The sequence below is a fragment of the Flavobacterium silvaticum genome, from assembly GCF_012911565.1.
Lineage (GTDB): Bacteria > Bacteroidota > Bacteroidia > Flavobacteriales > Flavobacteriaceae > Flavobacterium > Flavobacterium silvaticum.
On record NZ_JAAMPU010000107.1, the window covers coordinates 1 to 57,671 of the forward strand.

The 57,671-nt window shown below is 44.5% G+C and carries 50 protein-coding genes (1 of these 50 running past the window's edge); 17 read left to right on the plus strand and 33 right to left on the minus strand.

Annotation, left to right across the window (positions count from 1 at the left end; all coding sequences use genetic code 11):
* Positions 1-11: 11 nt before the first annotated feature.
* Positions 12-251, plus strand: a complete 240-nt coding sequence (locus G6047_RS11785) for a T9SS type A sorting domain-containing protein (RefSeq protein WP_169527827.1) — start codon at positions 12-14, stop codon at positions 249-251.
* 312 nt (positions 252-563) lie between these two features.
* Here G6047_RS11785 and G6047_RS11790 read toward each other — a convergent pair whose 3' ends face one another.
* The 8 genes from G6047_RS11790 to G6047_RS11825 all read right to left on the minus strand — a co-directional run bounded on the left by G6047_RS11790 (position 564) and on the right by G6047_RS11825 (position 7,248).
* Complete coding sequence (locus tag G6047_RS11790; RefSeq protein ID WP_169527828.1) at positions 564-809, minus strand: hypothetical protein; 246 nt, start codon at positions 807-809, stop codon at positions 564-566.
* 6 nt (positions 810-815) lie between these two features.
* Positions 816-1,217 (minus strand): hypothetical protein, encoded by a 402-nt coding sequence (locus G6047_RS11795; RefSeq protein WP_169527829.1) that lies wholly within the window; start codon positions 1,215-1,217, stop codon positions 816-818.
* Positions 1,218-1,382: 165 nt separating this feature from the next.
* Positions 1,383-1,799, minus strand: coding sequence for a hypothetical protein (locus G6047_RS11800; RefSeq protein ID WP_169527830.1), 417 nt, complete (start codon positions 1,797-1,799; stop codon positions 1,383-1,385).
* Between the two features lie 200 nt (positions 1,800-1,999).
* A complete protein-coding gene (locus tag G6047_RS11805) occupies positions 2,000-2,542 on the minus strand; it encodes a hypothetical protein (protein WP_169527831.1) in 543 nt (180 codons plus the stop codon).
* Positions 2,543-2,588: 46 nt separating this feature from the next.
* Entirely contained in the window at positions 2,589-3,119 is a 531-nt protein-coding gene (locus tag G6047_RS11810; protein WP_169527832.1) for a helix-turn-helix domain-containing protein, read from the minus strand.
* Between the two features lie 515 nt (positions 3,120-3,634).
* Positions 3,635-4,111, minus strand: a complete 477-nt coding sequence (locus tag G6047_RS11815) for a hypothetical protein (protein ID WP_169527833.1) — start codon at positions 4,109-4,111, stop codon at positions 3,635-3,637.
* The gene (locus tag G6047_RS11820; protein WP_169527834.1) at positions 4,108-5,955 is read right to left on the minus strand and encodes a Z1 domain-containing protein; all 1,848 of its coding nucleotides are present in this window, start codon (positions 5,953-5,955) and stop codon (positions 4,108-4,110) included. The genes G6047_RS11815 and G6047_RS11820 overlap by 4 nt, the downstream gene beginning before the upstream one ends.
* Before the next feature lie 12 nt (positions 5,956-5,967).
* Positions 5,968-7,248 carry a DNA methyltransferase gene (locus G6047_RS11825; RefSeq protein WP_169527835.1) on the minus strand — a complete coding sequence of 427 codons (1,281 nt, stop codon included), beginning with the start codon at positions 7,246-7,248 and terminating at the stop codon, positions 5,968-5,970.
* Between the two features lie 156 nt (positions 7,249-7,404).
* On the opposite strand from G6047_RS11825, the gene G6047_RS11830 reads away from it, so the two are divergent.
* The 7 genes from G6047_RS11830 (at position 7,405) to G6047_RS11860 (ending at position 18,742) form a co-directional block, all read left to right on the plus strand.
* A complete protein-coding gene (locus tag G6047_RS11830; protein ID WP_169527836.1) occupies positions 7,405-7,743 on the plus strand; it encodes a nucleotide pyrophosphohydrolase in 339 nt (112 codons plus the stop codon).
* The gene (locus G6047_RS11835) at positions 7,740-9,446 is read left to right on the plus strand and encodes a DUF2075 domain-containing protein (RefSeq protein WP_169527837.1); all 1,707 of its coding nucleotides are present in this window, start codon (positions 7,740-7,742) and stop codon (positions 9,444-9,446) included. Before G6047_RS11830 ends, G6047_RS11835 begins: the two co-directional genes overlap by 4 nt.
* A gap of 496 nt (positions 9,447-9,942) precedes the next feature.
* The gene (locus tag G6047_RS11840; RefSeq protein ID WP_169527838.1) at positions 9,943-12,267 is read left to right on the plus strand and encodes a DUF7619 domain-containing protein; all 2,325 of its coding nucleotides are present in this window, start codon (positions 9,943-9,945) and stop codon (positions 12,265-12,267) included.
* Between the two features lie 143 nt (positions 12,268-12,410).
* Complete coding sequence (locus G6047_RS11845; RefSeq protein ID WP_169527839.1) at positions 12,411-14,663, plus strand: DUF7619 domain-containing protein; 2,253 nt, start codon at positions 12,411-12,413, stop codon at positions 14,661-14,663.
* A 466-nt stretch (positions 14,664-15,129) separates the two neighbouring features.
* The gene (locus G6047_RS11850) at positions 15,130-16,110 is read left to right on the plus strand and encodes a C40 family peptidase (protein ID WP_169527840.1); all 981 of its coding nucleotides are present in this window, start codon (positions 15,130-15,132) and stop codon (positions 16,108-16,110) included.
* Positions 16,111-16,265: 155 nt separating this feature from the next.
* Positions 16,266-17,546: a T9SS type A sorting domain-containing protein gene (locus G6047_RS11855; RefSeq protein ID WP_169527841.1), complete on the plus strand. Its 1,281-nt coding sequence runs from the start codon at positions 16,266-16,268 to the stop codon at positions 17,544-17,546.
* 173 nt (positions 17,547-17,719) lie between these two features.
* Positions 17,720-18,742: an LLM class flavin-dependent oxidoreductase gene (locus G6047_RS11860; protein WP_169527842.1), complete on the plus strand. Its 1,023-nt coding sequence runs from the start codon at positions 17,720-17,722 to the stop codon at positions 18,740-18,742.
* A gap of 109 nt (positions 18,743-18,851) precedes the next feature.
* Here G6047_RS11860 and G6047_RS11865 read toward each other — a convergent pair whose 3' ends face one another.
* Together G6047_RS11865 and G6047_RS11870 are read right to left on the minus strand one after the other, a co-directional pair.
* The gene (locus G6047_RS11865; protein ID WP_169527843.1) at positions 18,852-19,403 is read right to left on the minus strand and encodes a hypothetical protein; all 552 of its coding nucleotides are present in this window, start codon (positions 19,401-19,403) and stop codon (positions 18,852-18,854) included.
* 40 nt (positions 19,404-19,443) lie between these two features.
* Positions 19,444-20,016 (minus strand): dihydrofolate reductase family protein, encoded by a 573-nt coding sequence (locus G6047_RS11870; RefSeq protein ID WP_169527844.1) that lies wholly within the window; start codon positions 20,014-20,016, stop codon positions 19,444-19,446.
* A 236-nt stretch (positions 20,017-20,252) separates the two neighbouring features.
* On the opposite strand from G6047_RS11870, the gene G6047_RS11875 reads away from it, so the two are divergent.
* The 3 genes from G6047_RS11875 to G6047_RS11885 all read left to right on the plus strand — a co-directional run bounded on the left by G6047_RS11875 (position 20,253) and on the right by G6047_RS11885 (position 23,383).
* A complete protein-coding gene (locus G6047_RS11875) occupies positions 20,253-20,465 on the plus strand; it encodes a hypothetical protein (protein ID WP_169527845.1) in 213 nt (70 codons plus the stop codon).
* Between the two features lie 110 nt (positions 20,466-20,575).
* Positions 20,576-23,080, plus strand: a complete 2,505-nt coding sequence (locus G6047_RS11880) for a T9SS type A sorting domain-containing protein (RefSeq protein ID WP_169527846.1) — start codon at positions 20,576-20,578, stop codon at positions 23,078-23,080.
* Positions 23,081-23,086: 6 nt separating this feature from the next.
* A complete protein-coding gene (locus G6047_RS11885; RefSeq protein WP_169527847.1) occupies positions 23,087-23,383 on the plus strand; it encodes a hypothetical protein in 297 nt (98 codons plus the stop codon).
* Positions 23,384-23,402: 19 nt separating this feature from the next.
* On the opposite strand, the gene G6047_RS11890 is transcribed toward G6047_RS11885, so the two are convergent.
* The 16 genes from G6047_RS11890 to G6047_RS11965 all read right to left on the minus strand — a co-directional run bounded on the left by G6047_RS11890 (position 23,403) and on the right by G6047_RS11965 (position 41,706).
* Positions 23,403-23,906: a peptide-methionine (S)-S-oxide reductase gene (locus G6047_RS11890; RefSeq protein WP_169527848.1), complete on the minus strand. Its 504-nt coding sequence runs from the start codon at positions 23,904-23,906 to the stop codon at positions 23,403-23,405.
* 62 nt (positions 23,907-23,968) lie between these two features.
* Positions 23,969-24,862, minus strand: a complete 894-nt coding sequence (locus G6047_RS11895) for a lysophospholipid acyltransferase family protein (RefSeq protein ID WP_169527849.1) — start codon at positions 24,860-24,862, stop codon at positions 23,969-23,971.
* A gap of 229 nt (positions 24,863-25,091) precedes the next feature.
* Positions 25,092-26,495: an efflux transporter outer membrane subunit gene (locus tag G6047_RS11900; RefSeq protein WP_169527850.1), complete on the minus strand. Its 1,404-nt coding sequence runs from the start codon at positions 26,493-26,495 to the stop codon at positions 25,092-25,094.
* Positions 26,496-26,497: 2 nt separating this feature from the next.
* Positions 26,498-29,698 carry an efflux RND transporter permease subunit gene (locus tag G6047_RS11905; RefSeq protein ID WP_169527851.1) on the minus strand — a complete coding sequence of 1,067 codons (3,201 nt, stop codon included), beginning with the start codon at positions 29,696-29,698 and terminating at the stop codon, positions 26,498-26,500.
* 21 nt (positions 29,699-29,719) lie between these two features.
* Positions 29,720-30,871: an efflux RND transporter periplasmic adaptor subunit gene (locus G6047_RS11910; protein ID WP_169527852.1), complete on the minus strand. Its 1,152-nt coding sequence runs from the start codon at positions 30,869-30,871 to the stop codon at positions 29,720-29,722.
* A gap of 234 nt (positions 30,872-31,105) precedes the next feature.
* Positions 31,106-31,687, minus strand: coding sequence for a TetR/AcrR family transcriptional regulator (locus G6047_RS11915; protein WP_169527853.1), 582 nt, complete (start codon positions 31,685-31,687; stop codon positions 31,106-31,108).
* Positions 31,688-31,844: 157 nt separating this feature from the next.
* Positions 31,845-32,963, minus strand: a complete 1,119-nt coding sequence (ribB, locus tag G6047_RS11920; protein WP_169527854.1) for a 3,4-dihydroxy-2-butanone-4-phosphate synthase — start codon at positions 32,961-32,963, stop codon at positions 31,845-31,847.
* Complete coding sequence (locus tag G6047_RS11925; protein WP_169527855.1) at positions 32,960-34,492, minus strand: LptF/LptG family permease; 1,533 nt, start codon at positions 34,490-34,492, stop codon at positions 32,960-32,962. The genes ribB and G6047_RS11925 overlap by 4 nt, the downstream gene beginning before the upstream one ends.
* Positions 34,493-34,503: 11 nt before the next feature.
* A complete protein-coding gene (locus G6047_RS11930; RefSeq protein ID WP_169527856.1) occupies positions 34,504-35,145 on the minus strand; it encodes a LolA family protein in 642 nt (213 codons plus the stop codon).
* Position 35,146: 1 nt separating this feature from the next.
* A complete protein-coding gene (locus tag G6047_RS11935; RefSeq protein WP_169527857.1) occupies positions 35,147-37,633 on the minus strand; it encodes a DNA translocase FtsK in 2,487 nt (828 codons plus the stop codon).
* Between the two features lie 26 nt (positions 37,634-37,659).
* Complete coding sequence (locus tag G6047_RS11940) at positions 37,660-38,034, minus strand: diacylglycerol kinase family protein (RefSeq protein ID WP_169527858.1); 375 nt, start codon at positions 38,032-38,034, stop codon at positions 37,660-37,662.
* Between the two features lie 2 nt (positions 38,035-38,036).
* Positions 38,037-38,534: a thiol peroxidase gene (gene tpx, locus G6047_RS11945; RefSeq protein ID WP_169527859.1), complete on the minus strand. Its 498-nt coding sequence runs from the start codon at positions 38,532-38,534 to the stop codon at positions 38,037-38,039.
* A 164-nt stretch (positions 38,535-38,698) separates the two neighbouring features.
* Positions 38,699-40,306: a glycosyltransferase family protein gene (locus G6047_RS11950; protein WP_169527860.1), complete on the minus strand. Its 1,608-nt coding sequence runs from the start codon at positions 40,304-40,306 to the stop codon at positions 38,699-38,701.
* Positions 40,307-40,408: 102 nt separating this feature from the next.
* Entirely contained in the window at positions 40,409-40,666 is a 258-nt protein-coding gene (locus tag G6047_RS11955) for a DUF6952 family protein (protein ID WP_169527861.1), read from the minus strand.
* The gene (locus G6047_RS11960) at positions 40,666-40,980 is read right to left on the minus strand and encodes a thioredoxin family protein (protein WP_169527862.1); all 315 of its coding nucleotides are present in this window, start codon (positions 40,978-40,980) and stop codon (positions 40,666-40,668) included. Before G6047_RS11960 ends, G6047_RS11955 begins: the two co-directional genes overlap by 1 nt.
* Before the next feature lie 90 nt (positions 40,981-41,070).
* Positions 41,071-41,706 (minus strand): peroxiredoxin, encoded by a 636-nt coding sequence (locus G6047_RS11965; RefSeq protein WP_169527863.1) that lies wholly within the window; start codon positions 41,704-41,706, stop codon positions 41,071-41,073.
* Between the two features lie 244 nt (positions 41,707-41,950).
* Between G6047_RS11965 and G6047_RS11970 the strand changes: the two genes are divergently transcribed.
* Positions 41,951-43,621, plus strand: coding sequence for an amino acid permease (locus tag G6047_RS11970; protein WP_169527864.1), 1,671 nt, complete (start codon positions 41,951-41,953; stop codon positions 43,619-43,621).
* Between the two features lie 33 nt (positions 43,622-43,654).
* Here the strand turns inward: G6047_RS11970 and G6047_RS11975 are convergent, their stop codons facing one another.
* Together G6047_RS11975 and G6047_RS11980 are read right to left on the minus strand one after the other, a co-directional pair.
* The gene (locus tag G6047_RS11975) at positions 43,655-46,021 is read right to left on the minus strand and encodes a DUF7619 domain-containing protein (protein ID WP_169527865.1); all 2,367 of its coding nucleotides are present in this window, start codon (positions 46,019-46,021) and stop codon (positions 43,655-43,657) included.
* 124 nt (positions 46,022-46,145) lie between these two features.
* On the minus strand, positions 46,146-47,354 hold the full coding sequence (locus tag G6047_RS11980; protein WP_169527866.1) for an aminotransferase class I/II-fold pyridoxal phosphate-dependent enzyme: 1,209 nt from the start codon (positions 47,352-47,354) through the stop codon (positions 46,146-46,148).
* Between the two features lie 159 nt (positions 47,355-47,513).
* On the opposite strand from G6047_RS11980, the gene G6047_RS11985 reads away from it, so the two are divergent.
* Positions 47,514-47,972 (plus strand): Lrp/AsnC family transcriptional regulator, encoded by a 459-nt coding sequence (locus tag G6047_RS11985; protein WP_169527867.1) that lies wholly within the window; start codon positions 47,514-47,516, stop codon positions 47,970-47,972.
* A 1-nt stretch (position 47,973) separates the two neighbouring features.
* Here G6047_RS11985 and G6047_RS11990 read toward each other — a convergent pair whose 3' ends face one another.
* Positions 47,974-48,354, minus strand: a complete 381-nt coding sequence (locus tag G6047_RS11990) for a hypothetical protein (RefSeq protein WP_169527868.1) — start codon at positions 48,352-48,354, stop codon at positions 47,974-47,976.
* A gap of 257 nt (positions 48,355-48,611) precedes the next feature.
* On the opposite strand from G6047_RS11990, the gene lpdA reads away from it, so the two are divergent.
* A complete protein-coding gene (gene lpdA, locus G6047_RS11995) occupies positions 48,612-50,018 on the plus strand; it encodes a dihydrolipoyl dehydrogenase (protein WP_169527869.1) in 1,407 nt (468 codons plus the stop codon).
* Positions 50,019-50,071: 53 nt separating this feature from the next.
* On the opposite strand, the gene G6047_RS12000 is transcribed toward lpdA, so the two are convergent.
* A complete protein-coding gene (locus tag G6047_RS12000) occupies positions 50,072-51,598 on the minus strand; it encodes a YifB family Mg chelatase-like AAA ATPase (protein WP_169527870.1) in 1,527 nt (508 codons plus the stop codon).
* A 102-nt stretch (positions 51,599-51,700) separates the two neighbouring features.
* Here G6047_RS12000 and G6047_RS12005 point away from each other — a divergent pair, with 102 nt between their 5' ends.
* The 3 genes from G6047_RS12005 (at position 51,701) to G6047_RS12015 (ending at position 54,129) form a co-directional block, all read left to right on the plus strand.
* The gene (locus tag G6047_RS12005; protein WP_169527871.1) at positions 51,701-52,900 is read left to right on the plus strand and encodes a GAF domain-containing sensor histidine kinase; all 1,200 of its coding nucleotides are present in this window, start codon (positions 51,701-51,703) and stop codon (positions 52,898-52,900) included.
* A 559-nt stretch (positions 52,901-53,459) separates the two neighbouring features.
* A complete protein-coding gene (locus tag G6047_RS12010; RefSeq protein ID WP_169527872.1) occupies positions 53,460-53,939 on the plus strand; it encodes a hypothetical protein in 480 nt (159 codons plus the stop codon).
* On the plus strand, positions 53,929-54,129 hold the full coding sequence (locus G6047_RS12015) for a helix-turn-helix transcriptional regulator (protein WP_169527873.1): 201 nt from the start codon (positions 53,929-53,931) through the stop codon (positions 54,127-54,129). The genes G6047_RS12010 and G6047_RS12015 overlap by 11 nt, the downstream gene beginning before the upstream one ends.
* Here G6047_RS12015 and G6047_RS12020 read toward each other — a convergent pair.
* The 3 genes in view from G6047_RS12020 to tilS are tightly spaced (at most 2 nt apart) and all read right to left on the minus strand, a layout consistent with a single transcriptional unit that may run on beyond the window.
* A complete protein-coding gene (locus G6047_RS12020; RefSeq protein ID WP_169527874.1) occupies positions 54,126-55,421 on the minus strand; it encodes a DUF2268 domain-containing putative Zn-dependent protease in 1,296 nt (431 codons plus the stop codon). The genes G6047_RS12015 and G6047_RS12020 overlap by 4 nt on opposite strands.
* 2 nt (positions 55,422-55,423) lie before the next feature.
* The gene (locus tag G6047_RS12025; RefSeq protein WP_169527875.1) at positions 55,424-57,472 is read right to left on the minus strand and encodes a protein-disulfide reductase DsbD family protein; all 2,049 of its coding nucleotides are present in this window, start codon (positions 57,470-57,472) and stop codon (positions 55,424-55,426) included.
* Positions 57,469-57,671, minus strand: partial view of a tRNA lysidine(34) synthetase TilS gene (gene tilS / locus G6047_RS12030; RefSeq protein ID WP_169527876.1) — the 3' end only. The gene runs 1,108 nt beyond the window's last position; 203 of the gene's 1,311 nt are visible here — the last part of the coding sequence; its start codon lies beyond the right edge, outside the window; it ends in the stop codon at positions 57,469-57,471. The genes G6047_RS12025 and tilS overlap by 4 nt, the downstream gene beginning before the upstream one ends.

The following is a 57,671-nucleotide window of genomic DNA, read 5'->3' on the forward strand; positions in this document are numbered from 1 at the left end:
AGTATTTCGTGGTGGCGCCCAATCCCTGCCAGACGGGCACGAGCGTCAACCTTATAGATCCGAACGTGACGCCGCCTCCCGGTTCGGGGACTGTGGAACTGTACACGATCTACGGCACACTTCTGTATTCCACGAGCATGAGTTCCTATAGTGTCGGGCTGTATATGGGCAACTATCCGGGCAACACGACGTACGTCGTCAAGATCACCGTAGGAAGCCATGTCGAGACCCATACCCTGATAAAGTCATAATATGAAGGGCCTTTTAAAAGGCCCTTTTTTTTGCCAGCCAAAGATCAGGTAAAGCCAGGGCAAATCCTTAGCCGCCGGAGTTTACGCACCCAGGGATCGCGGCCTTTGGATATTCAACAAATGTTTCTGCATGTAGCCAAACCAAACTCCATGGCTCATTAAAAATCGCGGCCCCGGATAGTGCGGACTTGCAGTCCGTGCCATGTGTACCTGTTTCGCAATATCACGGTAACAAAATTTTGTAAATGGCACATTATGAGCTGTAAACGCTCATAAAAAAAGCGGGTATCACCCGCTTTACATTCAACAGTATTAACTTACAATCCCAAAAGTTATTTTTCTTCGGGTGAGTACGGCAATAAGCAGATTCGTTTCCGCAATGACCGAACGGAGCCGTGATTGGTCCATTTCATTTTCGATTTCGGCCATTACGCCATCAATTTCGTCTAAGGTTTCCATACGGCTTGCGGTAATCAGGTTCCTCGAAAGGGTTTCCAGATGGAGGTTTGATTTCTCGCGCGCGGTGTAGGTCAACAGGGAATCGTATATCGTAATCATATCCGGTTACTTTTTTTGTTTCCGTGGCCCGGCTTCCGGTTTTTTTTCGTGCTCTTTTACATAGGATAATCCCTTGAAATAAAAATGCATCTTCCACATATCTATCTCATTGCGTCTTTCGATTTCCTGACGCGACAGGATCGTGTCGTTGACGGCAAAAAATTCCGACTTGTCCAAAGGGCTGATGATAATGAGCTGTAATTTTTCGTTCCGGCATCCGTCTATGTCCGTTTTGATGATACGCGCCCTGGGTATCGTGTCGAGTTTGAGGCTTTTGGAGAAATCGCCAGGCAGTGTAGTCGTTGGGATTTTCGGAAGCTCGAATTTGAATTCGGGAAGGGCATTTTGGGCGCTGCCGTCGAGCGACAACAGCAATACGATGGCATAAAAGAATAATTTGGTTTTCATGGTGGTCGGATTAGGTGGTGCTTATCCCATACAACGAGAGGCGGGGTAATGTACAATGGGTAACGTGTTTGGAGTAAGCAGGTTAAAGATACTGTTTTGTTTGTTGATTGATAGTTTTTTATGGAGAAAGCGGGAGGTTGTCCCGCTTTCTGGTTTTTGGAAACATCAGGCCTGCAATGAGGCTTTTTTGTTTGTGATTGCCACTATAAAAGCATCCACTTCGGTGAGTTCCTGGTTTACGCGCGCCAGATCTACTTCTTTTTCGATAAGAGCAATGGTCCCATAGCTTTCGCGTCGTGTTTCCAGAACGAACTTTTTGTATTCCAGACGGATCTTGCGGTTCATGGCCTCATCGCGTGACGGTCCTTCCGGAAGCGTCAGGATGATGGTCTCGGTAGCGGCGATTTCCGCAATCACGCCCTGGAGCTCCGCATCGATTTCCGCAGATGACTGCACGTATCGCGTAGTCATGCGTTCGTCTGTGATCTTTTTGTAATCCAGATCAGATTTTTCTCTTGCTGCCCATGATAGCAGCACGTCACAATCGGCAACCGTTGTCAGGTTGTTTACACTGTAGTTCATAATACATTTTTTTAAATTATTACCTCCAACCATTGGAGGTTCAATTGTATAGAGTATGTTTTTATTCAAAAGGTTGGAAAGGGAGAGAAAAAAAGTGATGTTTTTTTTTGCGGACGGATGCTATTCACAATCTCTCACCCTTTATATCAAAGGACAAATAACCATTTTAGAAAAAAATAAAGAATTTCTTTTGATTTGTTTTAATACGAACCGTTTTCGTTTTTTATCCTCAGGACGGTATCGATTTTTTTCAGCTCCGAGGCAAAGAACCTTTTTTTAAGTTGCAATAAGATTAGCTGGCTTTCGATAGTAATAAGGTCGGAATCATCCATTGAAAACATTTCGGAAACAGATTCGATCAATTTCCGGACTGTCGTTTTGTTTTCTCCAAACCCAGTTATGGCAAAGGCGCTGATATGCCTTTTGGCGCGAGTGGCCACCCGCTGCCTTGCGCTCTCTACTCTCATGTCCATCAGCAACAGCTGATACTCATTTTTGGCCTGCAATTCCCGGAGCGTGCGCTGCACGGCAAGGTTTACATCACGCGTTCGCTGCATCGCTTTTTCCCGATCATCGCGCGTATCGATGTAACCGAGGATTTGCGCCATCAGCTTGGCCGCCATCTCAGGCAGTTGTTGTGTTCCGGCTTCGGCGTGTGACCATTCGGTTTCCGTAATGTCTAAAAGCTGTGCCATTTCATATTCAGACAGCCTGAATAATTTCCTGATTTGTAAAGGTTCCATAGTATTTGAATTTGGTTTGTAAAAAAGAGATTGTACAACGTGTGAATCAGGATGACTTCTCCTGTTTCAGTTTGGCTTGGAGCAGTTTTCGTTCTGTCTCGAGCAGTTCCATTTTATACCGCAGTTCCAATAGCTCATCGAAGTGCATCGAACCCGATGATTTCTCCGCCTTATCCCGAATTGATGCTATGACGGCATTGTCTTTTTGTGCTGTATCAGATGCCATGAGGAATTGCCCGAGCTCCTGAAGCAGATTGTCCTGCTTTTGGCGTTCGGCGAGCCGCTTTATCAGCTTGGCGGTCCGTAGCCGTTGGAACTCATTTTCCCTGAAACGGCTTTCAAGGAAATGCTGTTCTTTTTTCTGTTCAAGCCGGAGCCGCCCGGAATCTTCATTCGTTCTTTTTCCTTGCTGCATGTAATCGGCAAGTGAAGCGATCATGCGGAGTAAGTGTACCGGCAAATCCCTTTTGCCCGCCTCGAACATCGACAGGCGTTGGCGGCTTATGCCCAGAAGCGTGGCGAGCCCTTTTTGCTTGAGACCTATTGCGGTTCTCATTCCTTGGTGTGTCTTCATCATGTTTACAATTGTGCCGTTTACAGAATTTTGTAAACAGGGAATTGGGAAACGGCTTTTTTTGTTTTGATGCTTTTTTTGGGGGAAAGGTTGGGAGGGGGGATTTTTTTAAAGCCTGCGGCTTTTTTTTTGACACTAAGACACTAAGACGCGAAGACACAAAGTTTTTTTTGAGTGTTGGGGTTTGAATGTGGTTGGGAGACTCGAAGGGAGGCCTTTGGCGTTTTGGTGGAGGTTGGGGATGGTTTGTGTGGTTGATTTACCACAAGGCACATGGGGCAAGAAGGGTTGAAACGATGAGGAGACACGTAGGAATTGTTTCAACTAGTACCCAAGCAATCAATCGTAATATGCTTATGGTTGAAGATGTCGACCAACATACAACTCAATTTCGTTAGAAGCTTAAAAATTCAATAGCCGTTAGTAGAGATAAGTCATTTTGGGCAATCCTTACAATTATAGTCAGCCGAGATTAATATTTTTAAGTTTATAATCAACCGCGAAACGAGAACTCTAGTTTAGAGGGCGACTTGTAAGTAGTCAATACTATTATTCATAGAAAAAATTTTACGTGGAAAATCTTTTTTTCCTACTTTGTATTTTAATTTACCATCTGAACCTTTAATTGTATATTCAGTATTTTTTGTTCTGGTAGCACTTATCCATTCTGTTTCTTGATGAAAATGGTCAAGAATTACTTTTAATTCTTGGAAATTTAGCACAACTATCCCATCCTCACCGCAGACAAGTAACAAAAACATTTCCGACTGCCTTTTTGCCATTTCAGCGATTTCATCTTGATGATCTCTTTGAAATGTAAAACGCCAAGGTGACATTCTTTTCGTTGAGTGTTTAATGTATAAGCCTATGTTGTTATTAAGTATATAAGATGCATTAGTTGGACTTGGATATAGTTTTATTTTTACTTCGTTTCCATCGTAATGAACTAACTTAGATAAAACAACTCCATGATAAAATTCAAATTCTTTAATCATGATTTTGAAGTTTTTAAAAATCGGATATTCCCTTCATATTTATAAAATAATCGCGCTTTTCCTTCTTTATTGAACAAGATATTTATATGGTGAATTGCGTTAGGAAATTTAGCAACTTCTCGCTCAAATTTTCCTATAAATCCTTTAGCTCTAGTAATTGTACCCCTATCCATTTCACCTTCTTTATCTGCATAGCGATCAATAGATTTAGGTTCGTGAACAGCTAGTGAACTATCTCCCGAAGGCAGAAAACTTTTTATGTATGTTATTAAATATGGGGGTAAGTAATCTGGGCCTAAAAGGTTTGAAAGAGCCTCGAGTTTTGTCAAATTTGATGTAGAAGATTCTATAATTACACTAGTAGAAGCAGAGTCATACTCAAACAATGAAAAACTCATCTCTCCTCTGTCAACTGCAACGGTAGTATTATCAATGCTGGAGGATGCTACAGCTGAAACCCTAGCACCATCTAACCAAACGGGAGATTTTTTGTCAAGTTTTCTAGATTCGAGAGATAGTCGATGAAAAATAAAACATTTTTGCCAATCCAAATAAAGTCCTTTAGGAATGATTAGATCAAAATATTTAAGATAATCTTGTCGTGAACCAAACATCCGCGCCCTTTGAATGTAGGTATCTTGCTGTAATTTATGCTTTACATCTCGGGTAAAGAACATAGAGAGTAAGTTATTAAACGTCACTCCTCGTGAGACTATATTGCCACCAATTGTTATTGTAAAGGGGGCAGTAGGATCAGTAGCTGTACGATTATCTGCTGCATTGACTTCCTTGTCGGAATTCATAACAACGATATTATTCCTATCCCTATTGGATATTACATATCGAGTAATAGTTTCTTCATGACCTGGATAACGTTTTTGGGCCACATTATAAATCCTTTCGAAATATGAATTATGCTTAGGATGTTTCTCATCTTTAAGCGCTTCAAATAATTTGAGGACTAACTTATAATCTATAACATGATCCTCTTTTTTACCGCTAGTATGTATAAGAAAAGAATAATTTCGCTCAGGATCGTTAACTTCAGTGTTCAAGTAACCAACATTTACCATAAAACTGAATAACGCATCAGTTAAATACTTTGGATCGTCTCCCTGGTCAGGGAGGAGAGTTAAGGTGTATGGTAAATTTTCAAGCGATACTGGAAAAAATATGTCCTGTCCCGTGTAGCTAGAATGTGGAGGAAAATCAATCCAATGTTCGTTTACATTTTCATGTGTATTATTCAAATCTAATCGCGCTGGTGTTGCGGTGACTCCAATATAAATCCCATCCTCACCCAATAAATTCCCCGTAAGTTCATTTATCCTGCTTTTTTCTTGATGATTAATTTTAGAATTTGGAGTTGCGAAATCTGCCTCGTCATCAATAATTACACATTTCTTTTTACCCAATTTAGTAATCAACTTTTGTAAATCACTTGCATTTTTTTTACAGAATATTACCCATTGTTGATCTCCAATCTTTATTTCATCCATTAAAATTTCACTAAATTTTTTTGGTGAAGGTGCTAATCCAGAACGTTGAAATCTCTCAAGATTTTGACCCAAAAGTTGAACACTATCATTTAATAGAACAACAATAATTTTATTTCCTTCATCAAGTAACTTAGCGGTAAGAGCAATCATCATCTCTGTTTTTCCACTCTGTGGTTCTCCATAAATTACGAAGGATTTTTTGTCCCTCCCAATATTAAGAATAGCATTCTCGACAACACTTTTAATGCGCTCAACATCTTGATGTGCAGATATAAGTTTGTTTAATCTCTTGTCATATCTATTATTATGTGTTGTTTCTTGCTTAAGACTGTTCAAATCAAACATAGTAATCGTCTATTAATTAATCGTTGGTTTTTGGGCAATAATGACAAACTCGTAGTGATAGACTTTTTTGTGTCTTTTATTACTCGAAAATTTTCCATCTTTTGTTCTATATGGACTTAGAATTTTAGAACTAATTCTTCTTTTCTTTATTTCCACATTTACAAAACCCTGAGTAAATAGGCACTTAGTTAAATACTTTGCATTATCAATATATACGTTTTTATGATTTGTATTTCCAATTACAAATACAGCTAACCCTCCGGCTTTAATTATATCAAATGACTTCTCAACCGTATTTTTGAGATCAATAAAATATTTCAATGCGGCTTTTGGACTTTTAGCCTTCGCCTTTACTAAATCATCATATATATTAATTGCAAAATCATCAAGTTTGCTAATTTCGGCTTGCAAAATCTCATTATGGTATAAACTACCTATCGTTCCATTTCTCAACAATCTAAAGTCATCCGTATATCCAAGCCACATAGTAGATAACTGATGTAAGTCGGCATATTCGTATGAAGTGACGTAAGGCGGGCTAGTAATCAACATATCCACTTCTAATCCATTAGCATCCACACTTAGAAAGTTGCTATTGACTATTTGAGATTCAGATCTTAGCATTTTAAATTTCTTCAATTCAAAAACCGCCTTATACATAAACTCATATTGAATATTGAAAGAGTCTAGTACATTATATATAGGTTTGATTGGATCAACTTGAGGTTTGATGGATTTTGTAAGCCACTTGGATGAACGCTTTAGGATGTTTGAAAATGCTACATAAAAAAAATCCCTATATTTTCCCTTAGCAACACATGTCTCAATAGAATATAATAATTTATATACATCCAATAATTGATTTTCAGTGAACCAATAATTTAGTCTTTCATTTGTACTAAATTTTCTTGGAATTGTTGAATCGAAAAATTTATATTGATTAACAATCGAATTATAATGTCTTGATAGAATATTTAAATTGTAGTCTTGACTTTTGACTTTCGCAATAAGAGTAGCTACTGGATTAATATCGCAGCCCCAAAAACTAATATTTTGAGTTTTTGCTTCAAGTGCCGTAGTACCGCAACCACAAAAAATATCTCCCAACTTTTCAATTGATATTTTTTTTTGCTCAGCATATTCTAATGCTTTGTTTATTAGAAATGAAGGAAATTTTGCAGGATAAGCATGGATTTTATGCATTTTTAATTCTTTTTCCGCCACACTATTCCAAGAAGTTGAGACTCTTATAGAATTAAAGGCAAAATCCAAATCGGTTTCTTGAATAATCATATCTAAACTATTGTTCAAATAAACAAAAAAAATAAACTTAATCTCAAAAAAAAGCTAACGTTATGTAAATATTCGTACAAAATAAGATAGAATCAACCGGATACGTTGTGCAAAGACATTCCAACTTTTCCCTAAATTGCATCAAGTCTAAATCCTATGAGCAATTATCAAGACGTAATCAAAGAACTTATAAAATTCCGCGACGAACGCGACTGGCAGCAATTCCACGATTCCAAAAATTTGGCGTTGGCCATTTCCATTGAAGCAGCTGAGCTAAACGAGCTTTTCCTTTGGAAAAAAGAAAGTCAATCAGATGATGTCAATATTGACAAACTCAAGGAAGAACTGGCGGATGTACTTTCTTTTTCTTTTCTGTTGGCGGAAAAGCATCATCTCGATATTTTTCAGATCGTACTGGACAAAATCAAAAAGAACGACGAAAAATATCCGGTATCGAAAGCTAAAGGTACGGCAAGGAAGTATGACGAATTATGATTGAAACGATCGATGCGTTCGATTTTGAGATTACGGAATTCGATTTCGACAGTTTCGCATTGTCGGAGATAACGAAGCGTAACTTGTATGTCTCAGACTTATGGCCGTCTGTTTATATTCTCATCAGTAATGAGGTAATGGAAGCTTACGTAGGTGAATCGGCCAACATTGTCAACCGCCTCAAAAATCATTTGACCCATATTGCAAAGAGCAAACTCAATAAGGTATTCCTGATTACAAGTCCAAGTTTTAACAAGTCGGCGACGTTGGATATAGAATCCAATCTGATTAAATATTTCGATGCCGACGAACGCTACAAATTGCTGAACGGAAATGCTGGACTCGCCAGCCAGAATTATTACCAGAAATCCCTTTACGGTAAAGTTTTTATCGACATATGGGGCCGGTTGCAGACACAACAGGTCACCAAAGCCGAAATTTCAAAACTCAACAATTCCGATTATTTTAAATATTCGCCGTATAAGTCCTTAACGGCTGAACAACTGGAATCGGTCACAACGATCCTTGAGCTTTTGGTGAACAGGGATAAACAATCCATTTTCATCAAAGGAAGCGCGGGCACAGGAAAAACCATCGTCGGCATCTACCTGATGAAGTTGTTGCTCACGGATATCAGTATCTATGAAGATGAGAATCTGGACGAGGATACTTTGTACCTGCTTGAACTTGTTAAGCGATACAAACAGAAAGTACCGAATCCGAAACTTGCGTTGGTAGTACCCATGACTTCGTTGAGGGATACCTTGAAAAAAGTATTCAAAGGCATCAAAGGTCTGGGAGCAAAGAATGTGATTGGGCCTTCCCAGATTTCAGATGGGAATTATGATGTTTTACTTATTGATGAGGCACATCGTTTAAAGAGGAGGAAAGGCATAACCAATTACAGGTCGCATGATGATATGAATCGGTTGCTTGGTTTCGATGAGGAAGGGACCGAATTGGATTGGATTTTAAAACAGAGCGATAATCAATTATTTTTTTATGACCCGCTGCAATCCATTCGTCCGTCAGATATCCCGAAAGAACGATTCGATTCTCTTCTCAGGCAATCCGCCAATTCCCTCATCGAACTCAAATCGCAGATGCGTGTATTGGCAGGCGTGGATTATATAGATTTCGTGGACAGGCTGTTGGAAGGCAAGTTAAAAGAGAAAGAGTTGTTCGTCAAAAACAGCCAGTATCAATTCTATCTTTTTGATGATTTGGCCCAGATGATAGGAGTATTACGGAAAAAAGAAGAAAAAGATGGTTTGTCAAGACTGACGGCAGGGTTTGCGTGGCCTTGGGAGTCGCGGGCAAAAGACATTCACGATATTGAGATACAGGGCTTGAAATTGAATTGGAACAGGGTAACCAGTAACTGGATCAATTCTGAAAATGCATTTTCAGAAGTTGGTTGTATCCATACTACCCAAGGATATGATCTGAATTATACAGGTGTTATTTTTGGCGGTGAAATTTCGTACGACCCGGTCAAAAAGGAAATTATAATCAAAAAGGAAAATTACTTTGACCGGAACGGAAAGGCAGGCGTTGAAGATCCGGAAATTTTGAAAGAATACATTCTCAATATTTATAAGACATTAATGTACAGGGGAATTAAAGGTACTTATGTTTACATAGTCGATAAGGAACTGAGGAAATATATCGGGAATCATATTATGGAATATAAGTATGCGTGACCGGAGCACTTAGTTGGTTGTTTGGATAGTACCTACTTCCAGTCCGTGCTACACTCTACAGTAATTTCAACACACGGACTACAAGTCCACGCCATCCAACCCGTTTACAAAAATCCCGTTTACAAAATTTTGTAAACAATAAACAGGTAAACACCTTTTTTAGAACCACAGCCTGCGCAGACTTCCAGTCCTTGCTCCATGCACCAAGCCGAACCAATATCCATAGTTACCGAAACGATTTTATCTGCTACAGGATTGTCCTGTATATCAACTTCCTCATTACTTCAGACTTCGTTTTTCTCCTTCCGGTAAAATTTTGGAATCCACTGTTTTGCTGCCGTTTTTTTATCTATATTCGAAAAAAAATCATGACGAAACGTTACTTTGTTATGCTTTTACTTTACCGTTTGCTTATCCAATGCCCGGGTAATGCAGATTCCGGATACAATCCTGAAAGGCTTCTGAACAATTGCTTTTGAACCTAAAAGCCAACCCTATGAAACCAAATTTTATACTCGGATTAGCGTTCTTTTTTGCAATGACCCTGAACGCCCAGGTCATCGACATACCCGATCCGGTTTTCAAATCGGCTTTGCTGTCTGGCAATTATACCTACGATGAAACTGATAGCCTTATCAGTTTGGATTCGAACGGAAACCAGGAAATCGAACAGGCTGAAGCCTTGCTGGCTTATAAGATTACCGTGGACGGATTCCTGCTCAACGGAACTGATATCGTATCTGTAGAAGGCGTGGAATATTTTGAGAACCTCGTTACGTTCAACGCCAGCGATAATGCCATTACGTCGGCCGATTTGTCCATGTTGCCCAACCTGAAGTTCGTGAGCCTTTCCAACAATCAGCTGACAAGCCTCAACGTGACGGGCCTGGATCAACTGGAACGTTTGGGCGTCTTGAACAATCCGCTGACGAGCCTTGACCTCACGGGTGTTACGGCACTTACCTATCTGAATGTCAATTCGACCCAGCTTACTCAATTGGATCTTAGTGCCACTCCCCATCTGGAATCGATTTATTTTTCGTTATCGACGATACAAACGCTCGATGTAAGCGGATTGGCTGCGCTTGAAACGGTATGGGGATCAGACTGTGGGCTGACAAGCATTACTTTTGGCGGAAACGACAGCCTTGACCTGATTTTCCTCAACGACAACCAACTGACCTCAATAGATTTGTCCGGATGTCCCGCGCTCGACGAGTTGTGGCTGAACAATAATTTTCTGACCGATCTCGATTTGTCCGGCCAGACCATGGGCCTTTCGAATACCAATGCCCAGAACAACCAACTGGTCTCGATCAGTTTCAAGAATGGAGTGGGCGATATTGGCTCAGCGGTACATTTTGAACAGAACCCAGGATTGCAGTATGCGTGCTGCGATGAATTCGAGCAATACCAGTTGAACCAGAAACTGAACCTGTTTGGAAATTTTTCCACCATACGCACTATATATTGCACGACCGATCCCGGAGCCTACAATTATATTATGGACGGGGTTATTCTGTTCAACCCGACCGGAAATTGTTCCTTCGCAGGAAATGGCATACCGTATCAGAAATACCAGGCGGTCACTGCAAACAGCACATCCGCGAATTATTTTACGAACAGCGGCGGAAGCTACAGGATTCCCTTTCCTGCGGGAACCGCAAGCATAACACCTGTACTGGAAACGCCTGCGTTCTTCACCGTTTCCCCGGAAACTGTCGAAACCGAATTTCCGCAGCAGCAAAGCCCGTTCACCCAGAATTTCTGCGTGGCTCCCAACGGCTCGCATACAGATGTCGAGGTTTCTATATTTCCGCTTGACGTGGCAAGACCCGGAGAATCTTCGAAGTATCGCGTCATCTATCGGAACAAGGGTAGCGTGAATGCGTCGGGGACCGTTTCGGTAGCCTTCGACGGAAGCCTTTCTGAATTTATTTCGGCCGATATGCCGCCCCTGTCAGCTGAACCATCACTGCTTACCTGGGATTTTGCGACGCTTCTGCCTTTCGAGAGCCGCAATATTACTTTTACGCTCGTGCATGCCGTTCCACCTACTGTAAATATGGGAGATATGTTGCATTTTACCGTACATTCCACAACGGTGGCCACAGACGAATTCCCGTCAGACGATACAGCCGAAATGGATCAGGCGGTACTTGCTTCCCTTGATCCTAACGACAAGGTCTGCGTTGAAGGAAATATCGTCGGCCCCGAAGTGATTGGTAACTATGTCCATTATATCATCCGGTTCGAAAATACAGGGACGTTCGCTGCTGAAAATATAGTGGTGGCAGATTATATCGACCCGAATAAGTTCGACGTTTCAACCTTACAGCCGCTCGACGGCAGCTTTCCGTTCATCACGCGCATAACAGAGGGCAATGTGGAATTTATTTTCACCGACATCAACCTGCCTTACGAAGGTGACTGGCGCTACGGTTTCGTCGCCTTTAAGGTCAAAACACTTCCGACGCTTCAGGTAGGGGATACGTTTTCGAATACAGCCAATATCTATTTCGATTACAATGCGGCTGTAGTGACAGATCCGGCTACAACCCTGATCCAGTCGCTTTCTGTGTCTGATATGGCTTTTGCAGCTCATTTTGCTTTATATCCGAACCCCGCCGAAACGATCCTGAATATCAAATCCAACGGCGCAACCATAAATTCTGTAGAAGTATATAATATGCTCGGGCAATTGGTTCTGACAGCGATTCATGCCGATACAATTGATGTCGAAGGACTCGAAACAGGAAATTATTTGCTTCGCCTGCATTCGGATAAAGGCGTGTCGACTACGAAATTCACTAAAAAATAAATTGAAGAACCCGCTTTAAAAGTTTCTCTCGGCCAGGGTGACGCCGGCAGTATCGGCGATACTTTACGAAAAAACGGAGCTGTCTGTACGATTGAATTTTCAGCGGGATATTTTTAGCACGTATTTATTGAACCAAGTACAATATGAACAAACTATGCCTTATCTTTTTACTTGCAGCTTTGTCTGCAAAAGCCCAGCTGATTTCGTTTTCCGATCCGAACTTTAAAAATGCGTTGCTGCTCAGTTCAGCCGAAAATTCGATCGCCTTCAATGAAAACAATATGCAGATCGCAATAGATGCCAATGCCGATGGCGACATATCGCAGCAGGAAGCCTTGGCTGTAGTTGGGCTAAACGTAAGTACAGCCGGTATAAGCAACCTGGCGGAAATATCCTACTTCACTTCATTGAAGCGCCTGGCCTGTTCGGGGAATCAGCTCAACTCGCTTGATGTGTCCCAATTGGTCGATCTGGAAAATCTCGATGTGAAGAACAATTTGCTTTCAGGTCTCGACCTGTCCAATAATCTACAGCTGAAAGGTCTCGACATTTCTACGAATGAATTTGCAACGATCGATCTTTCGTCTCTTGCCTTGCTTGAAAGTTTTACGTGTGAACATAATTTGCTGTCTGAGCTCTCACTCGACGACAATCCCGCACTATTCAGCCTGCACTGCGGCGGAAATAACCTGACGGCTCTGGATTTGTCCAATCTCCCGGAAATTATATTTCTGGGCATAGAGGAAAATCATATTTCACAATTGGAGATCCCGACAACCCTTTATGAGTTCGGCGGATATTCGAATGATTTTACCGAACTGGATTTTTCAAATTGCCCGGATCTTTATTTTTGTGTCGTAGATTACAACCTTTCACTTACGCATCTCAATCTCAAAAACGGAAATCCGTATTTTTCTGCCATCAGTTTTTTTTATACGCCCAACCTCGATTATATCTGCGTAAACCCCGGGCAATTGGACCAAGTCCAGGAAAATGCGGCTTCGAGCCAGGGAAATCCCGAGATCAACACGTATTGTTCCTTTGTTCCGGGCGGGGTTTACTATACCGTGAATGGAACCAATAGGATAGACATCAATGGTAACGGTTGCGATGTTTCTGATTATTTGGACCAAAACCTCAAATTCCAGATCACCGACGGGATTTCTTCACGCATCCATATTTCAAATGCGAGCGGCAATTACACCATTCCTTTTACTACGGGAAGCTATACTATTACTCCTGTACTTGAAAACCCTGAATACTTCAGCGTGTTTCCGACAAACCTATCGGTTGATTTTCCAACCGACCAAAGCCCGATGGCCCAGAATTTCTGTCTGTCCCCAACCTCGGTTCACCATGATGTAGAAATTTTCATCCAGCCGTTGACACCTCTGATACCGGGTTTTGATGCAGACTACATCGCGGTGGTCCGCAACAAAGGAAACCGGCTTGAATCCGGAACCGTCAACCTGATGTATGACGACGCTTTACTTGATCCGGTGGCACTGTCGTTCGAACCTGACAGCACCGGGCCCGGATACGCCCAATGGAATTTCAGCAATATTGTTCCGTTCTCGTATCTTTCATTTTTTTTACGGGTTCACGCCAACACGCCTCAGGAAACGCCTGCCGTCAATTCAGGCGATGTGCTGAACTTTACTGCAAGCGTTACCCTGGACGACGTTGCGGACGAAGTGCCTTCAAATAATTCCGGATACCTGGCACACACCGTCGTCAATTCGTACGACCCTAACACTATTGTTTGTTCGGAGGGTGACATTGTGGGAACTGAGGTAATAGGTCAGTACGTACATTACATTATAAGTTTTGAGAACACAGGTACTTTTCCGGCCCAGAACATTGTAGCCAAAATAAATATCGATCCTGCCAAATTCGATATATCCACGTTGCTGCCACTGAATGCCAATCGGGATTTTTATGTCCGCATCAACGGCAATACGGCGGAATTCATTTTCAACAACATCAATCTGACCAATGTGGAGCAATACAACAAGGCATTTGTCGGGTTCAAGATCAAAACGCTCCAGTCCCTTGTGGCAGGCGATTTTTTTGAAAATACGGCAACTGTTTATTTCGATTACAATTTCCCGATCGTTACGGATCCGGCCCTGACCTTAATCCAGTCTCTGGCTGTTTCCGATGCGGAGTTTTCAGACCACTTCATTTTATATCCGAATCCGGCGGAAACGACCCTGAACATAAAATCCGACGGTGCAACCATCACCTCAACGGAAGTATACAACATGCTTGGCCAGTTGGTTTTGTCAGCCATCAACTCAGATAAAATAGATTTGGCAGGACTTGAATCCGGAAACTATTTGTTGCGCGTGCATTCGGATAAAGGAGTTTCGACCGTACGGTTCACTAAAAAATAATCGAATGCCGGAAATGACTGTATAGTGGTGTTGCGCCCCCATTCCTGATTTGGTCTTTATCATTCAGGGGTCAATCCATCGGTGCCAATAAATAATCGTATACGGCCTGAACCGGATGGTTGACGTTTGATGCCAACCGCGGACAGGAATCAGCATGATCGCTTTGCAGCTCAGGTCTTTTTTGAACGGGTTTACGTCCACGCCATCCAACCCGTTTACAAAAATCCCGTTTACAAAATTTTGTAAACAACAACTGTGTAAACGGATTTTTTGTATCGATACTTTTTGGAACAGCTTGGAAAGAAATGCAGATTTTCCATTGCAGACTTCCTTTGCACAGCATCACATAAAAACTTTTACATATGCTAGTTGGTTGATTATATGGCAAATACCTATTGTTGGGGAGTTTGATCTTTATGTTAAGGCTTATTTTTGAGTCTTTATTAATCAATTAATACGTATAACTATGTCAACACCATTTTCTCCAAAAAATCTCCGTGATGCAGATATCCTCTTGTATCGTGGTACATCGTGGCTTGCAAAAGCTATCCGTTTTTTTGACGGAACAGATTATAATCACACGTCGATATTTGTAGGCAACGACCAGGTTGTGGAGGCTGTTGCAAAAGGGGTTACCCGCAGGACTATTGATGAAAGTATCCACGATGCTGTCAAGGTATCTGTTTTTCGTTTATTACAGCGGCCTGATGATATGTCGCCTGTGATTGCTGTGGTTCCCAGATATGAAGGGAATAGATATGGATATGAACAGCTATTGTTGCTTGCCCTGATTTGCAGTATGCGCAGCGTTCGCGTAAATAATGTGGTAGCGCGTTTCTTTAGGCGGGTACTTGAGGGCGCCGCTGGTGCTTTGCTGAATTTGACGGCTGGGAATCGTCAGGCATTGATTTGTTCGGAATTCGTTTATCGGTGTTACGACGAGGCGCTTCCGGAAATAAAAGACATTTATGCCATTCAACTCGCTTACGGTAGCGAAAAGGCGATGCAATTCGTCCTCGAAAACAATTCGCATTTGTATGACAATCAAAGTCTTGTAGCATATTATTACGGGCTTGGGCGAGATATGATTGCAAACAATGCGGTTCCATTCCTGGAACTGCCAAACTCCAAAACGCTCGAAATAGTTAAAGTTGCCCATGCATTGGAGGAGGAGGATGCAGAGATGGAAGCGTTATTTTTTCAGGTAGAACAAAGTTATGCCGCTGAAGATTATATTTTGGATAAAGCAGACGAACTGGCTTTGAAACAAAGCCTTGATAAATTTGTATTTGCTTTGGCTACTACGGTTAATCCTGCAACGGAGATGCTTACGTCACCTCCCTTGATTTTGCGTGATTTTCTATCGGCCAATGCAAACTTCGTAACACCCGGCGACTTTTACAGGGCCACTAACCTTCAGAATTTGGGCGATATCAAACATAATTGAACCTTTTGGTGCGGAGTTCAGGTCACAGCTACACTTTACCGCAATTTCGACGCAGGGAACCCAAGTCCGCACCATCTGTCCACAGCAATATTTTATTTCCCCAATCCCCCCAAAACCCTACCTTTGCAAACCAAAACAAACCGTTGCAACATACCATGCCCAAAATTTCTGTCCTTAGCTTAACAATCCTGACCGCTCTTTTTTCAACAACAATCTCGGCCCAGACCGTCTCCACCTTTGCCGGTTCCGGCCAGGCTTCGTTTCTCGACGCACAGGGAACCGGAGCTGCGTTCCAGTATCCGTATGGCATTGCCATTACGCCGGCAAATGCCATGTATGTTGGAGATGCCAATAACAACCGGGTACGCAAGATATCGGCGACGGGCAATGTGAGCACGCTGGCGGGAAGTTCTATGGGATATGCCGATGGATTTGCGGAGGAGGCTCAGTTCAATGTGCCTATGGGAGTCGCCATCAATTCGGTCGGGACTGTTTTTGTAGCAGACAGGAACAACCACCGTATCCGTAAGATCACACCTGCGGGCATCGTGACGACATTGGCGGGAGGCACACAAGGTTATGCAGACGGCAACGGTACGCTGGCGAAATTCAGTTCACCCACGGGAGTGGTTTGCGATGCGGACGGAAACGTCATCGTATCTGATTCCGGAAATAACAGGATCCGTAAGATTACCCCGGCCGGAGTGGTCACTACCATTGCGGGCAGCATTCAGGGGGAACTGGACGGACAAGGTACATCGGCACAATTCAATTACCCGACGAATGTGGCCATAGACGCGGACGGCGTGATGTACGTATCGGATTCAGGGAATAACCGTATCCGCAAAATTACCACGACAGGGCAGGTATCCACGTTTGCCGGAAGTACGTCTGGAAATGCCGACGGTACGGGCACGGCAGCACAATTCAATTATCCGCAGGGGCTTGCCATTGATTTGTCCGGAACTATCCTGGTAACCGATACCAACAACCACCGCATCCGAAAAATCACACCGGGCGGCATTGTCACCACGCTTACCGGAAGCGACGCCGGTTTTACCGAAGGTTCACTTGCCACGGCCAAATTCGACAGTCCCTACAACATTGCGGTAAATGCGAACACCGGTACCCTTGTAGTGGTTGACGCCGGAAACCAACGCATCCGGAAAATAGAGGGCGCTTTGGGTATTTCAGATGCTACTCGATCCAAGGTCGGCATATACCCGAATCCGGCTTCATCTGTTCTTCATATCGAAATGCCGGATTACACCAAAGCATCGGCGACGGTTTGCGATCTTAACGGCAGGGTGCTTCAAACCAACATTCTTGGAAGTGGACAGACTTCCGTAGACATTTCAAATCTCTCGAATGGGGTTTATATAGTTCAGGTTCGTTTCGGGACTGATTCTTCTTTTCACAAGATTATTAAGGAGTAGGTTGTCTGTTAGTGCGGACTTCGATTAGCGCGGATTTCCAGTCCGTGATACCTTTTGCTGCATTTTTTCAGGCACGGAATTGAAGTCCGCGCCATTTGATCTAAAAGTCCGCGTCAACAAGCGCTAACCTCTACGATACCTCTTCTCCCTAAAAAAATCCGTACCTTGACTACATGAAAAAAATAGGATTTTTATCTTTCGGGCACTGGGCCAATCATCCATCTTATACCGCCAGAACCGCCTCTGACACACTGCTTCAATCCATTGATTTGGCTGTTGCTGCAGAAGAACTTGGACTCGACGGAGCCTATTTCCGCGTCCATCACTTCGCTGCACAGCTCGCGTCTCCGTTTCCGTTACTGTCCGCAGTCGGGGCAAGGACAAATACGATAGAAATCGGTACGGGCGTCATCGATATGCGTTATGAAAACCCAATGTATATGGTAGAAGATGCCGGAGCCGCCGACCTGATTTCTAAAGGACGACTGCAACTCGGTATTAGCAGAGGGTCACCGGAACAGGTAATAGACGGCTGGCGTTATTTTGGGTACGAACCGAATGAAGGCGAGACCGATGCCGAAATGGGACGACGCAAAGCATTGGAATTTTTAGACGGATTGAGAGGCGAAGGCTTTGCCCGTCCGAATCCGTTCCCGATGTTTCCGAACCCGCCGGGATTGCTTCGTCTCGAACCACATTCCCAAGGATTGAGAGACCGGATCTGGTGGGGAGCCGCGTCAAACGCCACAGCGATATGGGCGGCAGAGAATGGAATGAACCTGCAGAGCTCGACACTTAAATTCGACGAAAACGGAAAACCTTTCCATATACAGCAGGCCGAGCAGATACGGCTTTACAAAGACGCATGGAAAAAGGCCGGACACAACAGGGAGCCACGGGTTTCGGTGAGCCGTTCGATCTTTGCGATAATGAATGAAAAGGATCGGCTTTACTTCGGGCAACAGGGCAAGAGTACCGATTCCATCGGGATGATAGAACAGGACCAACGCGCTATTTTCGGACGCAGCTATGCCGCAGCACCCGATCAGTTGATAAAAGAACTGGCTGAAGACGAAGCGATACGGGAGGCAGACACGTTACTACTGACGATTCCAAATACGTTAGGGGTTGATTATAATGTCCATGTCTTGTCCTCTATTCTGGAGCATGTGGCTCCGGGGCTGGGGTGGAGGTGAAGCATATCACGAAATTCCCAACGCTGGAAGATTAGCTTCCGTTTTTGCGAGTGGGCCGTTTGATGCTAAAAAAAAACGCCCTGCGTCAGCAGGGCGTATAAAAAATAAATTACAGTTTCTCATTTAACAACATCATAAACTTAACCTGCCATCCCATAATCTTACTGCCGTAACCGCTTACCGTATCGCTTATTTCCCTATGCGGCTTTTCCATCTGGTATCTCAGCAGCAGGTCGTGTTGCTGGAGCAGGCTTTCAAAATATTTCGGATCCCATTTCTTAAGTGCACCGGTATTGCCTTCCTGGGTGAATTTTTTACCGTCATGGAAGGCTGAATAGAAGTTCATTCTCCCGAGCGACAGGCATACGTAGGCTTTTCCCTCAATGACGCGGATCAGCATACCTCTGTTGGTAAAATATTCGGACGGCCATTCCTTGCTTTTGCATTTGACGTTTTTTTTCGTTTCTCCATTCGCATAGGTGATATCGAATTCGTCATAAGGGTCGAACTCGGTTTTGCTGTACAGGCCCGGAATCGGATTGTGGTTCTGTGCATCCGCAAGCGTGGCGTAAAACAAGTTGTCCTTATCATCGTATTTTTCCTGTGCAAATAAGATGGTGGTCATGAAAAACAGGATAAATGCAGCTGTTGTCTTTTTCATTCAATAAAGTTATAGGTTACATGATTCTTATTACAATCGGTCATTTACCGTCCACGACATAGCTGAGCTCAGTCACCCCGCAATGGAATGTCCGCGTATCCAGGAGTTTTAGGTTCGTTTTCTTTTCGATTCCTTCAAACAATGGGATTCCCCGGCCGAGTAGGATTGGATTGACAAACAGCCAGTAACCGTCTATAAGGTCCAGCTCCATAAGTGAGTGGGTCGCCGTTGGGCTGCCGAAAAGCATGATGTCGTTATGGGTCCGTTGTTTTATCTCCTGTATGTCTGCCGTAAGGTTGTCGCCGATGATTTTAAGTTTGTCGGTATCTGCCCCTTTCATCGTTTTTGAAAGTACTGCTTTGTATACCTCTTTATACCATTTCGAATGGTCGATGTCGTGCCGGCTCGCCAATGGCTGATCTGCCGCTCCGGGCCAATACGCTTCCATCATCTGGTAGGTCACCCGTCCGTACAAAGCCGTGTCGCCTTGCCCGATTCGTTTGCCGACATGGTCGAAAATTTCCTCATCCACTTTGATCCAATCCATTTCCCCGTTCGGGCCAGATACGAAACCGTCAAGTGAGACGTGCATAAATGAGATTATTTTTCCCATTGGTCGCTTCTTTTGTATTATGCTTGTGCCAATGTATGCAGAAAATCCGAATGTATGATAGGGTGTCCCTCGTAGTAACCTGAACAAAGGCGAAACGAAAAAAAGAATTCTTTTTTGCCAGTGATCGTAGAAAGAACTAAGGCTTTGGAAGTCTGTAAAAGTATGTCAATCTGAAAGAAAATGTTATAATCTATGATGCTTTTCCGGATCGTAACTTTATGCAAAACAGATGCGTCATGAAAAATACAAAAAAAACCGTAAACAGTAGCGCGCACGAAAACGCGGAACAAGATCAGCATATCCCTAAAGCTGAGGGAAGCCCACGTTCGGGTAAGGAACGCAATGCAGATGAGGAAGACCGTCGCGACATCAAATCAGTAAGGGACAAACACGTCATCGAAGATACAGACCGTCAGTTCGGAGGAAAAAAGCATCTTACAGGCGATTGAATAACCAGTTGTATCGGCGTAAAAGTTTCATAGAAAATAAGCGGGAAATGAGTCATAGTATTTTTTTGCGGGATAACTATTAGTTATATTGCCCTAAGAAACAACTCCCTATGATCAAATTTCTACGCTACTCATTCCTTATTATAGGTGCGGGCCTGTTTGCACAGGCACCCGCGAACGACTTGCTTGCAAACGCCCAGGCTATCACACCCGGACTTCCGGATACTTGCGTACCGGTGTCCGGAACATTACAGGATGCGACGTCTACCCCAAACCTGCCGGGAAACTGCACTACTTCGACAAGCCTTATCGATGCCTGGTATTCCTTTGTTCCCACGTCTGATCGTTACCGCATAGCATTTTCCGGTACGACACAGTTGCGTATCCAGCTTTACAAACAAAGCACGCCCGGGCCTTTGGCGCTCATGTCTTGTGCGGGCGGGAACTTTTCTTTTTTTGAGATAGGCGCGACTTATTTCATAAGGGTTTACAGGCCCTATAATGGGGTCAGCCTGGGGTTTGAGTTATGTGTGACCGAACTCGCATCGGTACTGGAAAACGACGAATGTCCGGCAGCACTGCCTGTTGACGTATCGGCCACGGAAACCTGTTCCCAATCCACGGTCGCCAATCTAAATACGGCTTCACAGAATATACAGGACGTGCTTCCGTGTTCGCTTCCGTATCCGCAACAAAATTTATGGTACAGTTTCGTTGCTTCATCAGATAACATCTTGATCAAAAATACATTGGAGGTCAACGACAGGCTCAGGTATACGTTGCATGCCAATACGTGTCCGGTGACTTCCTGTCTGGCTTCAGGTACTGCAGAGGAAGGCGAAACCAAATTCGTATCAGGCCTTACCGCGGGACAGGAGTATTTGCTTAGTGTGTATTCGGAACTATCTACGTCACTCAGCTTTTGTATCGCCACGGCTCCGGCCTTTACGAATGACGGTATTGAAAATGCCACTGAAATCGTATCCTCTGAAAATTTAGATTGCGTTTCACCGGTCGATACCTGGGTTGGGCCCGCCACTCCGTCGGTTTCACTCAATGTGTCGGGTTGCGCTTCAGATTTCAACCTGTATCTGCAGCCGACGAATCCGAACCAGACTTCCTACGCCGACCAATGGCTTCATTTTACGGCTTTGTCAAATGAGCAATTGCTTAAGTTTACCGGGCCTGCACCAACGTTTGTCCAGGTTTTTGGTGGAACGGCAGGCAATCTTGTCTGTGGTCCTACGGTGTCGTCCAGTTTTGGCGGATATACGCTCATCTCTGGCCTCGTGACGGGTACGGATTATTTTATACGGTTGCTCCATATAAACAACCAGCTTTTCGCACCCCTGTCAGTTTGTATGACGACACCGGTTCCGGTTCCGTCGAACGACGAGCCTGAGAATGCGGTGGAACTTTTCGCGTCCGAAGGCCTCGATTTCTGTAGCCCTGTTTCCGGAACCATGAACCGTGCGACCGAGTCTGTCCAGATTCCCGAACCGGCCTGTAACGATGTGCCGCGCGACATTTGGTATACATTCGTAGCGACTTCACCTGATGAACAGTTCCAGTTTGTCAACACCAACCCGGAAACGCCCGGATTCAGTTATGCGACTTCACTGTACAATTCGGTGGATGGTGGCGTAGGGCAGGAAGTATATTGCTACGATATTTTCGGCAACATCAATAACCTCGATATGGTGCCTTCGGGCTATAATTATTGGAATTTTGATGAATTTTTTCCCTTGGTTTTGCAGAATTACACCGGGCTTACCGTAGGGGAAACCTATTACATCCGACTATACTCTTATTTGGAACCGAGTGTTTCTTACCACAATCTTGTTCCGATGACGTTCGATGTCTGCCTCAAGACGCTCAAACCCATCCCGACGAACAGTACATTGGAAACGGCTGATGAAATTCCGGTGTCCTGGTATGCCGAACCAGATTACATTTATGGTTATACCACGCGTTCGACGTATCATGTCGATGTCCCGTACGCCTTCAGCCCGACGGCCTGTGGGGAATTGGGTGCCATTTCGTGGCCGCCGAACCAGGCTTCAATGGCTTACTACAAATTCACGGCGACACAGGATGCTCATGTGGTGCGTCTCATAAATGAAGCGGACAATCTGTATCCGCTGAGTGACTATATAGATGCAGATCATTATCCGATTTATATCTCTGTCTATGAATTTGTGGAAGGCGAATTGGCATTTCACCATTGTTCGACCATCGTGGAAAGCGAACTGCTGCTCGATGGCCTTACGCCGGGAAAAGAGTATTTCGTAAAGGTAATGTTCCGCGAATTGCCGTTTACGACTGAATTTGAGTTCCAAATTGCCGTAACTACCGAACAAAGCCTGGGTATTCCAGATCAGCAAATCCAATCTTTCAAGTTGTATCCGAATCCCGTCGATACTATACTGAACCTGTCGGTGCCATCTGGCCAGAACCTGGTTTCAGCCGAGATTGTGTCGGTTGAAGGACGCAGCTTCGGAAAAGCAATCCTGCATTCGGGAACAATCGATGTATCGGAACTTCCGTCCGGGATTTACTTTTTGAAAGTCGCCACCGAAAACCAGTCTCAAACCTTAAAATTCATCCGTAACTAAAACCAAATGAAAAATTTAAGATTACTCGCATTGCTGCTTGTCATTGCCATTTCTTCCTCATCGTTCAAAAGTAATATTTCGATAGCTGAAGGCGGTTACTTTGATATTTACATCAAGAACAATTGTACCAAAGAAGTCGAAGTCAGGGTCAGGGCAGACGGATCGAGTTCGGTATCCAAATACAAAGCGGGCGAAAAGCAAAAAGTAGCCGTCAAGGAAGGCTATGAGATTTATACGGACGGAAAGCTGTTCCAGACGCTTAAGAAATCTGATAGCGGAAAGGACATCAATTTGTGTAAGTGATTGCGTTCGGCCGATAATTTCAGGACTTTCTGAAGTAGTCGGCAAATTCTTTTTGGATCAGTTCCAACTTGGGTGAAATATACCGTTGGCAAAACACACCGTTTTTGTTTTTCCGGTAATAATCCTGTTGCGATTCGATGTTGCCCAGGAACCGGACGAACGGCAATGACCTCGTAATGATCGGTTCGCTAAAATCAGGCTGGTTCTGATCTATCAGCCGTTGCATATCTGCTATATCCCCATCAAAAACGTAAACGGCCGACCGGTATTTTTCACGCAGGCTATGTGTTTTGGTGGACGCGTGCGTATGCAGATGGACAGCAATCAAAATTTCCAAGGGTATAACTTCCGGTTTGTAATGTACGATTACACTCTCGGAAAAGGCATCGTCGGGAATTGCGGAACCAATCCAGCCCTGTTCGACTTTTTCCACGCCGGCCAATGATTGGAAGTAGGCTTCGGTGCACCAGTGGCAGCCTCCGCCGAAACCGATTTTGCTATAGGGTACCGATTGTTGCGACATCAGGTCAATTTACAAAAAAGCCTGTACTTCGATGTACAGGCTTTTTGAATTCAATATTCGCTTTACGACAGCAACGCTTCACGCTTGAGGAAACGTCTTTGGTATTCATTGCTGTACAAATGCTTCCACCGTCTGTGGCTCCACAAATAATTCTCCGGATGGCTCTTGATGGTGCTTTCGAGTTTTTCAGTGAACAGCGTCGTGATGATGCCGGTTTTATATTCCGCTTTGAAATCAAATACCGGTGTCAATACAAATTTGTAGTAACCGCGGGCTTCGCGTATGATTTCGGCAAAAAGCATCGGTGTCTTGTGCGAGGCCGTATATAATTCTGTCCCACTCATAAATGCGGTAGGCTGGGACAGGAACGACGTCCAGAAACTGCGGTTCGGCACTTTCGGGTTCTGGTCGGCCACCAAGACGAGCATGTGTTTTTCATCGGCGAAGGCCTCCATCTCTTTTTTGAGATTACGCGAGGAAACCATCTTCGACCCAAACCGGCTGCGCAGTTTGAACATCAGGTCGTTAAATATTTCACTGCGAAGCGGTTTGTAAGCGACCACTACATTAAGGTCTTTCATCGTAGAGGCAATGTGGGCGTTGGCCCATTCCCAGTTGAACTGATGCCCTAAATAGACATGGATGCTTTGGTTTTCGTCTATCGCTTTTTTGAGTTCGGTATAATCGGCAGAGATGTGTTTGTGCAGCGTTTCTTCTGACATCGACAACAATTTGAGCGTTTCGAAAAAGTGATCGCAGAAATTGTGGTAGAATTTTTTCTCGATGTCATGACGTTGTGCTTCGTCAAGATCCGGGAACGATTTGTCGATGTTGGCTTTGACCACTTTGCGCCGGTATCCGATGACGCTGTACAGGAAAAAGGCACACGCGTCCGAAAAAAAGTAAAGGACGGGTAGTGGGATAAGTGAGAGCGGATACAGTAAAATTCGAATCATAGGAGCTTGTTTTGGGTTCTGGTCAATTGGCGAAAATCGTGTCGAGGTCAAAAGGCCGGAAACCGGTCTCGGAGTTTTTGTTTTTGACCTGTTTTTGGGAATCCGGCACTTCCGTTTGGGTGTCGTTTTCCTCCGGTTTTTCAGTGCCGAAGTTATTTTTTATTCGGTTAAACAGTTGTTTAAAAAAAGTTATATTTTTCATGTTGATTTTAATTTTTTTGGGTGTGAATCATTCCCATCCGCCGCCCAGTGCGCGGTATAATTCAACGTTGGATGATAATCGGTCTTTTTTGACCGAAGCCAGTTCGAGTTCAGACTGCAACAGGCTCGATTGGGCGCTGTTGACTTCAAAATAGGTAGCCATTCCGGCTTTGAAAAGCAATGTGGCATTGTGCACCGCTTTCTTCAGCATTTCGACACGTTCGTTTGCAATCTTGTATTGTTGCTCCTGTTTTTCAATTTTTGCCAAAGCATCCGATACTTCGCCCACAGCCACAATGACCGTCTGGCGGAACTGTATCACAGCCTGTTCCTGTTCCACTTTCGCAATTTCATTCTGGGTACGCAACCGCGTTCCATTGAGCAAAGGAGCGGTCAGTCCACCTGCCACAGAACCGAATAACGAAGCGGGAATATTGAACCAATTGCTCGATTCAAATGAATTTACTCCGCCCACAGCCGTAATGGTCAGGGTAGGATACAGGCTCGCTTTGGTTATCCCGACTTTCGCGTTCGCGGCCTTGAGTGCGAGTTCGGCACTTTTGACATCGGGGCGCTTGCTCAGCAATTGGGATGGAATCCCCGATGCGAGATCTTCTTTGACTACGATGGTTTCCAGTTTACTCGCGCGTTGTTTTGCTTCCGGAAAACTGCCCGACAATACGCTTAGTGCATTTTCCTGGAGCTGGATGTTTTTTTCTAGTTGCGGAATCAATTCGGCCGCTACCAAGCGCTGGGCTTCGGTCTGTTGTTTGGCCAACAATGTGACCTGTCCCGATTCGTACTGAAGGTTCACGGCAAATACAGTACTGTCATTTAGTGCCAGTGTTTTCTTGGCTATTTCGAGTTGGGCATCGAGCATCAGCAAATCATAGAAACCTTTGGAAACGGTCGCTACTACTGTAGTCTGCAATGCTTTTTTGGCCTCTGCCGTTTGCAGGTAAGCAGCCTGTGCGGCTTTTTTGCGATTGCGGATCTTACCCCAGATATCGGCTTCCCAACTCAGGTTCAGATTAGCGTTGTAGTCTTCGATATGACTTTTCCCGAGGAATTGCTGGGTGCTGATCCCGTTGAGGCTGTTGTCTGAAAGTTGGGTCGTGATCGCATTCACGTTCGCATTGAGCTGAGGCACCTGTCCCCATTTGCTCTGACGGAATTGGAGGTTGGCGATACCGATGTTTTTGTCAGCAATCTGCAAATCGTTGTTCTTCGAAATCGCCACATCTATGAGTTGCACCAAATCTGGTTCCTCAAAGAACGATTTCCATTTGATGTCGGCGATGTTCGTGGTGTCGCTCTCGTTTGTGTTGCGATACTTTGCTGGCACTTCCGGCTTTTGTATTTGCTGTGCGACAGTAGTAAAGCCCGTGATTATGGCTATAAGCATCACGGTTGTTTTGATATATCGGGTCATAATTAAATTTCAGATGGTTCTAATTGCAGGTGGTTCTGCTCCTTTTTTTCATTGTTGATGACGGCCAGCGGTTTTCCCGAGACTTTTTCCTGCAGGTACTGAAAGGCGATGAAAAGTACCGGAATGATGAAAATCCCGAGGATTACACCAGACACCATTCCGCCTGCCGCCCCAATACTGATGGAGTGGTTTCCTAAGGCAGATGGACCTGTGGCGCGCATCATCGGGATCAACCCGACGACAAAGGCGAACGAAGTCATGATGATAGGGCGCAACCTGAGTTTGGCCGCTTCGAGTGCCGATGCCAGCAGCGATTTACCTGCGCGTCGTCTCTGTATGGCGAATTCCACGATCAAAATCGCGTTCTTCGCGAGCAACCCGATGAGCATGATGAGTGCCACCTGTACGTAAATGTTGTTTGCGATTCCGGTCATGCCGATGGCTGCGAAAACCCCGAAGATTCCTGTCGGTATCGATAACAATACGGCTGCCGGAAGGATATAGCTTTCATATTGGGCCGCGAGCAGAAAGAACACGAACAGCAGGCTTAATCCGAAGATTATAGCGGATTGGCCGGAAGAGGTAAGTTCTTCTTTGGTCAGACCGGAGAATTCTATCGAATATCCTTTAGGCAATTGCTTTTCTGCCACTTCCTGGACTGCCTGTATGGCCGCTCCGGAACTGAAACCCGGTTTTGCAATCGCATTCACCCCGATTGAATTGAACAGGTTATATCTCGAAGCGGTCTCGGATCCGTTGACCGGTTTGAGTTTTACCAACGAACTCACCGGAACCATTTCGCCTGTACGGTTCTTGACGAAGATGTTCCGCATGGTTTCGGGATTATTACGTGCAGCTGCATCGGCCTGGACCATGACGCGGTAATATTTCCCGAAGCGGTTGAAATCCGATGCCTGCGCACTTCCGTAATACGCTTGTATCGTCTGCAACACATCACGGACGCTGACGCCGAGTTGGTCTGCTTTTACGTCGTCGACTTCCATTTCAAGCTGTGGATAATCTGCTTTGAAACTCGTAAAGGCAACCGCGATTTCCGGACGCTTCATGAGCTCGCCAATGAATTGCGTACTGATTCCGGTGAATTTCTGGATGCTTCCGCCGGTTTTGTCTTTGAGTACGATATCGAGTCCGTCCACGTTGCTGAAGCCTGGAACGGTAGGGAATGTAAACACAAAGAAGTTCGCACCTTTGATTCCGGCCAGTCGTCCGCGTACATCGTTCATGATGTCATTGATGTCGTGCAATTCGCCACGTTCCTTGGCAGGTTTGAGCAGGATGAAAGCGACTCCGGCAGATGCACTTGTCGATTGCGTCAGCATGTTGAAACCGGAAATGATATTGAGGACTTTCTTCGATGGAAGATTGCCGAGTTTGCCTTCGACTTCTTTCATGACGTTCTGAGTGCGTTCCAATGAAGCCCCTGCCGGCATTGAAAGTGAGATGGCAATGAATCCCTGGTCTTCAGACGGAATGAATCCGGTCGGCGTCGTCTTTACCATATAAACCGTTGCGGCAATGACCACGGCGAGTCCGCCAAAACTGAGCCATCTGTTCTTGATCAGGAAGCGAAGACTGTTCACATAATTGTTCGTCAGCCTGTCAAAACCTTTGTTGAAGCCGACAAAGAATTTTTGTTTGAAACCCTGCGGCTTGACTTCACCATGGTGGTGATCGTCGTGAGGTACATCTTTCAAAAATAAGGCGGCCAGTGCCGGACTTAACGTCAAGGCGTTTACGGCAGATATGACAATCGCGATCGCGAGGGTAAAGGCGAACTGTCTGTAGAAAACACCTGTCGATCCCTGCATAAACCCAACCGGAAGGAAAACGGCCGACATGACCAGCGTAATCGAAATGATCGCGCCCGTAATCTCGCTCATGGCAGATGTGGTTGCCGATTTTGCCGAAAGCTTCTTACTGTGCATTTTCTCGTGCACGGCCTCGACGACAACGATGGCATCATCCACGACAATACCGATAGCGAGTACGAGGGCGAATAACGTCAGCAGGTTGACCGAGAAACCGAAAATCTGCATGAAAAAGAACGTACCCAGGATGGAAACCGGAACCGCGATGGCAGGAATCAGCGTGGCCCTGAAGTCCTGAAGGAACAAAAAGACCACGATGAATACCAATATAAAAGCTTCGATCAGCGTCGATTTCACCTGGGCAATCGACATATCGAGAGAATCTTTGGTGTTATACAAAATCAGGTGTTTGACATCTTTCGGAAAATCCTTTGATGCTTTGTCCATCATTTCGCGGATAGCTATCTGCACATCGCTTGAGTTGGAACCGGGTAATTGGAAAATACCAATGTTAAGGCCTGATTTTCCGTCGATGCGGGTACTACTCGCATACGTGTAAGATCCCAGTTCCACTTTTGCGACATCCTTCAATCGTAAAACCGAACCATCTGAATTGGAATGGATCACGATATTTTCATAGGCAGTCGGGTTGTTGAGCTTCCCTTTGTACTTGATGACGTATTCGAAGGCTTCCTTGCTGGCTTCACCAAAACGTCCGGGAGCGGCTTCGAGGTTTTTGTCCTGAATGGCACCCATGACTTCTTTCGGGGTCAGCCTGTAACTTACCATTTTTGCCGGATCGAGCCAAACCCGAAGCGAATAGTCTTTATTACCACCGAATATAAGTGCCTGTCCCACACCAGGAATCCGTTTTAATTCAGGGATGATATTGATCTGGGCGTAATTGGCCAGGAAGGTCTGGTCGTATTGCTTTTCGTTGTCGGTGTACAAATCGACAACCATGAGCAAGCTGTTTTGTTGCTTGGTTGTTGAGATTCCTGCTTGCAGTACTTCTGCGGGTAACTGACTCGATGCCTGAGCCACGCGGTTCTGGACGTTTACGGCTGCCTGGTCCGGATCTGTCCCGAGCTTGAAGTTTACGGTAATGACAAGCGATCCGTCGTTACTCGCTGTCGAACTCATATAGCTCATGTTTTCGACCCCGTTGATGGCCTCTTCGAGTGAAGGTGCCACTGAACGCAGGACTGTTTCTGCATTCGCTCCCGGATACAAAGCCACAACCTGGACCGCAGGAGGTGCAATGTCCGGAAATTGCTGGAGTGGGAGGGTACTTAACCCGATGGCACCGAGGATAACTATAAGAATAGCGATGACTGTTGACAGTACGGGCCTGTCAATGAATTTTTGTAACATGATATGTCTGTGTGGTTTAGATTATAGTTTGGCTACCGTCTTTTTTTGTTTCGCCTGTTCACTTACGCCAGATTCAGGTATGATGGTAGCACCGTCAGGCAGGTTTTCGAATCCTTTGAGGACGATTCTGTCTCCGGTCGAAATACCGTCTTTGATTAGATAGGTTGTTCCTGATTTTCCCGAAACCGAAACCGGCTGGCGTGTCACGGCGTTCTTTTTATCGACAAGGAAAACATAGACTTTATCCTGTATTTCTACGGTAGCGTCCTGAGGAATTACGATAGCGTTTTGATGTTGGATGCTGATTTTTACCTTTCCGGTATTTCCGGAACGCAACAAGCCGTTGGCATTCGGGAATGTGGCCCTCATGGTGATGGCTCCTGTAGTTTTGTCGAATTGGCCGTCGATCATATCGATCTTGCCTTGTTGCGGATAGACGCTGTCATCTGAAAGAACCAATGAAACAGGCGCCAGACCTTTGAGCTTTTCGTTTAAGGTGTTGCCTTTGTACAACGATTTGAAATTGATGAATTCATTTTCGCTCAATGAGAAATAGGCGTATACATCTTTGGTGTCAGACAAAGTCGTCAGTGATTCCGGATCTGCCGGGCTTATGAGGCTTCCTTGTTTTTTAGGCAACCGGCCAATGTAACCGCTAACCGGAGCTTTGATGATGGTGTAGCCGAGATTGATCTGTGCCGAACCGACGGTAGCTTTTGTCTGTGCGACAGTTGCTTTTGCGATGGCCAGATTGGCTTTCGCTGTTTTTAATTGATAGTCGGAAACCACTTTATTGGCAACCAGCGGAGTCAGTTTTTCAACTTCCAGTTGGGCGTTCAATACGGCTGCTTCGGCGGCATTCAAACTTGCAGACGCATTGTTGTATTGTTCGCGATATGGCTTTTCGTTTATTTTAAAAAGGGATTGGCCGGCAGTGACGTAAGCGCCTTCATCAACGAATATCTGGTCTAAGGTTCCGCTTACCTGTGGTCGTATCTCGACATCTGTCTTACCTTGAATGGCAACCGGATATTCCGTTTCGGTACTGGTCGAGGCATAAGCAATTTCCATTACAGGAAGTGTTGCCGGTGCGCCGGCTGGTGCACCGGCGTTTTTATCGGCACAACCGAATGCAAACAGGGCAATCAGGGTTAACGTAATTATGCTTTTCATGAGGTTCAATTTGTTTGTTAGTGATGGATTTTGTTCTTGATTTTGGCTTTTAGTTTTCATGGCTATTTTGGAATGAATGGTTCAGAATTAATGCTGATTGATAAAGATTTGTTAGTGTTAACTTATTTATTCTGAAACGTTTGTTCCAGAATTGAAGCTGCGTTTTAAAAATTTAATAATTGTTCCGTAACATTCATTTTGAAATGAACGTTCCAAAATTGTTCAAAAAAAATATTACTTGTGGGTAATACTTTTGATAAGGAATTCAGACATTTTTTTGATCATGATTGGATCTTCGTTTAGGATGAAAGCCTGCTTCCAGCCGGTGAAAGTCGTCATGATATATTCGGCAAGGAAAGAAGCGTCTTCGGTAACATTGAGCTCTTTGTCGTCGATCGCTTTTTGGATCAGGTCAGACAGCATGATTAGATAGACTTCATTGTTTTTGCTCAACACGTTCCTTACGGATTCGTCTTCCGGGGCAATCTCGAAAATGGTTTTTATTCCCAGACACCCTTTATCGCTATTGGCAACCCAGGCCGCTTTATCTTTGATGATGTTTACCAACGCCTGCAACGCCGATTTTTCTTTGGAGATTTTCTCACGGGTTTCGCACAGAACGCCTTCGGTGTAATTTTTCACGCATTTCAAAAACAACGCGTGTTTGTCTCCGATGGTGTTGTAGAGACTACTTCTGTTAATCTGCATTGCATCTACCAAATCCTGCATCGAAGTCGCATGATAGCCTTTTTCCCAAAAGACATTCATCGCTTTTTCTATAATTTCGCATTCATTAAATTCAACACAGCGTGCCATCGTACATCATTTTCGTGAGCAAAGATAGAATTAATTCTGGAACAGTCGTTTCAAAAAGGTTTTTTTTATCCTGTTATCTATTAATATCTTGAAAAACCCCAGTATTTACGATAGTTTTTCACAGGTTAAAAATTTCTTAATGGATTCGTTGAGCTAATTAAAACCCGACGTATTCGGTGATTTCAAGTCCGTAACCAATCATCCCAACCCGTTTTCCCTGTTGCGTATTCGAGATCAGGCGGATCTTGCAGATATCGAGATCGTGAAGCATCTGCGCACCAATCCCAAAGTCTTTGTTGTCGATGATGATAGCAGGCGCTTTCTGGATGCCGCGTGATTGCAAATCCTTTAGTTCAGAAATCCGGTTCAGCAAACCATAGGCTTCCATATTCTGGTTGATGAAAAGCACGGCGCCGCGGCCTTCATCGTTGATCAAACGGAACATATCGTCGAGTTTTTTATCGGCATTATTCGTCAGCGTACCAAGTAAATCGTTGTTGACCTGGGTGGAATTGATACGTGTCAGGATAGGCTCGCCGGCATTCCAGTTTCCTTTGGTCAATGCAATATGGACTTGTTTGTTTGTCGTTTGGATATAGGCGCGAAGGCGGAACGTACCGAAACGCGTCTCGACATCGAAGTCTTCTTTCTTTACGATGAGACTATCGTGCTGCATTCGGTAAGCCACCAAGTCTTCTATTGAAACAAGCTTCAAATCGAATCGTTTGGCAACTTCGAACAATTCAGGCAGCCGCGCCATGGTTCCGTTTTCATTCATGATCTCGCAAATGACGCCGGCAGGTTTAAAACCCGCAAGACGCGCGAAGTCTATGGCAGCTTCGGTGTGTCCGGTGCGTCTGAGAACGCCGCCTTGTTTGGCAATGAGAGGAAAAATATGTCCCGGTCGTGCCAAATCATAAGACTTGGTATCCGGATCGGTCAGGGCAAGAACAGTCTTGGCTCTGTCATCTGCTGAAATTCCAGTTGTTACACCACGTCCTTTCAAATCGACGGAAACCGTAAACGCCGTTTCCATATGATCGGTATTGTTCGTAACCATGGGACGTAAATCTAGTTCCTTGCAGCGGCTTTCCGTCAGAGGCGTACAAATCAGTCCGCGTCCGTGGGTCGCCATGAAATTTATCATTTCGGGCGTCACCTTATCGGCGGCGGCCAAAAAATCGCCTTCGTTTTCACGATCGGCATCGTCTACGACAATAATGATTTTTCCCTGGCGGATATCTTCAATCGCCTCTTCTATGGTATTGAGTTTCATGATTCTGGTAATTGGTCCTTTTTCCGTTTGAAAATACTGGAGAAAAAACGGATAATTGGCTCTGTAATAGTGTCCATGCTGAACAGCCCGATATCGTTGGTGGCGCGGTACGTCAGCAGGATTGCAAAAGGAGTGAGTATAAAAGATGACATCCACGCTCCCACGAATGGCGGCATTTCGTCGCTTTGCGAAATACGTTTCCCGAAGGTGTTGATGAAGTGGAAGGTGATGAAAATGAGTACGGCAAACACGATAGGCAACCCGATTCCGCCTTTACGGATAATGGCCCCGAGAGGCGCACCGATAAAGAACATCAGGATGCACGCATACGCTATGACGAATTTATCGTAAAAGGCAAGTTGGTGGTTGTTGATGTTCTTGATTTTTTCAGATCGGTCGAAACTTGAACCATCGATAGTAAAAGCCACACTTTCTATGTTACTTTTCGCAACCTTCAAAAGCGGTCCTTTCTGAGGTCGGGTAAACATAGCAAGCAGGTTGTTTTGTAGCGGTACTTTTTTAGTTGTATCCGCTGGTTTTTGAGCAACTGGCAGTCGGCTTGGAGGAATAGGCCGTGTCAAAGTACCAGGAGTTTTGGCAGGCAAGTTTCCGGGCATAGGCTGCTGGATGGAGACGATACCGGTACGTTGGTACATATTATCGGCAAACGAAGCCACATCTTTTGAATAACTTTTGTGGAGTGAATCAAGGGTGTATGACAGTTCGCTTACGTTGAGCATGGCATTGGTGCTTACATCGGCGCTGCTCTCATCATCGTTTTTATTGAGCTTGGACAAATCCATGTTGATGATGTATTTTTTAAAGTCGCTTTTGGCAAACGGAAGTTTCTTGCGGTCGTTGTAGTCTTTCGGAGTGACGTCTTCGTAGTAATTGCCGTCATTGAGTATGAGTTGGAGAATGTTCGATTTTTCACTCGTGCTCAGTTCACCTGTCTTTGATTTGATGACCGTAGTGGTATTTCCGATTGCCGCTTTTTTGTGGATGGTAACACCTGTAAGATGGTTCCCGTTTTCGCCTGACTTTTTATCGACTTTGATATTATATGTCCCGATATCGCTGAACTGGCCTTCGGCAATAGCCATTGCAGGCGTCCTTTTGGCAATATCGGCCCGGAAATTTATGAACTTGTATTCGGCGTAAGGAATAACATTGTTGGCAAAAAAGAAGGATGCAACAGACAACAATAGGATAAAAACAACCAGGCTGTGCATGGCGCGACGCAGGGAAATACCTGACGATTTCATGGCTGCAAACTCGTAATTCTCGGCAAAACTTCCAAAGGTCATGATGGAAGCCAGTAAAACCGAAAGCGGTAAAACCAAAGGAATGATGCGTGGCATGGCGAACATCAGGAACTTTAGGACCAGGAAAATATCAAGGTCTTTTCCGGCAAGCTCGGCTATAAAAAGCCATACGGTCTGCAAAATGAAAATGAAGAACAGAATGACGAAAACCGTAGCAAACGTACTCAGGAAGGATTGAAGGATGTACCGGTCGAGAATCTTCACCGTGGGGAAAATCAGTCTAAATTATTGATGTAATAATTGGGATATTTACTCTGGGTAAAGGTAAACTGATTTTTTGACAAAGGTTGGTTGAATTTGAAAGAATTAACGGTCAGTGTGGTTTTGGTGCCGTTCTTTCCGAGTTCGATAAGATTGTAAATGTGTTTGGTCTGGCTGTCAATCCCAAGAAGGATTTCTTTACGCTGGTCTTTATTCGAGATAGGAACGAGCTTGATGTATTGTATTTTTCTCCCTTTGATGTTCTGCAGAATATCCCAGGTGTACTTGTAACCAGAATTGAAAAAAGTCAGCATTTTAGACGGAGTGATGGCATTTTCATCTTTGTCGCTGACTTTGGATATGGTGATTTCTTCGTCTTCCGGAACAATGGTATAGGTCTTTTTTCCGTCAAACATTTTGGTCGCACCCATAAAATTGAGTACGTACTTATTGCCCGAAAGCACAACGTTGCCTTTGCTTTCCTGATTGATGTTTTCCTTTGAATTATTCAGGTTGTACTTGAAGTCGATGACGATATTCTCGTAACTTTTTACTTTGGCGGTCACCTGATCCAGCAAATCCTTCGCTTTTTTATCCTGTGCCTGAAGTGAGGTGGCGAAAAGGATAAACAATGCGATGGAGAGGAAATTTTTCATGCTAAAGGTTGTTTTGCTCATTGCTAAAGAATTGATCCAGAGCCTGTAAATCAGGAACATTCACACTTCTTGCTTTGCTGCCTTCAAACGGTCCGACAATTCCGGCTGCTTCGAGCTGGTCGATGAGCCTTCCGGCGCGGTTATAACCCAATTTCAATTTACGTTGCAAGAGGGAAGCGGAACCTTGTTGTGAAGATACGATAACTTCGGCGGCTTCCCTAAAGAGCGAATCTCTTTCAGAAATGTCGATATCAAGATTAATGCCAGTTTCGCCTTCAGGTACGTATTCAGGCAGCAGATATGCATCCGGATATGCTTTTTGTGCGCCGATGAATTCGGTGATTTTTTCCACTTCCGGCGTGTCAACGAATGCACATTGGACGCGGACAATATCGTTTCCATTCGAGTACAGTAAATCTCCGCGACCGATAAGCTGATCGGCACCTTGTGTATCGAGAATCGTCCGTGAATCGATTTTCGAAGTTACACGGAAAGCGATCCTTGCCGGGAAGTTAGCTTTGATGATACCTGTAATTACGTTGACAGACGGACGCTGTGTCGCAATGATCAAATGGATTCCGATGGCTCGTGCAAGTTGCGCCAAACGCGCGATAGGTGTTTCTACTTCTTTGCCGGCCGTCATGATCAAATCTGCGAATTCGTCCACAACCAGAACGATATACGGTAAGAATCTGTGGCCTGCTTCCGGATTCAATTTTCTGTTACGGAACTTTTCGTTGTATTCCTTGATGTTCCGCACCATCGCATCTTTCAAAAGCGAATAGCGATTATCCATTTCCACACAAAGGGAGTTCAGGGTGTTGACGACCTTTGCATTATCGGTGATGATCGCATCTTCGGTATCCGGAAGTTTCGCGAGGTAATGGCGCTCTATTTTATTGAACAGCGTCAACTCGACTTTTTTCGGGTCGACAAGCACGAATTTCACTTCGGCCGGATGTTTTTTATAAAGTAACGATGTCAGTACGGCATTGAGTCCGACGGATTTTCCCTGACCCGTCGCACCCGCCATAAGCAAGTGAGGCATCTTGGCTAAATCGACTACGAATGTCTCGTTTGAAATGGTCTTTCCAAGCGCGATCGGCAGTTCCATTTCGGCTTCCTGGAATTTGGCGGAGCCGATGGCACTTTTCATGGAAACCATCGTCGGGTTCTTGTTCGGGACTTCGATACCTATAGTCCCTTTACCCGGAATAGGCGCGATGATACGGATTCCGAGAGCAGATAAAGACAACGCGATATCGTCTTCCAATGACTTGATCTTTGAAATCCGGATTCCCGCTTCAGGCACGATTTCATATAAGGTTACAGATGGTCCGACTGTCGCCTTAATCTGTGCAATATCAATCTTATAATTGCGAAGCGTCTCGACAATCTTGTTCTTGTTTTCCTCAAGTTCTTCCTGATTGATGGTGATTCCGCCTCCGTAATCACGCAGCATATCTATTGTTGGGAACTTATAATTCGAAAGTTCCAGTGTTGGGTCGAATAATCCGAAATCTGCGACTAATTTAGCGGCCTGGTTTTCTTCGACGATGTCTTCCTCTGCAGCTTTTTCAATCGTAAAGGCTTCATCGGCTGTATGGATGATTTCTGCCGGAGCACCATGATGCACAGGCTGATGCGATAAAATCTGGCTTATCGGTTCTGGTTCAGGGACAGTCGTGGTCATGACAATCTCGCTTGCATGCTCAATTGTCGGTTTCAGGGCGTCTTTATTGATTTCGAACTTTGAAGCCGGTTTCAGGACAGGTTCGCCAATTTCTTCCTCGTCTTCTTCCGTCAGGTCATCTATCGCGAATTCTTCCAGATTGTATGCGGCTCCATTCTCGGCGACAGGAACAACATTCGCTTTCGCCTCGTTCTCCATTTCCTGCTTCCGGCGTTCAAAGAAATTCTTGATACCATCGGGAGAGACACGAATCTTATAAATCAAGTAAATGACGATGCAGAAAACCAACAGGAGCAAGGTTCCCGTCGATCCGATATAATCTGCCAGGAACTGATTCATTTCATAACCGACCGTTCCGCCCAGTTCCGGAATCGAATCTGCAAAAAATCCTAACAGGATAGACAACGTAATAAGTGCAAAAAAGTCCCAGAACCAAATGGTCTTGAGTTTTTTGAGCGGCACATCGAGCACCATAAATGCGCCCGTTAGAAAGAACAGTTTTACAAACAGGAAGGATGCAGCGCCAAACCCTCTGTAAATAAAGAAATCGGCAATCCAGGCTCCGAATTTCCCAAGCCAGTTTCCGGCTTTCAGACTTCTGTCTCCCAATGCATCGACTACACTTTGGTCATTATGACCGGTGATGAAAAACGATATGAAAGAAAGCAACAATGCCACTGAAATTATCAGCAGCAAACTACCTGCAAGAATTTCATGGCGGCGTGAAATACGCCATGGTTTCTTTGGTGCCTTATCGGTTTCTGTAGCTGTAGCTTTTGTCTTGGTTTTTGCCATATATGTTCCTTTAACGGAAAACTTTTTTAACTGAATTTCGGAACATAAATCAATGCCCCGATGATAATTGCCGTGATCGCCGCAAAAAATACGGCTCCGGCTGCGATATCTTTTATAAAACCGATTTTTTCGTGAAACTGCGGATGGATGAAATCGGCAATTTTTTCAACGGCTGTATTCAATCCTTCGATGCCCAGGACAAAGCCTATGGCAAATGTCTGGAACATCCATTCCGTTTGGGTCAATCCGACTATAAAACCAATTATCGTCATCACAATCCCAATGAAACACTGCGTCATGATGCTGTGTTCGGTCCGGATCAGTTTTATCGCTCCCAAAACGGCGAATTTCAGGCTTTTGATACGGCCGGAAAAAAAGGCTTCGTCTTTTTGGAAATCCATGGTTATAGAGCAGCTAAAGCGGCTTCGTAATTCGGTTCGTCGGCTATTTCGGCGACTTGTTCCGCATAGGTCACAATCCCATTTTCATCAAGGGTTATGACGGCACGTGAATGAAGTCCTTCAAGTTTACCGTCTGTGAATTCCAAACCATAATCCTTACCGAATTTACCATCGCGGAAATCTGAAAGGCAAATCACGTTGTCCAATCCTTCGGCTCCACAAAAACGTTTCTGTGCGAACGGAAGATCACGTGAAATGCAAAGCACCACAGTATTGTCAAGACCGGATGCCTGAGCGTTGAATTTGCGTACCGATGTGGCACAAGTGGCCGTATCGATGCTTGGAAATATATTCAGGATTACTTTTTTTCCTTTGAAATCAGAGAGGTTTACGGTAGAAAGATCTTCTTTAACCAATTTGAAATCTGCAGCCGCTTCTCCTTTTTTAGGAAGTTCTCCTGCTGTATGTACGGGATTTCCGCCCAATGTCACTGTTGCCATTTTTAGGTTTTTTTGATTGCCAAAAGTACGCATTTAAAGCTTTGATTTAAGGCAGATGGCCACTTATAAAAGCAGAAAGTGTACAATTTTGTTCGCAATTTAAAAAGGTTTTCCGCAGACTGAATCCTGCATTTGAGAAGTTATGAAAAAATATTGAACAGGTATCAGGGTTTATAAATAGTATGTGGACCTATCACCCGTATTTCGGGATAGTCCTGTGTGAGCTTCAGAATCTGGCTGGAATAAGTGCTCCTGAAAATGATGTTGGAACTTTTGCCAATGTATTCCGAATCGAATTCGTTCGTTGGTTTTCCTGCAGGCGTGGTGAAAAGCGTTATTTTTTCATGGTTTGACTTGGTGAATACGCGAAAATCCAGGGGTGAAGCTTTTATGAAATCCGTATCTGTGTGGTATCCGGAACGATAGAGGTCGCATTGGAAAAATGCCGCCGGCCTGTCCTGGAAATACAGTGCATTTTTGGCTGTAAGCACTTTATACATAGCTATTCTTTCTTTGCGGAAGTTAGATACGAATTCTTTCCATTGTCCGCCGAACAATACATAAAAATAGCCGTAAAGCGGTCTCGGGCCTTCGAGCATGGGCATGTAAAATCCGCCATCAGGTACAGGCATCACTTTTTTTATCCGGATTCTTTTGTCAGGGTTTTTCTCGTGGGTTGCCAATCGTTCGTTATGCTGATTCGTATGTTGGCAGAATCCCGGGCCGGAAACGACACCATCGGCTTCTATCTGAATACCAATAAACCAGGTTCCGATAATTGTCACGGTTAGCAGGACGAAAGGAATACGACGGTTTGCCATCGACATAAACCCATACAAACACACTAAAAGTAAAATTGGAACGGCGCTTAGCAAAAACTTGTAAGCCGTGAAAAATCCCAGGATAAAAAACGGGCATATGGCTAAAAGGATGATGTAAAAATCAGTCAATGCAGCTGCTTTTTTACGGAACATCACCCAAAGCCCGAATAAAGCCAGCATGATTAGTTGCGGAGTGAAAAATGCCGATCCTGTTGCGATCACGGAAAGTGAAGATGCATCTGTCTTGTCAACCACTTTAGTGCCCCATAACATCGTTTCAACCACTTTCACAGGCGGATATCCGGTGATCCAGATCAATAAGATTCCGGTGAATAATGCCAAAAAGAGATGAACGCCCGTAGTAATGAAGGTTTTCAGGTTCATGGTTCTTTCATGCAGGGCGACGGCAAAAAAGACAGGAAAGATAGTCAGCATGGACCAGCGGAAAGGTATTGCCAAGCCAAGGAACAGGAAAGACACTATAAAGAAGGAAATTTTCTGGCTTCTTAGATACTTAATGTAAAAAAGGAGTCCGCAAAGGGCAAATGAAAAACTCACGTTGCTGGGATTGAAAATCAGCGAATGGAACAAAACATCTGGCACAATGAAAGGAATCAGCGCCAGGAAAAGATATTTTGACCTGTCATTTCCTCTGACAAGCAAATCCAGAAAAAGAGTCAGCAGACAAACTACGGCATATCCGCTCATAAAAGAAAGCCCGATGGAAAACTGCCGCAACTGGGCTTCATCATTCCCTAAGAAACCAAGCAAAAAATCGAACCCGGAATGATAAGCGGCGTATGGCCTTTGGATGTCCGCATTCCGTCCGCACAAATGATAAAGGATAGATGAAGCATCATCACCTTCAATATATTCAGGGATAAAGGCAAAGATGCCTAATGCCGTAAATACAATGGTATGCGATAACAGGACGAGATGTATCCGCTTCATGTTTTTTGATCAGTGAGCCAAATATAAAGAATCGGCCAGCACAAGAACAAAAAAAGACGCCCCGTGGTCAGAGCGCCTTTTTAAACAAAATCAATTCAGGTCTTATTTGTCGATAGATCCCAAAACCCGTTGCATGAACGAATTCAGGGCTGTCTTTTTATCGGTTCCGCTTTTCATGGCCTGATGCACTTCGAGCGCTCCGTACATATTCGATATCAGTTCACCAATCACGTCGAGTTCTTCGTCTTTGAGAGACGGCAGTTCGGTAAGCGCTTCAAGGACTTCGGTGGCTTCGATGATATAATCCTGGTCGTTTTCCTCAATGAAATCCACCAAGTGTTTGATTACCGGAAGCTTCATTAATTGGAGGATATTTCAGAAACCAGTTCGGCCAAAACCTCCGTTTTATTCGTCTGTGTTTCGTTGATTAGCTTTCCACCACTGAACGCTGCAAACGTAGGCAGGTTCGATACGTTGGCCAGTTTTCTTGATTCAGGTGAATTCTCTGCGTCGACTATCACAAAAGTGATGTCTTCATTTTCTGTAGAGAATTTCTTGAATTTCGGTTTCATGATCCGGCAATTGCCACACCACGACGCGGAGAATTGGACAAGGACTTTATTGTTGGTCGAGACGATGTTTTGCAGTGTGTCGTCGGTGAGTTCTATGAGCATTGTGTTTGAGTTAACAGTTAACGGATAACAGTTAACAGAGGAATCAGCTTACGTAACCGTTAACCGTTATCTGTTAACCGTTAACAAAAATTAATTATTCAGGTAAGAAGCAACTCCCTCACGCGTAGCGAACATCGCATCTTTTCCTTCCTCCCAGTTCGCAGGGCAAACTTCGCCTTTGGTTTGTACGTGTGTGTAAGCATCAACCAGGCGCAGGTATTCGTTCACGTTACGGCCAAGCGGCATATCGTTTACACTTTCGTGGAATACTTTTCCGGTTTCGTCAATCAGGTAAGTCGCGCGGTAGGTTACGTTTGAACCTTCGAGGATGTAGCTTTCCGTCTCCTCGTTGTATTCGGACGAATCAATATCGAGGATTCCAAGGATATTCGACAGGTTGCGGTTCGTATCGGCAAGGATAGGATAGGTTACGCCTTCGATACCTCCGTTGTTTTTTGGCGTATTGAGCCAGGCAAAATGCACTTCATTCGTGTCGCATGAAGCCCCGATTACAATAGTGTTGCGTTGTTCGAATTCCGGCAAAGCGGCCTGGAACGCGTGAAGTTCGGTGGGACAAACAAAGGTGAAATCTTTAGGATACCAAAACAAAAGCACTTTTTTGTTGTTGTTTACGGCTTCTTCAAAAACATTGATTTTGAGGTTGTCGCCCATTTCAGAAATGGCGTCCACGGATAAGTTGGGGAATTTTTTGCCTACGAATGACATAGTTTTGTTTTTAAGGTTAACTTTCGGAACAAATGTAAGGCGATGATTGAAAAATAATCTATAATTGAAATTATTTAATTTGATTTTATCATAGAAGATGGTTATTTGATAGGTATTGTTGAGAATAATTTAAAATACAACGTTTTCGTTGTTGTCTCATTTTCAATGAAAGCTTATTAAAATTTCGGACCTCGTAATTTTATCGCCTGATTCCTATATTTGTTTTTTTTAAACCAAGCAGCATATGTCGCAAAACTCCTTATTCCGCAAAAAGAAAATCAATACCATTATCCAACAAGGAGGCGACGGGGAAGAACACACCGGATTACACAAAGTACTTACAGTGCGTGACCTCACTTTTTTTGGGATTGCTGCCATAATTGGTGGCGGAACATTTAGTGCAATTGGAAATGCGTGTTTTTCCGGCGGCCCTGGAGTAGTAATACTCTATATTATTTGTGCAATTGCGTGCGGATTTACGGCTATGTGCTATGCAGAATTCGCCTCACGTGTCCCGGTTTCGGGAAGTGCCTATACGTATGCCTATGTTTCGTTCGGGGAATTATTCGCCTGGATCATCGGTTGGGCGCTTATCATGGAATATTCGATAGGAAACATCTATGTAGCCTTTTCCTGGAGCGGATACTTTACGAACCTGCTGGAAAGCTTCCACATTCATTTGCCCGAATGGCTCACGATAAATTACCAATCGGCTCACGATGCCATCATAGACGGTAAAGGCGATGAAGGAATCGCGGCCTGGAACAACGCACCCATGTTAGGTTCGCTGCGTATCATTTTCGATTTGCCGGCCGTGCTTATCAATGTGCTGATTACATATCTGGTTTACAGGGGGACAAAGGAATCACGTAATTTCTCCAACGCGATGGTCATGATCAAATTACTGATCGTCCTTTTGGTGATCGCTGTAGGGATTTTTTATGTCGATATCGATAACTGGACGCCTTTTATGCCGAACGGTTTCGGAGGTGTCATGGGAGGCGTATCGGCGGTTTTCTTTGCCTATATCGGGTTCGATGCCGTTTCGACACTGGCCGAGGAATCGCAGAATCCGCAACGTGATTTACCACGCGGCATGATCTGGTCGCTCGTCATCTGTACCATATTATATATTGTACTTGCGCTGATATTGACCGGAATGGTTTCGTATACCCAACTCGGCGTCAGTGACCCATTGGCGGAAATCTTTGCACTCAAAGGCGTCAAATGGATGCTGTTCATCGTATCGATTGCGGCCGTTGTTGCCATGACGAGCGTAATGCTCGTGTTCCAGTTGGGCCAGCCCAGGATATGGATGACCATGAGCCGCGATGGATTGATGCCGAAAAAGTTCTCCGGAATTCATCCGAAATATAAAACGCCGGGATTCGCCACGATAGTCACCGGAATCGTGGTCGGTCTTCCGATATTTTTCACCGATGAGAACTTCGTCCTTGATTTTACTTCCATAGGTACGTTGTTCGCTTTCGTACTCGTCTGCGGAGGCGTGCTGATACTGTCGCCCCAAAGCCAGGAAGAACTAGCTGAACGTGCCACGAGAGGAAAATTCCGGATTCCGTATGTCAATTCGAAATTTATTTTCCCGGCGTTGGTCGTTTTATCTGCAGGAATCATCCAATACTTTTTCCCAGATTATTTTTCAGGAATAGTTGACTTTTCCGGTGATGCGACCAATCATATTTCGATGGTCATTTTCTTTATCCTATGTATCGTGATGTCGGTATTGGCCTTTCTTAAAAACCTGTCGCTGATTCCGTTGCTCGGCCTTATTTCATGCTGTTACCTGCTCACGGGAATGGCACTTTCTAACTGGAAATGGTTTGGTGTCTGGCTCGTCATCGGACTTGTGTTTTATTTTTGCTACGGTAAAAAGAACAGTAAGTTGAACGTATAAAAAAAGCCCCGACTTAATATCGGGGCTTTTTTATTAATACTTGATCAGTTTTCGGACTGTCTTTCCTTCATCCGATACTATTTCTGTAAGATATGTTCCTTCAGAAAGCATCGAAACATCTATGAGGTGTTCGTTCCTTTTGCCGGTTTCGATTAGCTTCTGGCCGGTGATGCTGTAAATAGTGACAGCAACCATTCCATTTGCCATAACCGTAAGCTGGTTCTTGGCAGGATTCGGGAACATTTTGACGGCATCGTCCTGAATTGTATCAACGGTTCCGAGTTCTATGACTTCCGTTACGACTTCATTCGTCACGATGGGAAAATTGAAATCAAAGAATATGCTCGCCGTATTGCTGAATTGGGATCCGACAGCCACAGTGTTTGTAGGTTTGATGTGGTAGGTAATATAACCGTGGCTACCAGGTTCGTCATCTTCCGATGCCGGCAGGTTGATGTTTTCAAAGAAAGCGACGAGTTTTCTACCCATGACCTGCAAGGTATACGGATGGCTGCTTCCGATTATACGAAGCGTCGAAAGATCAAGACCCTCATCGATCATGTCTTCAATTACCACGCGGTCAGCCGAAGCGGTTCCGGTATTCTGGAACCTGACGGTGTAGTCGAAACCATCCGTTGCCTGCTCCAGTGAAACTTCAGCTCCCTGATTGACCGCTTTATCGTTCGGGTCATATGAACCTATTGTAGTTTGAAAGACGGAAGTCGTATTGTTAGCCGTATTCTCATCAGACGCTACAGCGAGTCCGGCAGTAATATGCGTCTCCTGTCCCAAATTGACAGCAGGCGTGTCCGTTGGCCCGTTCATCGTGAAAATTACGGTGTTCTCAAATGTCGCGAAAGGTGCTAAAACAGGTGTGTTCCAGGAAATTGAGCCCGTGTTGTTCTGATCCAAAGTCGTTACCGAGGAATTGAAAGTGCGGTCATTGTTGAAATTCAAAGTCACATAACCTGGTTGGCTTGTAGTTCCAAGGTTTTTGCAAATTACTTTATAGGAAACCGGAAAGCCCGGACGAGTGGCCTGCATCGGAATCACACTAACCGACATATCCGTATGGGTGCCGTTTGGAGTGATGCAAAATTCAGGCTCAGCAACGGAATCGGTATTAAAATTATAGCTGTAAGAAGCCGGAGATACAGTAAAATACGGAATCGGCGGCACGCTGACAGTAACATAACCATTGGTTGAATAAGCGCTGAAATGACCTTCGGAATCGGTATTGGTGGTAGTAAAATAATTGTTTGCAGCTATGTTAAGACCGCTGACAGGAGCATCTGATTCAGAACATCCGTTCCCATCGGCATCGAACCGCACCGTACCGTTCACTATATTAAAAGTTCCGCCGGGAACAGATGTGCAATAATAGGATATGACAACATTAGGATCGTTTATGATGTCTGACATACGTGTAATACCATCCGTAATTGTCGTGCCTGCCAGATTGCCCCAGTTTTCAATTTCATCGACACAAACATAGGCAACTGAGGGATTGTTGGCATAGGTGATATGTTCCACCCAACTGTATAAATATCCTTCTCCATTATATACGGCAGCATCTTCAGATCCGTTCCTGAAATTAATGAACGTCAGGTCCGGATTATTCTGGATGTATAAATTGCTCAGCTGCATTCTTCTTAAGTTCAATTGCTGCAGATGCGTATTTTCTATCGTCAAGATTCCCGACATACCATTATCCCAAAAAGGAAATATCATTTCCGGAAATTCTATTGACGTATATAAATTGCCGGACAGGTTCAGGCTGAATTGGTATAACATACCGTCATCCAACATATTAGGCAGGTCAATAGAAGCCAGTTGATTATAGGAAATATCACAAACCGTAAGCACAGCATCTGAAAAATCAATACTTGTCAGGCCGTTGTTGTGAGCGTCAAGAAACCGGGTACTATGGTTTAGGGCTAGCGAAGCAAGCGATGGGTTTTCGGTAACATTGACAAATACGGAATTTTCATATCCCGAAATATCCAGTGACTGTAGGGATGGATTTCCCGTAAAATATGATTCGCCGTCATAATATAAGGCAGTCCCTGAAACCACAATAGCGGTAAGCAAAGGATTATTGCTGATCGATAAATATGTTTCGTTCGCGTTGGTCAAGGAAATAGTTGTCAAGGATGTGTTGCTGATCCCTAAATCCTGAAGGTTAAAAAAATACTGAAGGCCTTCCAGCGAGGTAACTGAGGTTCCTGAAATAGTCATCATACTGCAGTAACCGGCTTCTTCCTGTGTCACTTCCCCATCCAGATCAAGGTCAGCGTAAGCAACTGCTACAGCTTTAAAACCAATATCCGGAAAGTCGATGACCTGGGAAAAAGAAGATACAGAAGCGAGTAAAAAAAATAGAGCGTAAAGTTTTTTCATAAACAGAGGTTTGGTTTGCCCTAAATGTAAATAAATACTCCTTTAAAAAACTGATTGTCAATAAAAAAATCCACCCGTTGCCAAAAGGTTCCGGATGGATTCCACGAACAAATAAAAGAAAAGGTCAGGAAGTCGCTGCCTCGCAGATCTGTAATTCCTGCAGGCATTCCTTCATATTCTGAAAAGTCCTTTCGATATCGTTGTCAAGGCCCACGGAGAATCGGATCAATCCATCTGAAAGTCCCATTTCCACACGTTCCTCTTCAGGTATTTCAGACGATGTCGACGAACCCGGCGCGCTGAACAACGTCTTGTAAAAGCCGAGGCTGACGGCAAGGTATCCGAGGTTTTTTTGTTGCATGAGTTCCATGAGTTCATTGGCTTTTTCAGGGCTTTCCACATCTATCGTCATCATCCCGCCGAATCCATATTCCGGGTTCATCATTGATTTGAACAGCTCATGTCCTTTGTGCGATTTGAGGCCGGGATATACGGTACGGATTCCTTCTGCTTCGAATTGTTGTGCGAGATACATTGCGTTTGCACTGTGTTGTTTCATTCGGATATGCAGTGTCCTCAGATTCTTCATGACGCTCGCAGACCGTAAGCTATCCATGGTCGGGCCCAGAAGCATGGCAGCGCCCGAATTCACATCCTTCATTGCATTGACGAATTCGCGGCTTCCACAACTGACGCCGGCTACGGTATCGCTGCTTCCGTTTATGTATTTGGTGATGCTGTGGATGACGATGTCGGCACCAAGTTCCGCTGCGGAAATAGACAAGGGTGAAAACGTATTATCGACCACAAGCAACAACGATTTGGCTTTTGAGATCTTTTTGAGATTGGGCAAATCGGCGATTTCCAATAGCGGATTACTCACCGTTTCACAATACAACACTTTGGTTTCATTGGTTATTGCCTCAGAAACCGCTTCAAGATTCGTGATATCTACGAATGTGGTTTTTATTCCGAATTTTGGAGCGAAGTTCTTCAGGAAGGCATACGTCCCGCCGTAAATGGTTCGGCTCGTCACGATATGATCTCCGGATTTGCACAATTGCAGCAAAGTAGAAGTGATGGCGCCCATTCCGGAAGCGGCTACACAGGCGGCTTCCGTTCCTTCCATTGCCGCAAGCGCTTTGTCGAGGTAGAGGTTGCTTGGAGAAGAATGTCTCGAATATAAATAGCATCCGTCCGCATTGCCTTCGAACGTATCGAACATGGTTTTGGCAGACAGGAAGGTGTAGGTCGAAGAATCTGAAATGGACGGATTGACGCCTCCGAATTCACCGAAGTATTGCAGGTCCTGGATTTTGTCGGCTGGTTTCAACTGATCTGGAGATTTTAGTTGAGTCCAAAGCACGTAATTTAGATTATTTTAATCAACTATATCGATGTAATTTAGATTTTAATTCTTTACATTAAATAATTTTCAGATAAAAAATCTAAATCAATTTGTTTTTTGCTTCATTTGCAGAAAAAACAAAACATGCCACTCGACACTACCGACCACAAATTGCTTTCGTTGCTGCAACGCGACAGTTCACAGACTACAAGAGCCCTGTCGAACCAACTGGATTTATCGGTCACGGCAGTCTACGAACGCATCCGCAAGCTCGAACGGGAAGGAGTCATTACGAACTATGTGGCGCTTATCGACAAGAAAAAGGTCGACAAAGGATTCGTTGTTTTCTGCCATATCAAACTGATACAGCATTCGCGTGATTTCCTGACGCGGTTTGAAAAAGAAGTGGTGCTATTGAAAGAAGTCCTCGAATGTTATCACGTGAGCGGTGATTATGATTACATACTCAAGGTTTGTGTGGCCGATATGGAAGCCTATCGCGAATTCATGGTTACGAAACTGACCGGTCTGCAACATATCGGCAGTACGCACAGCACGTTCATGATATCGGAAGTGAAATATTCTACTGCCTTTGAATTCTAGATCAGTCGGCTATTTCGATGCCATTGTATTCCAGGATGTCCTGTAAATAGAACCCGAAATCAGGCTCGTACTTCTCAATCCCGCTTTGATACCAACGGTTTATGATTTCAATCTGGTAGGCGTTGTATCCGTGGAAGTCCACACGCATGCCAAGTATTCCGGCGAGCATGAACTCTTCGAGTGTCTTTCGGGTCAGGATACGAAGCGGAATGCCGTCGGTAATGTGGCCGTTCATGTTTTCGTATTCCAGTCTTCCTAGATTAAAGCCTGAATTGTAGGCCTCGCTGTACAAATCCTGGTTGTATTCCAAATGCGGATTGAAGGCGCTGGAATATCCGGCTAAGTAATCGCGGCGGTATATCGGGTTGAAAATATTCTCCATTGTCGTCAGAATCTTGTGATTGACAGACCAAACTTATCAACAACTTTCGACAACACCTTAAATAATCGTTGAATGAAATAAAAAACCTTCCAATCACAAGGCAGGTGAATTTCATCGATGGTATTTCAGTCAAACTGCAACGCCCGACACTACAGAAAAAGCAGGTAAAATGCCTGATATTTGATGTTTTGCTTTCGGTTTAAATCGCTATTTTTGTGGTGCTTTTTAAATTTTCAAAAGATAAATCACACCACGACATGAGTTCATTTGATGTTACCGTAATCGGATCCGGCCCCGGAGGTTATGTAGCTGCAATCCGTTGCGCCCAATTAGGTTTTACAACTGCCATCATAGAAAAATACCCTACACTTGGCGGAACCTGCCTCAATGTAGGCTGCATCCCGTCAAAGGCATTGCTCGATTCATCCCACCATTATCACGATGCGGTTTCCCATTTCAAGGAACATGGCATTGAGATTCCGGGAGAGATTAAAATCAATTTCGAACAGACGATCGCGCGTAAAGGATCTGTAGTAGACCAAAACGTAAGCGGGATCAAATATCTGATGGATAAAAACAAGATCACGGTTTTCCAGGGTGTCGGTTCGTTTGAAGATGCCACTCATATCAAGGTCACTAAAGCTGATGGTTCTTCTGAAGTGCTGGAATCGAAATACACGATCATCGCGACAGGTTCAAAGCCTTCGACACTGCCTTTCATCAAGTTGGATAAAGAACGTGTCATCACATCTACCGAAGCGTTGAAACTCAAGGAAATCCCGAAGCACCTTATCGTAATCGGCGGTGGTGTCATCGGGTTGGAATTGGGGCAGGTGTACCTTAGACTAGGCGCACAGGTTTCGGTAGTCGAATTCATGGACCGTATCATTCCCGGAATGGATGGCGCACTGTCCAAGGAACTGACTAAAGTGCTTAAAAAACAGGGAATGAAATTCTACACGTCCCACAAAGTGAAGTCAGTAGAAAACAACGGAAGCGGTGTCGTGGTCCAGGCCGATGATGCCAAAGGACAGACGGTAACACTTGAAGGTGATTATGCTCTGGTTTCGGTTGGAAGAAGACCTTACACCGATGGCCTTGCAGCCGATAAAGCCGGGGTAAAACTCACAGACCGCGGACAGATCGAAACCAATTCGCACCTACAGACGAATATTTCAAATATTTACGCTATCGGTGATGTCGTAAAAGGGGCGATGCTTGCCCACAAAGCGGAAGAGGAAGGCGTGTTGGTAGCCGAAATCCTTGCAGGCCAAAAACCGCATATCGATTACAACCTGATTCCGGGTGTTGTTTATACCTGGCCAGAAGTTGCCGCCGTCGGAAAAACCGAAGAGCAACTCAAAGAAGCCGGAACCGAATATAAAAGCGGAAGTTTCCCGTTCAAAGCCCTTGGCCGTTCGCGTGCCAGTGGTGATACCGATGGTTTCGTGAAGATTCTATCAGATGCGAAGACCGATGAAGTCCTTGGCATACATATGATTGGTGCACGTACCGCAGATTTGATCGCGGAAGCCGTCACTGCCATGGAATTCCGTGCTTCTGCCGAGGATATCTCGCGTATGTCGCACGCTCACCCGACGTATGCCGAAGCTGTGAAAGAAGCAGCTTTGGATGCTACGGGCAAGCGTTCGATACATATGTAACAACGTGTTACCTTTTAAAAATGTAAGCTCCGGTCAAAAGCCGGAGTTTTTCGTTATGCGCGCCAGCCTTCCCGATCCAGGCTTCTGTACTGGATTGCTTCTGCTATGTGTTCTGGTTTTATTTCATCAGATTTGTCCAGATCGGCTATGGTTCTTGAGACTTTGAGAATTCTGTCATAAGCACGTGCTGATAGTCCTAACCGTTCCATAGCCGTTTTCAAAAGCGATAAAGAGGCTTCGTCGGGTTTGCAGAATTGTCGTATTTGTCGCGAACCCATCTGTGCATTGTAGTGTATCGAATCAAGATCGCGAAAACGGTGTTGCTGTATTTCACGTGCTGCCGTCACGCGTTTGCGAATGTCTGAACTTGATTCGGATGGTGCCGTAGCAGATAACTTTTCGAACGGAACAGGCGTCACTTCTATATGGATGTCGATACGGTCAAGTAACGGACCCGAAATCTTTCCCATATACCTTTGCATTTCATTGGAACTTCCTGCTGAATAACCCGCATCCGGGAAAAATCCGCCAGGACTTGGATTCATGCTTGCCACGAGCATAAACGATGACGGATAGGTTACGGTAAACCTTGCCCGGGCAATCGTGACTTCACGGTCTTCAAGCGGTTGGCGTAATACTTCGAGCACGTCACGTCTGAATTCAGGTAATTCGTCGAGGAAGAGTACGCCGTTGTGCGCCATCGAGATTTCTCCGGGCTGTGGAAAACTGCCGCCACCTGCCAAAGAAACCGACGAAGCCGAATGGTGTGGATTGCGGAAAGGGCGTTGCCGCATGAGACCTACATCCTTGAGTTTTCCGGCGACGCTGTGGATTTTGGTGGTTTCTAAAGCTTCATGCAGACTCATTGGAGGTAAAATTCCCGGCAGCCGTTTGGCGAGCATCGTCTTTCCCGAACCCGGTGGCCCGATCAGGATGATGTTGTGTCCGCCGGCCGCTGCGATTTCCATGCAACGTTTTATGGATTCCTGTCCTTTGACATCGGAGAAATCAAAATCGGAATCAGGTAAATTCAAAGTATCGGATTCGGCCGGCAGATCTGGGCTGAGACTATTTCGTTTTTCGAGAAAATCGGTTAGTTCCCGAAGATTGGAAAGACCATAGACATCGATGCCTTCCACGATGGCGGCTTCTGCTGAATTCTGCTTCGGAAGGAAAAATCCTTTGAAGCCTTCTTCTCGCGCCTGAATGGCAATCGGCAATGCGCCGCGAATGGGTTGTAAGGAACCGTCGAGCGATAATTCTCCCATTATTATAAAATCCCCGAAATGCTCGGCTTTGATCTGCCCCGACGAAATCAGGATGCCGATGGCGATGGTCAGGTCATAGGCTGAACCTTCCTTTCGTAAATCGGCCGGAGCCATGTTGATGGTGATTTTCTTTCCGGGCAAGGTAAACCCGTTGTTCTTTAAGGCGGCCGCGATGCGAAAGCTGCTTTCCTTGATGGCGTTGTCGGGCAATCCGACCAAATGATACCCGATTCCGTTGTCCATGTGGACTTCTACCGAAATGGTGGTGGCTTCCACGCCAAAGACGGCGCTGCCAAATACTGTTGTTAACATGGCGTATATTCTTTAAAAGGCTTAGACGATGTTAAAATAAACAATAATTGTTTTACAAGTCAATCCGGGCATATAAATTTGAGACGCTAAATACCACAAAGCATGCTTAAAGCACCAATACCCAGCAACGACAGGGAGCGTCTTGACGCCTTATTGTCTTATCAGATCCTTGATACGCCTCCGGAAAAGGAATTCGACGATATTACCCGACTGGCCTCGGAAATCTGTAATACCCCCATTTCGGTCATAACCCTGATGGATAAGGATCGTCAATGGTTCAAATCGATCATTGGCCTTGATGCGAAGGAAACAGACCGCGAATCTTCTTTCTGTGGCCACGCGATCAATACGCCCCATGAAAATTTCATCATAGAAAACGCCCACGAAGACGTCCGATTCTTTGATAATCCGGTAGTCACGGATGGATTGGTCGGTTCTTATGTAGGAGTACCATTGGTGACTCCCGATGGGTTCGCCCTTGGTGCTTTGTGTGTCATCGATTCAAAACCAAAAAAACTGGAAGAGTATCAAATCAAGGCATTGGAAAAACTGGCCGGACAGGTTACCAAGTTGCTCGAATTGCATAAAATCAACTTGAAGCTTGTGGAAAGCCATAACATGCTGGCTGATCGATACCGTGAACTCGAGCGCTTTTCATCTGTCGTTTCACACGATCTTAAATCGCCGCTGAACAATATAATTGCGATTTCAACTATGTTCCGGGAAGAATATTCGGATAGGCTCGATGAAAACGGTAATCAGATGATCGGTTATATTTCAGTATCCGCCGAACAACTCAAAAAACTTATCGACGGAATCCTCGAACATTATAAATACGATGGCCTCGATACGACCAAGCGCGAAAAAATCAGGTTGGTCACGATGGGTGAGTATCTGATAGGCCTTTTTGGTAAACCGGATGGTATCGCTTTTATTCTTCCTCAAAAGAATTATGGCTTTCGGACCAACAGTATCGCTTTTGGCCAGGTGTTGTACAATCTGATAGCTAACGCCATAAAGTATAACGATAAACCGGAAGGGCGTGTCGAAATTACCTATTCCGAAGACGATGGGCATCATATTATTTCTGTAATCGACAACGGGCGTGGTATCAAACAGGAACATTTCGGGCAGATTTTCGAGTTGTTCAAAACGTTGGGACAGACCGATCGGTTTAAATCTCAAGGCACAGGAATTGGGTTGTCTTCGGTAAAGAAGCTGCTTGATAAAATTGGCGGTAGGATTGAAGTGGAGTCTGAATTTGGGATGGGATCTACTTTCAGGGTGTATTTAAATAAATAGACCTGAAATTGAGGATATAAGAAATTCGGAATTCTAAGGATTTTCAGAAGCACGAGAATTTCTGTGTTCAGTAATTTTAACATTTTCGGTATGTTTTCTGTAGCGGGCTTATTTGTGTGAGAGGTATCTTGCCACGGGGAGGGGCCAGTGTGGTCCCTACGAAATCCTGAAAAGTTTTGGATACATTTTTTCTGTATCAAATGTTAAGATTTACAAGGCTTAACTCTCAAAACGTCCATCAGTAAAATTTTGATAAAGCGTGGCGCAATTGCCTGGTCAGATATAAATGCTGACGGCAGTTGCGCCTTATTGCTATTATTAGTCTGCATAGCTACAGGATTTTCTGCAATGTATTTCACGGTTGAAAAAAATCATTTTCGAATGCGGCGGTAAAATACCAAGTCACTTCAGAACCATCTCTTTCCAGATTTGTCCAGAACAAATAGTCAAATCAACAATACGATAAGTCAAAATATTTTTACAATTGGTAAAAATATTTTGTCATAATGTAAAATAAACTTTACATTTGAATCGGTTTTAATCATCAGTCTATAATCAAATGAAAGCAAATTTCTTATTTCCGCGCAGCTTCAAAGTCATCGGCTGTATTCTGTTTCTCATTGGCCTTTCGATGGGTATTTTTATTTTCTTTTCGGGAGAATCCATGGATCGGTATCTTGTTGTTCCTGTATTTGCCATTGTAGATACGATTCCGCTTGGTAAATCGTCTTCGTTCAGTATCGTCGAAAACAGCATTTTCGATGAGATTTCAATTGTGCTTCTTATCATGGGAGGACTATTCGTTAGTTTTTCCCGTCTGAAGACTGAAGATGAATTTATCCGCCAGATACGCTACGAAAGCCTCATATGGGCCGTGTATTTCAACTTCGCGGTGATGTTGTTCTGCACTGCCTTCATTTATGGCACGGACTATTTTATGGTTATGGGAATCAACATCTTTTCGTTACTGTTTTTCTTTATCATCCGTTTCCACATTAAAATCTACCAACTCCAAAAAATATCCGGCGATGACGAATAACCTCAAAGTACTTCGGGCCATGCGGAATATTTCCCAGGAAGATCTTGCCAAAGAAATAAGAGTGAGCAGGCAGACGATAAACGCGATGGAGAAAGCGAAGTATGTACCTTCCACCGTATTGGCATTAAAACTGTCACGGTATTTTGAAAAGTCCGTAGAAGAAATCTTTTTGCTTGAAGATTCAGATTAGCGGGCAGAAGTGGCAATGTCGATCAGGAATGGCTTCAATCGCACGCCATTGGCAAGCCTGAAGTTGTTTGATACCAAAAGCTGATACCGAAAATCCGGCTGGAGTTCCGCCTCGAAAGACCATTCGGTAAAATCGTTATTCCAGCCAATCGCTTTTGAGAACTTAATCACATGTTCTTCGCCAAGCGGCCCAAAATCAAGCCCGGTATTGTATCCGTTCAACGGCTGTGAAAATTTCAGCGTTATGGTTATATGTCCAGGTTTTACGGTTTTATCCGTGCCGAATGGTGCGACTGAAATCACGGTCGGCCTGCGACTTTCATACTCCGAATGTAATTGCCCTATAGATTTTCCAAGTAATCCCGAATAATCTACCACAGTTTCAACGGCGGCATCATTGGTGTAATCGAGCTCGATCAATTCAGTAATGGCTCGTTTCTTATCTGAAGCTTTGCGGTAATAAGCCTCGGCAATCTTAAACCCAACCACATATCCGAGGTCACGTTCTTTCAAGGCATTGCTGTTGTTTCCCCACATCCAATCGTAAAGCCTGTCGGTCAGGAATAAATCTTCTTTGTATTTTGTCAGGATTTCCGGTTTTTGCTTTTCCCAGATCGAAAATGCCGGGATGTTTGACTCTTTTCCGGTTGCCAGGCATGAAATGAATTCTGCGATTCCTTCATATAACGATGCACAAAGCAGGTTTTCGAGCAAGGGCTTTTGCTGTGTGTGGATATATTCATGCGTACACAAAAGTGACAGATTATCAAGCGGATGCATCTTGGCATAATAGGCGTGCATCCATTCCGGTAATTGGTTGTAATTCGCGGAATCGTCTGCCAACGCCATCTCTGAACCAATCAGGATTTTACCGTTATTCCCTGTTCCGTTGCAACGCAAAGCACCTATGCAAAAATAGACCGGAACCACTGAAAGTTTTGGATACAGCGATTTCAGTTTTGCGAAATCGGCTTTGATCTGCGGAACATACTTTTGTGAATTCAGCGTGTTTTTCCGGATTGACGACCAGAATTCCGGATACGAGTTTATTGCTGTCAGGAATTCGGCATCGGAATAATTGCGCGCTGCGATTAAATCTGTAAGACCGGCTGAAGCAGGCGAAATATAATTGTCTTTAAGGATTTGGTATTGCCGGATACTGTCCTTTTCAGTCCTGATCAAATCATACGTTTTCCAGAACCGATCGATGTCTTCACTGTAAAATTGCTGGGCGAAGCTTTGAAAACCCGGAATCAGCACGAGCGTACAAAGTAGTTTCCGCAGCAATTTCATGTTTACTTCTTAAAGTTTGACAGGCCCAATTTCAGCCACGCCAGATATTCTTCCGTTCCCACATAGGAAATCGTAGGCGACAAATCCTGCCCGTTCACATCCTGTAGCACATACATAGGCTGTGTGTTGGTCTTGTATCTCGTAATGATAAAGTCGGTCCATTTGTCTCCGATGGTTTCTATTTCCTCGCCTGAATCTTTTGAGACATATTGTTTGTCCAAAGGCAATTCGCGTTTGTCGTCCACGTAAAGCGAAACCAAAATTAAGTCTTCCTTGAGCAGTTTCAATACACGCTCGTCGCTCCAGACGGAGTTTTCCATCTTACGGCAGTTTACACACGCAAAGCCGGTGAAATCAATCATCAAAGGTTTATTGACAGATTTCGCATAAGCGAGAGCCACATCGTAATCGTCAAAAGCAATGATGTCATGCGGACCGTATTTGGCTCCTTCCGGTAAAGCCGATGAAGCTGCTACAGAAGTGCCGCCACCAAAACCACGCGGGCTTTCACTATATTCCATCGGAGGCGGGAATGCATTGATCAATTTGAGCGGTGCACCCCAAAGACCTGGGATCAGATAAACAGTAAACGTCAGGACCAATAAACCGAGCAACAATCTGCCGACGGAAATAAACGGCAACGGGCTGTCGTGTGGCGTGGTGATCTTTCCGAAAAGATATAAGGCCAAAGCACCGAAAACGGCAATCCAGATGGCGATGAATACTTCGCGTTCGAGTAGGTGCGTCTGCATGACCAAATCGGCATTCGAAAGGAATTTGAACGCAAGGGCCAGTTCCAAAAATCCGAGGAAAACCTTTACCGTGTTAAGCCAGCCACCTGATTTTGGCAGCGTATTGAGCCAACCCGGGAACATGGCGAACAACATAAATGGAAGCGCCAATGCCAAGGAAAAACCGAACATTCCAATAGCAGGCCCAATTCCGCCGTGGGTCGCGGCTTCTACCAGGATGGTTCCGACGATTGGGCCGGTACATGAAAAAGATACGATCGCCAAGGCTAATGCCATGAACAAAATCCCGATGATGCCACCGCGGTCGGCTTGTCTGTCCACTTTATTGGCCCATGAATTCGGCAATACGATTTCAAAAGCTCCCAGGAACGATATGGCGAAAAAGATGAGCAATGCAAAAAAGACCAGATTGAAAGTCACATTCGTCGCGAGGTTATTCAAGGCACCTGCACCAAAAATCCACGTCACGAGCAAACCGAGCCCTACATAGATTACAATAATCGAGATTCCATAAGTAATGGCATTTCGTATTCCGGCCGCTTTGGTCTTGCTCTGTTTGGTGAAGAATGAAACCGTCATTGGGATCAGTGGGAAAACGCAAGGAGTCAGCAAGGCCGCAAAACCGGAAAGGAAGGCGACGAAAAATATAGAGAACAAACTGCGCTCTTTCTTTGGTTCCGGGGCGGTTGGTTTTGTAGCAGATTGCGTTGCTACTTTGGTTGTGTCTACCGTTTTGGCTTGGGCTACCGGAGTTATTGCCGTATCAACTGCTGTGGTTGTAGTTTCAGTTACTGGAGTCTCTGTCGTTGGATTTATAACTGTCGAAGTGGTTTTCGCTACAGATAGGTCTATCTGCGGCAGCGTAAACGTAAATTTCACATCGTCGTTGATGCAGACTTCCTTACAAACCTGGTAATCGAGCGAAGTTTCTATCGTCTTTAGTTTTGCATTGAGGATTTTGACCTTCTGCGTAAAGACAGCTTTCTTTTCAAAATAGACTTCGTCAACGCCAAAGGTTTCGTTGAAATGCCGTTTGGTGGCACTTTCGGCCGTTTTACCAATAAGCTGGTAGTTTCCGGAAGCATTTTTATATTCAATCTCTACGGGAAGCGGTCCGCCATCAGGAGTGAATTGGGAATAGACGTGCCATTCGTTTTCAATCGTGGCTTCCATGATTAGTTTCACTTCGGAACCGGAAACCTTTTCGACACGTGAAGCCCATTTGACGGGTTTTACTATCTGGGCCGAAACGTTCGTAAGGAAACCAAAGGCAAGGAGTAGATAAAGTAGTTTTTTCATTCGGTAGTCAATCGCAAAATGGTTGTAGTTGTAGTTTGTATTTTGAAGCGTTCGTCCTGTCTCATCCCAATGACCCAGACTATTTTTCCTTCAGACAACAAAAGCCAGACATCCTCTTTTTTATGGAGCGGGATTTTTTCGTCTTTGAAAAATTTACTAAGTTTTTTGGATTTTCCACCCATTCCGAGCGGACAGAACG

Bases quoted from the DNA above. Each gene is read 5' to 3' on its own strand.
- G6047_RS11835 (WP_169527837.1), top strand. From the start codon at position 7,740: ATGATTGAAACGATCGATGCGTTCGATTTTGAGATTACGGAATTCGAT.
- G6047_RS11965 (WP_169527863.1), bottom strand. From the start codon at position 41,706: ATGTCATTCGTAGGCAAAAAATTCCCCAACTTATCCGTGGACGCCATT.
- G6047_RS11795 (WP_169527829.1), bottom strand. From the start codon at position 1,217: ATGAAAACCAAATTATTCTTTTATGCCATCGTATTGCTGTTGTCGCTC.
- G6047_RS11955 (WP_169527861.1), bottom strand. From the start codon at position 40,666: ATGAAGCTTCCGGTAATCAAACACTTGGTGGATTTCATTGAGGAAAAC.
- G6047_RS11850 (WP_169527840.1), top strand. From the start codon at position 15,130: ATGTCAACACCATTTTCTCCAAAAAATCTCCGTGATGCAGATATCCTC.
- G6047_RS12000 (WP_169527870.1), bottom strand. From the start codon at position 51,598: ATGTTAACAACAGTATTTGGCAGCGCCGTCTTTGGCGTGGAAGCCACC.
- G6047_RS12010 (WP_169527872.1), top strand. From the start codon at position 53,460: ATGAAAGCAAATTTCTTATTTCCGCGCAGCTTCAAAGTCATCGGCTGT.
- G6047_RS11950 (WP_169527860.1), bottom strand. From the start codon at position 40,306: ATGAAGCGGATACATCTCGTCCTGTTATCGCATACCATTGTATTTACG.
- G6047_RS11860 (WP_169527842.1), top strand. From the start codon at position 17,720: ATGAAAAAAATAGGATTTTTATCTTTCGGGCACTGGGCCAATCATCCA.
- ribB (WP_169527854.1), bottom strand. From the start codon at position 32,963: ATGAAACTCAATACCATAGAAGAGGCGATTGAAGATATCCGCCAGGGA.
- G6047_RS11830 (WP_169527836.1), top strand. From the start codon at position 7,405: ATGAGCAATTATCAAGACGTAATCAAAGAACTTATAAAATTCCGCGAC.
- G6047_RS11935 (WP_169527857.1), bottom strand. From the start codon at position 37,633: ATGGCAAAAACCAAGACAAAAGCTACAGCTACAGAAACCGATAAGGCA.
- tpx (WP_169527859.1), bottom strand. From the start codon at position 38,534: ATGGCAACAGTGACATTGGGCGGAAATCCCGTACATACAGCAGGAGAA.
- G6047_RS11930 (WP_169527856.1), bottom strand. From the start codon at position 35,145: ATGAAAAATTTCCTCTCCATCGCATTGTTTATCCTTTTCGCCACCTCA.
- G6047_RS12025 (WP_169527875.1), bottom strand. From the start codon at position 57,472: ATGAAAAAACTACTTTATCTACTCCTTGCCTTTGGTTTCCTTACGAAC.
- G6047_RS11825 (WP_169527835.1), bottom strand. From the start codon at position 7,248: ATGATTATTCAAGAAACCGATTTGGATTTTGCCTTTAATTCTATAAGA.
- G6047_RS11800 (WP_169527830.1), bottom strand. From the start codon at position 1,799: ATGAACTACAGTGTAAACAACCTGACAACGGTTGCCGATTGTGACGTG.
- G6047_RS12020 (WP_169527874.1), bottom strand. From the start codon at position 55,421: ATGAAATTGCTGCGGAAACTACTTTGTACGCTCGTGCTGATTCCGGGT.
- G6047_RS12005 (WP_169527871.1), top strand. From the start codon at position 51,701: ATGCTTAAAGCACCAATACCCAGCAACGACAGGGAGCGTCTTGACGCC.
- G6047_RS11915 (WP_169527853.1), bottom strand. From the start codon at position 31,687: ATGGCACGCTGTGTTGAATTTAATGAATGCGAAATTATAGAAAAAGCG.
- G6047_RS11815 (WP_169527833.1), bottom strand. From the start codon at position 4,111: ATGATTAAAGAATTTGAATTTTATCATGGAGTTGTTTTATCTAAGTTA.
- G6047_RS11890 (WP_169527848.1), bottom strand. From the start codon at position 23,906: ATGTCGCAACAATCGGTACCCTATAGCAAAATCGGTTTCGGCGGAGGC.
- G6047_RS11790 (WP_169527828.1), bottom strand. From the start codon at position 809: ATGATTACGATATACGATTCCCTGTTGACCTACACCGCGCGCGAGAAA.
- G6047_RS11840 (WP_169527838.1), top strand. From the start codon at position 9,943: ATGAAACCAAATTTTATACTCGGATTAGCGTTCTTTTTTGCAATGACC.
- G6047_RS11960 (WP_169527862.1), bottom strand. From the start codon at position 40,980: ATGCTCATAGAACTCACCGACGACACACTGCAAAACATCGTCTCGACC.
- G6047_RS11870 (WP_169527844.1), bottom strand. From the start codon at position 20,016: ATGGGAAAAATAATCTCATTTATGCACGTCTCACTTGACGGTTTCGTA.
- G6047_RS11900 (WP_169527850.1), bottom strand. From the start codon at position 26,495: ATGACCCGATATATCAAAACAACCGTGATGCTTATAGCCATAATCACG.
- G6047_RS11880 (WP_169527846.1), top strand. From the start codon at position 20,576: ATGATCAAATTTCTACGCTACTCATTCCTTATTATAGGTGCGGGCCTG.
- G6047_RS11970 (WP_169527864.1), top strand. From the start codon at position 41,951: ATGTCGCAAAACTCCTTATTCCGCAAAAAGAAAATCAATACCATTATC.
- G6047_RS11975 (WP_169527865.1), bottom strand. From the start codon at position 46,021: ATGAAAAAACTTTACGCTCTATTTTTTTTACTCGCTTCTGTATCTTCT.
- G6047_RS11985 (WP_169527867.1), top strand. From the start codon at position 47,514: ATGCCACTCGACACTACCGACCACAAATTGCTTTCGTTGCTGCAACGC.
- G6047_RS11875 (WP_169527845.1), top strand. From the start codon at position 20,253: ATGAAAAATACAAAAAAAACCGTAAACAGTAGCGCGCACGAAAACGCG.
- G6047_RS11895 (WP_169527849.1), bottom strand. From the start codon at position 24,862: ATGATTCGAATTTTACTGTATCCGCTCTCACTTATCCCACTACCCGTC.
- G6047_RS11810 (WP_169527832.1), bottom strand. From the start codon at position 3,119: ATGATGAAGACACACCAAGGAATGAGAACCGCAATAGGTCTCAAGCAA.
- G6047_RS11990 (WP_169527868.1), bottom strand. From the start codon at position 48,354: ATGGAGAATATTTTCAACCCGATATACCGCCGCGATTACTTAGCCGGA.
- G6047_RS11940 (WP_169527858.1), bottom strand. From the start codon at position 38,034: ATGGATTTCCAAAAAGACGAAGCCTTTTTTTCCGGCCGTATCAAAAGC.
- G6047_RS11820 (WP_169527834.1), bottom strand. From the start codon at position 5,955: ATGTTTGATTTGAACAGTCTTAAGCAAGAAACAACACATAATAATAGA.
- G6047_RS11845 (WP_169527839.1), top strand. From the start codon at position 12,411: ATGAACAAACTATGCCTTATCTTTTTACTTGCAGCTTTGTCTGCAAAA.
- G6047_RS11885 (WP_169527847.1), top strand. From the start codon at position 23,087: ATGAAAAATTTAAGATTACTCGCATTGCTGCTTGTCATTGCCATTTCT.
- G6047_RS11855 (WP_169527841.1), top strand. From the start codon at position 16,266: ATGCCCAAAATTTCTGTCCTTAGCTTAACAATCCTGACCGCTCTTTTT.
- G6047_RS12015 (WP_169527873.1), top strand. From the start codon at position 53,929: ATGACGAATAACCTCAAAGTACTTCGGGCCATGCGGAATATTTCCCAG.
- G6047_RS11865 (WP_169527843.1), bottom strand. From the start codon at position 19,403: ATGAAAAAGACAACAGCTGCATTTATCCTGTTTTTCATGACCACCATC.
- G6047_RS11805 (WP_169527831.1), bottom strand. From the start codon at position 2,542: ATGGAACCTTTACAAATCAGGAAATTATTCAGGCTGTCTGAATATGAA.
- G6047_RS11905 (WP_169527851.1), bottom strand. From the start codon at position 29,698: ATGTTACAAAAATTCATTGACAGGCCCGTACTGTCAACAGTCATCGCT.
- lpdA (WP_169527869.1), top strand. From the start codon at position 48,612: ATGAGTTCATTTGATGTTACCGTAATCGGATCCGGCCCCGGAGGTTAT.
- G6047_RS11910 (WP_169527852.1), bottom strand. From the start codon at position 30,871: ATGAAAAGCATAATTACGTTAACCCTGATTGCCCTGTTTGCATTCGGT.